At 47.2% G+C, this 42894-nt stretch carries 38 protein-coding genes and 1 riboswitch; of the genes, 18 read left to right on the top strand and 20 right to left on the bottom strand.

Annotated elements, in window-relative coordinates; translation table 11 throughout:
• Nucleotides 1-174 precede the first annotated feature (174 nt).
• The 3 genes from QUB70_RS18150 to QUB70_RS18140 all read left to right on the top strand — a co-directional run bounded on the left by QUB70_RS18150 (nucleotide 175) and on the right by QUB70_RS18140 (nucleotide 4507).
• Nucleotides 175-1098 carry a vitamin K epoxide reductase family protein gene (locus tag QUB70_RS18150; RefSeq protein ID WP_332982438.1) on the top strand — a complete coding sequence of 308 codons (924 nt, stop codon included), beginning with the start codon at nucleotides 175-177 and terminating at the stop codon, nucleotides 1096-1098.
• A 665-nt stretch (nucleotides 1099-1763) separates the two neighbouring features.
• The gene (locus QUB70_RS18145; RefSeq protein WP_332982437.1) at nucleotides 1764-3866 is read left to right on the top strand and encodes a CHASE2 domain-containing protein; all 2103 of its coding nucleotides are present in this window, start codon (nucleotides 1764-1766) and stop codon (nucleotides 3864-3866) included.
• 368 nt (nucleotides 3867-4234) lie between these two features.
• Entirely contained in the window at nucleotides 4235-4507 is a 273-nt protein-coding gene (locus QUB70_RS18140) for a hypothetical protein (RefSeq protein ID WP_332982436.1), read from the top strand.
• A 10-nt stretch (nucleotides 4508-4517) separates the two neighbouring features.
• Here the strand turns inward: QUB70_RS18140 and nadB are convergent, their stop codons facing one another.
• The 3 genes from nadB to QUB70_RS18125 form a co-directional block, all read right to left on the bottom strand.
• Nucleotides 4518-6170: an L-aspartate oxidase gene (gene nadB / locus QUB70_RS18135; RefSeq protein ID WP_332982434.1), complete on the bottom strand. Its 1653-nt coding sequence runs from the start codon at nucleotides 6168-6170 to the stop codon at nucleotides 4518-4520.
• A gap of 429 nt (nucleotides 6171-6599) precedes the next feature.
• Nucleotides 6600-7034 carry a photosystem II complex extrinsic protein PsbU gene (gene psbU / locus QUB70_RS18130; RefSeq protein ID WP_332982432.1) on the bottom strand — a complete coding sequence of 145 codons (435 nt, stop codon included), beginning with the start codon at nucleotides 7032-7034 and terminating at the stop codon, nucleotides 6600-6602.
• 253 nt (nucleotides 7035-7287) lie between these two features.
• Nucleotides 7288-8274, bottom strand: coding sequence for an adenylate/guanylate cyclase domain-containing protein (locus QUB70_RS18125; protein WP_332982430.1), 987 nt, complete (start codon nucleotides 8272-8274; stop codon nucleotides 7288-7290).
• Nucleotides 8275-8691: 417 nt separating this feature from the next.
• Between QUB70_RS18125 and QUB70_RS18120 the strand changes: the two genes are divergently transcribed.
• The 4 genes from QUB70_RS18120 (at nucleotide 8692) to QUB70_RS18105 (ending at nucleotide 12093) form a co-directional block, all read left to right on the top strand.
• On the top strand, nucleotides 8692-9339 hold the full coding sequence (locus QUB70_RS18120; RefSeq protein ID WP_332982429.1) for an IS607 family transposase: 648 nt from the start codon (nucleotides 8692-8694) through the stop codon (nucleotides 9337-9339).
• Between the two features lie 777 nt (nucleotides 9340-10116).
• On the top strand, nucleotides 10117-10245 hold the full coding sequence (locus QUB70_RS18115) for a zinc ribbon domain-containing protein (RefSeq protein ID WP_332982428.1): 129 nt from the start codon (nucleotides 10117-10119) through the stop codon (nucleotides 10243-10245).
• A gap of 280 nt (nucleotides 10246-10525) precedes the next feature.
• Complete coding sequence (gene hisF, locus QUB70_RS18110; protein ID WP_332982427.1) at nucleotides 10526-11317, top strand: imidazole glycerol phosphate synthase subunit HisF; 792 nt, start codon at nucleotides 10526-10528, stop codon at nucleotides 11315-11317.
• 434 nt (nucleotides 11318-11751) lie between these two features.
• Entirely contained in the window at nucleotides 11752-12093 is a 342-nt protein-coding gene (locus QUB70_RS18105) for a low temperature-induced protein (protein WP_332982426.1), read from the top strand.
• A gap of 141 nt (nucleotides 12094-12234) precedes the next feature.
• On the opposite strand, the gene QUB70_RS18100 is transcribed toward QUB70_RS18105, so the two are convergent.
• Nucleotides 12235-13248, bottom strand: coding sequence for a sulfate/molybdate ABC transporter ATP-binding protein (locus tag QUB70_RS18100; protein ID WP_332982424.1), 1014 nt, complete (start codon nucleotides 13246-13248; stop codon nucleotides 12235-12237).
• A 415-nt stretch (nucleotides 13249-13663) separates the two neighbouring features.
• Between QUB70_RS18100 and argC the strand changes: the two genes are divergently transcribed.
• Nucleotides 13664-14722, top strand: a complete 1059-nt coding sequence (argC, locus tag QUB70_RS18095) for an N-acetyl-gamma-glutamyl-phosphate reductase (protein ID WP_332982423.1) — start codon at nucleotides 13664-13666, stop codon at nucleotides 14720-14722.
• Between the two features lie 166 nt (nucleotides 14723-14888).
• Here the strand turns inward: argC and eno are convergent, their stop codons facing one another.
• Nucleotides 14889-16169 (bottom strand): phosphopyruvate hydratase, encoded by a 1281-nt coding sequence (gene eno, locus QUB70_RS18090; RefSeq protein WP_332982422.1) that lies wholly within the window; start codon nucleotides 16167-16169, stop codon nucleotides 14889-14891.
• Nucleotides 16170-16464: 295 nt separating this feature from the next.
• Between eno and QUB70_RS18085 the strand changes: the two genes are divergently transcribed.
• Nucleotides 16465-17385, top strand: a complete 921-nt coding sequence (locus QUB70_RS18085; protein WP_332982420.1) for a calcium-binding protein — start codon at nucleotides 16465-16467, stop codon at nucleotides 17383-17385.
• A gap of 165 nt (nucleotides 17386-17550) precedes the next feature.
• Here the strand turns inward: QUB70_RS18085 and QUB70_RS18080 are convergent, their stop codons facing one another.
• The 3 genes from QUB70_RS18080 to QUB70_RS18070 all read right to left on the bottom strand — a co-directional run bounded on the left by QUB70_RS18080 (nucleotide 17551) and on the right by QUB70_RS18070 (nucleotide 19248).
• On the bottom strand, nucleotides 17551-18207 hold the full coding sequence (locus QUB70_RS18080; RefSeq protein WP_332982418.1) for a Maf family protein: 657 nt from the start codon (nucleotides 18205-18207) through the stop codon (nucleotides 17551-17553).
• A gap of 148 nt (nucleotides 18208-18355) precedes the next feature.
• Complete coding sequence (psbP, locus tag QUB70_RS18075) at nucleotides 18356-18895, bottom strand: photosystem II reaction center PsbP (RefSeq protein ID WP_332982415.1); 540 nt, start codon at nucleotides 18893-18895, stop codon at nucleotides 18356-18358.
• A 137-nt stretch (nucleotides 18896-19032) separates the two neighbouring features.
• Entirely contained in the window at nucleotides 19033-19248 is a 216-nt protein-coding gene (locus tag QUB70_RS18070) for a high light inducible protein (protein ID WP_332982413.1), read from the bottom strand.
• 170 nt (nucleotides 19249-19418) lie between these two features.
• On the opposite strand from QUB70_RS18070, the gene QUB70_RS18065 reads away from it, so the two are divergent.
• Nucleotides 19419-20084: a hypothetical protein gene (locus tag QUB70_RS18065; RefSeq protein ID WP_332982411.1), complete on the top strand. Its 666-nt coding sequence runs from the start codon at nucleotides 19419-19421 to the stop codon at nucleotides 20082-20084.
• 102 nt (nucleotides 20085-20186) lie between these two features.
• Here QUB70_RS18065 and QUB70_RS18060 read toward each other — a convergent pair whose 3' ends face one another.
• The 6 genes from QUB70_RS18060 to ispF form a co-directional block, all read right to left on the bottom strand.
• Nucleotides 20187-20351, bottom strand: a complete 165-nt coding sequence (locus QUB70_RS18060) for a hypothetical protein (RefSeq protein ID WP_332982409.1) — start codon at nucleotides 20349-20351, stop codon at nucleotides 20187-20189.
• A gap of 78 nt (nucleotides 20352-20429) precedes the next feature.
• Nucleotides 20430-21221 carry a nickel pincer cofactor biosynthesis protein LarB gene (larB, locus tag QUB70_RS18055; protein WP_332982406.1) on the bottom strand — a complete coding sequence of 264 codons (792 nt, stop codon included), beginning with the start codon at nucleotides 21219-21221 and terminating at the stop codon, nucleotides 20430-20432.
• 129 nt (nucleotides 21222-21350) lie between these two features.
• Nucleotides 21351-23111 carry an ABC transporter substrate-binding protein gene (locus tag QUB70_RS18050; RefSeq protein WP_332982404.1) on the bottom strand — a complete coding sequence of 587 codons (1761 nt, stop codon included), beginning with the start codon at nucleotides 23109-23111 and terminating at the stop codon, nucleotides 21351-21353.
• Nucleotides 23112-23151: 40 nt separating this feature from the next.
• On the bottom strand, nucleotides 23152-23757 hold the full coding sequence (locus tag QUB70_RS18045) for a PIN domain-containing protein (RefSeq protein ID WP_332982402.1): 606 nt from the start codon (nucleotides 23755-23757) through the stop codon (nucleotides 23152-23154).
• The gene (locus QUB70_RS18040) at nucleotides 23732-24250 is read right to left on the bottom strand and encodes a hypothetical protein (RefSeq protein ID WP_332982401.1); all 519 of its coding nucleotides are present in this window, start codon (nucleotides 24248-24250) and stop codon (nucleotides 23732-23734) included. The genes QUB70_RS18045 and QUB70_RS18040 overlap by 26 nt, the downstream gene beginning before the upstream one ends.
• 44 nt (nucleotides 24251-24294) lie before the next feature.
• Nucleotides 24295-24774 (bottom strand): 2-C-methyl-D-erythritol 2,4-cyclodiphosphate synthase, encoded by a 480-nt coding sequence (ispF, locus tag QUB70_RS18035; RefSeq protein ID WP_332982398.1) that lies wholly within the window; start codon nucleotides 24772-24774, stop codon nucleotides 24295-24297.
• A 71-nt stretch (nucleotides 24775-24845) separates the two neighbouring features.
• Between ispF and QUB70_RS18030 the strand changes: the two genes are divergently transcribed.
• Nucleotides 24846-25283, top strand: coding sequence for a hypothetical protein (locus tag QUB70_RS18030; protein ID WP_332982397.1), 438 nt, complete (start codon nucleotides 24846-24848; stop codon nucleotides 25281-25283).
• Between the two features lie 48 nt (nucleotides 25284-25331).
• Here QUB70_RS18030 and trmD read toward each other — a convergent pair whose 3' ends face one another.
• Entirely contained in the window at nucleotides 25332-26027 is a 696-nt protein-coding gene (gene trmD, locus QUB70_RS18025) for a tRNA (guanosine(37)-N1)-methyltransferase TrmD (protein WP_332982396.1), read from the bottom strand.
• A 331-nt stretch (nucleotides 26028-26358) separates the two neighbouring features.
• Between trmD and QUB70_RS18020 the strand changes: the two genes are divergently transcribed.
• The 3 genes from QUB70_RS18020 (at nucleotide 26359) to cphA (ending at nucleotide 32126) form a co-directional block, all read left to right on the top strand.
• Nucleotides 26359-27252 carry a cyanophycinase gene (locus QUB70_RS18020; RefSeq protein ID WP_332982393.1) on the top strand — a complete coding sequence of 298 codons (894 nt, stop codon included), beginning with the start codon at nucleotides 26359-26361 and terminating at the stop codon, nucleotides 27250-27252.
• Nucleotides 27253-28077: 825 nt separating this feature from the next.
• A complete protein-coding gene (locus QUB70_RS18015; protein WP_332982391.1) occupies nucleotides 28078-29292 on the top strand; it encodes an RNA-guided endonuclease InsQ/TnpB family protein in 1215 nt (404 codons plus the stop codon).
• Nucleotides 29293-29402: 110 nt separating this feature from the next.
• On the top strand, nucleotides 29403-32126 hold the full coding sequence (gene cphA / locus QUB70_RS18010; protein ID WP_332982390.1) for a cyanophycin synthetase: 2724 nt from the start codon (nucleotides 29403-29405) through the stop codon (nucleotides 32124-32126).
• Between the two features lie 208 nt (nucleotides 32127-32334).
• Here cphA and QUB70_RS18005 read toward each other — a convergent pair whose 3' ends face one another.
• Both QUB70_RS18005 and QUB70_RS18000 read right to left on the bottom strand, forming a co-directional pair.
• Nucleotides 32335-33015 carry a hypothetical protein gene (locus QUB70_RS18005; protein WP_332982389.1) on the bottom strand — a complete coding sequence of 227 codons (681 nt, stop codon included), beginning with the start codon at nucleotides 33013-33015 and terminating at the stop codon, nucleotides 32335-32337.
• Nucleotides 33016-33287: 272 nt separating this feature from the next.
• Nucleotides 33288-33365 (bottom strand): RusA family crossover junction endodeoxyribonuclease, encoded by a 78-nt coding sequence (locus QUB70_RS18000; protein ID WP_332982439.1) that lies wholly within the window; start codon nucleotides 33363-33365, stop codon nucleotides 33288-33290.
• A 205-nt stretch (nucleotides 33366-33570) separates the two neighbouring features.
• Here QUB70_RS18000 and QUB70_RS17995 point away from each other — a divergent pair, with 205 nt between their 5' ends.
• Nucleotides 33571-37008, top strand: a complete 3438-nt coding sequence (locus QUB70_RS17995; RefSeq protein ID WP_332982388.1) for a class I SAM-dependent DNA methyltransferase — start codon at nucleotides 33571-33573, stop codon at nucleotides 37006-37008.
• Between the two features lie 188 nt (nucleotides 37009-37196).
• Here the strand turns inward: QUB70_RS17995 and QUB70_RS17990 are convergent, their stop codons facing one another.
• The 3 genes from QUB70_RS17990 to cbiE all read right to left on the bottom strand — a co-directional run bounded on the left by QUB70_RS17990 (nucleotide 37197) and on the right by cbiE (nucleotide 39206).
• The gene (locus tag QUB70_RS17990; RefSeq protein ID WP_332982387.1) at nucleotides 37197-37586 is read right to left on the bottom strand and encodes a hypothetical protein; all 390 of its coding nucleotides are present in this window, start codon (nucleotides 37584-37586) and stop codon (nucleotides 37197-37199) included.
• Nucleotides 37587-37590: 4 nt separating this feature from the next.
• A complete protein-coding gene (locus tag QUB70_RS17985) occupies nucleotides 37591-37935 on the bottom strand; it encodes a hypothetical protein (RefSeq protein ID WP_332982386.1) in 345 nt (114 codons plus the stop codon).
• 62 nt (nucleotides 37936-37997) lie between these two features.
• Complete coding sequence (gene cbiE, locus QUB70_RS17980; protein ID WP_332982384.1) at nucleotides 37998-39206, bottom strand: precorrin-6y C5,15-methyltransferase (decarboxylating) subunit CbiE; 1209 nt, start codon at nucleotides 39204-39206, stop codon at nucleotides 37998-38000.
• 400 nt (nucleotides 39207-39606) lie between these two features.
• A riboswitch (adenosylcobalamin-variant (AdoCbl-variant) riboswitch) is annotated at nucleotides 39607-39686 on the top strand.
• Nucleotides 39687-39742: 56 nt separating this feature from the next.
• Here cbiE and cobG point away from each other — a divergent pair.
• From cobG to QUB70_RS17965, 3 genes are all read left to right on the top strand, one after another.
• The gene (gene cobG / locus QUB70_RS17975) at nucleotides 39743-41188 is read left to right on the top strand and encodes a precorrin-3B synthase (RefSeq protein WP_332982383.1); all 1446 of its coding nucleotides are present in this window, start codon (nucleotides 39743-39745) and stop codon (nucleotides 41186-41188) included.
• Between the two features lie 64 nt (nucleotides 41189-41252).
• Nucleotides 41253-41882 carry a precorrin-8X methylmutase gene (locus tag QUB70_RS17970; RefSeq protein ID WP_332982382.1) on the top strand — a complete coding sequence of 210 codons (630 nt, stop codon included), beginning with the start codon at nucleotides 41253-41255 and terminating at the stop codon, nucleotides 41880-41882.
• On the top strand, nucleotides 41879-42589 hold the full coding sequence (locus tag QUB70_RS17965; RefSeq protein WP_332982379.1) for a precorrin-2 C(20)-methyltransferase: 711 nt from the start codon (nucleotides 41879-41881) through the stop codon (nucleotides 42587-42589). Before QUB70_RS17970 ends, QUB70_RS17965 begins: the two co-directional genes overlap by 4 nt.
• Nucleotides 42590-42894: the final 305 nt, after the last annotated feature.

Here is a 42894-nt window from a genome sequence, read left to right as displayed (position 1 = left end):
GGCAGTTGGCAGTTGGCAGTTGGCAGTTGGCAGTTGGCAGTTGGCAGTTGGCAGTTGGCAGTTGGCAGTTGGCAGTTACCAGCCAAGAGTCATTAGTTAAGAGTCATTAATTACCAGTCAACAGTCAACAATTCCCAATTCCCAATTCCCAATTACCAATTACCAAATCAAAAAATGATTCGCCGACGTTCCACCCCTTGGATTCATCGCTGGTCTAGGACTGTAATGGCAGCGATCGCAGCCATCGGCGTCGTAGAAACGGCCTATCTCACGATCGCTAAATTCACGACAGGCTCGGTCATTTGTCCCACCAGCGGCTGCGACAAAGTTCTCAACAGTCCCTACGCTACAGTTTTTGGCACAGTGCCTTTAAGTTTGTTAGGTTGTCTGGCTTACCTGAGCATAGCAATCCTGGCATTGGCTCCCAAAGCTGTCAATCGCGACACCAATAAAGGACTGCACTCTCAACTAGAAAAAAACACTTGGCAAGCGCTATTTATCGTCACCGCTGCGATGGTAATTTTCAGCAGCTATTTGGTGTATTTAATGGCTTTTGAAATTAAGGAACTGTGCATTTATTGCATCACTTCTGCCTTATTTTCGCTGTCGCTGTTTGTGCTGGTGCTAGTCGGGCGCGAGTGGGAAGATATCGGACAGTTGGTGTTTACAGGCATTTTGGTGGCGATGGTGAGTTCGATCGGCGCTTTGGGACTCTACAACAGCGTCAACTCGCCTGCTGCTTCTGTCTCTACTCCAGGAATTGCACCCCCTGCCGTCACTACAACCTCCGGTCCGGCACAACTTGCTTTGGCCCGCCACCTCCAACAAATCGGCGCTAAAGAATACGGCGCTTACTGGTGTCCCCACTGCCACGACCAAAAAACCCTGTTCGGCAAAGAAGCAGCCAAAATAATTAATTATTTTGAATGCGATCCGCAAGGGCAAAATTCCCGCGCTGAAATTTGCCAAGCTGCTGCTGCGAATGTTAAAGGTTTCCCGACTTGGGAGATTAACGGTCAGTTTTATTCGGGGACACAAACTTTGGATAAACTCGCTGACTTATCCGGTTACACCGGCCCGCGCAACTTTCAAAACTAACAGAAAAATTGGAGATTTTAGAGGGCAGATTTTAGATTTTTTTTGCAGGAAATATCCGATTTTTTTACTTGGTTTATCGTTGTTTCGTGCTGCGAATAAATCTAAAATCTCGCATCTATAATCCCTAAAAACTTAGTAAAAATTAGTTAGAGAGAGCGAAGAAGTTTAAAACAAGTGGTGGCTCTCTAAGCTGTGGAGCATTTAAAATAGTATTGTAGGGTGCGTCAGCCCTATCTTGTTTCCCTTGCTTAGTAAGTGTTCGCTTCTGACGCACCCTACAGGCCTCGTTAGTGGTTTAAATGTCGAACAGCTTAATATAATCTGCGAATAAATACTAGGACTTTTACACAAAAACTATCACAACCGGGTTTCAGCTTCCAGACTCATTGGTGAAATGACATATTTTGGTTGAGGAACCCGGTTTCTGCTGTTGCAGCCCGATCGCCCGCACCAAAAAATTCAAAAATTGGATAATCTAAAATCTAAAATCGACTCCCCGTACCGAAAAACCAAAAAATTGGATAATTTTAAATCAAAAATCTAAAATCGACCCGCCCGCACCGAAAAACCAAAAAATCTAAAATCGATAGATCGCCCCAGAGATGTAAAAGCTATATGTAGTAGTAGCTTAGATGCTCCAAGGGCGAGGCAAAAATCCCTAAAATATGCTAGAAACTATCAAAAAATGGCTTGATGGAGAACGCCGAGTATTGATTACTGCGAGTGCCGTTGCCAGTACGGTCATTGTACTGCGCTGGTTCGGATTTTTGCAGGTGTGGGAATGGGCTGCTTTCGACCACTTTGTGCGCTGGCGGCCGGCCGAACCAATTGACTCGCGCATCGCCATTGTCGAAATTAAGGAAGCTGACTTGCAAAAATACGGCTACCCAATTTCCGATGCTGTATTGGCCCAATTGCTGCAAAAATTGCACGCTGGCAAGCCGCGGGCGATCGGGCTCGACGTTTACCGAGATTTGCCAACTCAACCGGGTAACGCCGAATTGCTCAAAACTTTTAAAACTATTCCCAACTTAATCGGCATTGAGTTGATGCCAGACGAAGCTAGGTTCGGAGTTCGGCCACCTCCGGTACTTGACAAGCTCGATCGAGTCGGTTTCAACAACGTTGTGATCGACGCTGATGGAAAAGTGCGCCGAACTTTGCTCTACGCTTGGCCCGGAGACGGCAAAACTCATCAAAGTTTCGCGCTCAGACTGGCTTTGGTTTACCTCAAAAGCGAAGGGATTTCCCCTCAACCCGCAAAAGCCAATCCTAAATACTTGCAGTTAGGCAAGGGGGTGTTTCGGTCTTTTAAACCGCATGACGGTGCTTACGTTCGATCGGACAGCCGCGGCTATCAAATTCTCGCTAATCCGCGCGGCCCGCTAGGCAGTTTTCGCACTGCATCGATGAGCGACGTGCTTTCTGGCAAAGTACCGCCGGATTTTGTGCGATCGCGCGCTGTCTTGATCGGCTCAACTGCCACCAGCCTCAAGGACTTTCAGCAAAATGCTTACAGCTCCGGCTTGTTTGCTCCTCCCCAGCCAATACCCGGAGTCGAGCTTCAGGCTCATTTCTTGAGCCAAATTTTGAGTGCGGCCCTCGACGGGCGCGGAGGTATCAAAGTTTGGCCCGAGGCGGCGGAGTTGCTGTGGATTTTACTGTGGTCTTGGGCGGGAGCCAGTTTGAGCTGGAAGTTGCGATCCCCCGGTCGATCGGCTTGCTGTTTGTCAAGTATCAGCCTCGGTCTTAGTGCCAGTTTATACTTAGTCTTTTTAGCCGGTTGGTGGCTGCCGTTAATTCCTCCAATCCTCAGTCTTTTGGGTTCTGGCTGCACAGTTGTGGGTTATCTGGCTCACCTGCAAGAAGAATTAAAACGGTCTAAAGAATTTTTACAATCGCTAATCGATACAATTCCCGACCCGATCTTTGTCAAGGATCGAAATCACCGCTGCGTTGTCTTGAATCAGGCATATTGTCGGTTTATTGGCTATCCTTTGGAAATTTTAACTTGCCGAACAGATTACGATTTATTTCCCCAAGACGAAGCCGATATATTTTGGCAGCAAGACGAATTAGTATTGCAAACTCACCAGCCGCGAGAAAATGAAGAATATTTTACCGACGCTCACGGAATTACGCATCTGATTTCGACTAAAAGATCCCTCCACAAAGATTCTGCCGGCAACCTATTTTTAGTCGGAGCAATCAGAGATATTACCGATCGCAAGCGCCGGGAAGATGCCCTAGAACAAAAAAATGCTGAACTCAGCCATCAAGCTTATCACGATGCTCTCACCAGCTTGCCCAACCGCAAAAAGTTCTACGAATGCTTGCATTCGTCTGTAGAAACAGCCTCCAGCAATCAGGAATTGGTAGCTTTACTGTTTTTAGATTTAGATGGATTTAAGTCAATCAACGACACTCTCGGACACGATGTGGGCGATTTGCTCTTAAAAGCAGTTGCCAGTCGGCTCAAAAAATGCTTGCGCGGCAGCGATACTATCTCGCGGTTGGGCGGCGACGAGTTTACAGTCCTTCTGCCCGCAATTCCCGGTCGCGAGGAAGCTGCGAAAGTAGCCCAAAAAATTTGCGACGCCATCATGCAGCCTTTTATTTTAGAAGAACATACAGTTTCTGTAACTACAAGTATTGGTATTACTTTGTATCCAACTGACGGTCAAGAGCCAGAGATTTTAGTCAAGAATGCCGATGCAGCGATGTATCGTGCTAAGGAACGCGGGAAAAACCAATATCAATTTTTTTAAGCAATACCCGTTTAAAAAAAGAATGCAGCTTTCGGCAAGCTCCAAACCCCGATACTCATCATTTATTCCCATCTCACAACTAAAAGTGAGAATAGTATAGTCTGTCATCTGTCTTAAGATAGACTTACTAAAAAGAGGAAACTGATTGCAGCAAGTTGCCGTTTTTTCTAAATGTTAGAGAATATTAAGAAATTCTAAAAGAGAAAGCGGAGATTAAATTCAAATCGCCAAAAGCGTTGATTTAAAAGGATTTAAGTAGCTTTACGAAAGTTAATTAAAGGAAATGTAAAGATATCAGTGGAAATACGGAAATTGCTCGATATAATAGGTGTACAGGCGTGCATCTACTTCGTTGATTTGTATAAATTATGAATACTATGCGTACTTTGATTCAGCTCACAACAACGGCAACCCTGGCTACCTGCCTGCAAGTGAGTACGATCGGCATCGCAAATGCGGCTCGAGTTGCTCTCAACTCAACCAGCAACTTCACAAAAAGCCTTAGCACGGGCGTGGGCTCCGGGCCGTCGAGATCCACATTTTTGACAGTTGCACAAAACTCTAGGCTTCCAAATTACCCAAAAAAATACGAACCAGACCCTAACGGGAACCCCAAAAGTGACGGTACGGGGACGCGCTGAACCCAATTTTTCAATCTTCTATTTGCCCAGATTTGTACCAATTGGATTGGTTAATTAAAGTATGGCTGCACCAATCCGACTCGGTGAGGGGATAGTCCACTCGGTAGTGACCGCCGCGGCTTTCGGTGCGAAACGCAGCACTTTTGAGAATTAAGTAGCCGATATCCAATAAATTGCCAACTTCCCCCCAATTTCGCAACAGCAGGCTGGTTCCCTCATCTGCGGGTGAGAAATCAATGATTTTTCCAGGCTGCAACTTCAGCAAAGTTTGACTCAAAGGCAAAGAGGCAAATTCTTGCCGCCAAATCTCAACTTGGACGATCGCACTTTCCAAATCGCGTTGTCCCCGGCAAATTCCCGCACTCTGCCACACCAATTGCGGCAGTTCAAACCGCAATTTTTCGATCGCCTCAATGTCTTTTTCAGAAATTGATTTTTCCAAGATTTCCCCTGCATCGAACTCATCTGCGAATGCCTCGGGCTTTCCACCTTCTACCTGCAAAAGTCCCATCTGCGCCCCAAAAACCAGACACTCCAGCAGCGAATTGCTCGCCAACCGGTTAGCGCCGTGTACCCCGGTGCTGGCAGTTTCTCCCACCGCGTACAAACCCGGAATCGAAGTTTGGTTAAACTTGTCAGCCACAATTCCTCCCATCCAGTAATGGGCGGCCGGCGTCACGGGCACCGGTTCGGAAAAAATATCAATTCCCCAATCAGCGCACACTTGAATAATATTCGGAAACCTGTAGCGCAGTCGATCGACCGCAATCGGGCGCAAATCCAGCCAAACATGAGGTTCCCCCGTTTTCTGCAAGTGGCGGAAAATAGCGCGGCTGACAACATCCCGAGGGGCGAGTTCCCCGCTGGGGTGAGAGTCAAAAGCAAAGCGATATCCCTTGCTGTCAACCAAATGAGCTCCTTCTCCCCGCACCGCTTCGCTAATGAGAAACCGAGGCGCGCCCGCTTTGCTGAGGGCAGTCGGGTGAAACTGCACAAATTCTAAATCTCGCAGCAGCGCCCCGGCACGCCACGCAATTGCCACCCCGTCCCCGGTACTTACCGACGGGTTGGTCGTTTGAGCAAAAACCTGTCCGCCACCGCCTGTCGCCAGCACTACGGCGCTAGCCCGCAGCCATTTGACCCTGGAGTCGCAAATTGAGCTAATGCCCTGACAGCGCCCGGTTTCGTCTAGCCACAGACTCAAAGCAAAGGCTGGGGATACAAGTTGAATGTTTTTGCGGCTCAATACTTTGGCTGTCAGCGTACTGATAACGGCTTTGCCCGTAGTGTCGGCGGCGTGGAGGACTCGGCGGCGGGAGTGGGCGGCTTCTAGGGTGAGGGCTAAATCCTTGCCGGTGCGATCGAAAGCAACGCCCATTTTGACTAGGGAATCAATGCAGGCTGAAGCTTCTTCGACTAAAAATTTCACCGCTTCCAAATCGCAAATACCCGCTCCGGCAGCCAGTGTATCCTGAACGTGCAGCGCTGCGGAATCTTCAGGGGCGATCGCCGCCGCAATCCCTCCTTGGGCCCAATCGCTTGCAGAAACAGGTAGGGTATTTTTATTGATCAAGCCCACCTGCAAATGTTCTGGGAGGCAAAGTGCCGTGTACAACCCAGCCGCGCCAGCACCTATCACCAATACGTCAAATTTGTCAGTCATAAGTCTGCCGATTTTAGATTTTAGATTTTAGATTTTAGATTAAAGAATTGACTCCACAGAGCAATATGGAGGTTTGAACTGTCTATTTTAGATTGAATAATTTAATAATTGAATAACTAAATAATTGATTCCACAGATGAATCTGGAACTTCAACTAATGTCTAAAATTTTTGGCTCTTCACAACATCGGAAGCTTGTATCCGTCTTTGGGTTCGATCCTTTTTCAAGGCATTCGGCATTCATCAGCCGGAGCCAGAAGCCAGAAGCCAGAAGCCAGAAGCCAGCAGCCAGCAGCCATAATTCATGAATTAACAAAAAATTAGTTCTGACTAATGACTAATGACTAATGACTAATGACTAATGACTAATGACTGATGACTAATGACTAATGACTTCTACCAAATACCTTCAAAGGATGCCCGCTGCTACCTAGTCGTAGAGACCGTTGTTCAACCTGGTGTCTCCTTCAATAAAGACTGATTCGACATCAGTTACGGTGAATTTGTCCAGGTTAGCTTGCAGCACTTTTTTCTGATCTTCCGTCAAGCCTGAAATGTTGAATACGTCCTCAACTTTTTCGTAAGGAGCATTCTTAATAATCGATCGAGCTAAAGTGGGATACAACCCTCGAAATTCCCGAAAGTCCCGGACGGCGCTGTTGTTCAAATCAAGTTTTTTGCCGTATTCTGTGGCAAGCTTGTCATCGGCGCGATTGGTTCTAGCCGGAACTTCAACAGCTAGGAGCGAGGATGATGGCAAGACGGTACGGCTCAATGTCGCCGCGATCGCGCTCATGTCTCCAGCCCATGCAAAGCAGCCCAGCACTAAGCCCAATACTGCCAATAGACGACCCAATCGTTTCATGAAGTTTTGTCTCCCAATTTCATACACAGCATTTATCTAGAGACTACCATTTTGCTTATGCAGTTTTTCAGACAAATCCGCAGCAGGCAAAGGGCTGTTATAAACTTTACATTGAGCTATTGACAGCAGGGACGATATATGATAAATCTCGAAATTTAGGCATCGCAGGCAAGTTTATAGAAGACCCTCCAAATTAAAAACTGGGACTTCCATTTTTAAGGGTTAATTTTTTGTCGCGCACCCAATTTTCTGGCTATCGAGAACTTTTTCCTTTCGAGTTCAAAAAAGTGTTCAAATCAGCATAAGTACCGCCGTAAGTCACGGTGGGAGTGTCGTAACCCTTCAAAGCAACGGTGTGCTGCTCGAAAATGCCCTCGGCCCCCAATTGGGTCAGGTATTTGTAGGTTGTTTCTCCCACGGCGATATCTTTGCCGAGTTGCTTGGTGCAAGATTCCAGGCGAAATGCTGCGTTTACAGTATCTCCCAAGGCGGTGTAGTCCGATCGGTCGCTGCTGCCAGAATTTCCCACCATTGCATAACCGGTATTGATTCCGGCCCCGACTCGCAAAGGAAAAGGCAGGGGGTAACGGCTGCTGAGTTCGTCTGTTGCCTTGTGCAGTTGGCTCAAAGCTTGGCAAATCCGCATCATTTCCTCGCTGCTGACACCGCTGGTTTTGTGGAACCAGACGGCCATGATGGCATCGCCGATGTATTTGTCCACCCAACTGCCGTGTTCGCGAATGATCAGTCCTGCTTTGCGGAACCAACTGCCGATGACTTCCGAGAGGAGGGTTTCGTCTAGCTGCCTAGTCAAAACTGTAAAGTCTCGGATGTCCATTACCATGACGCTAATCAGGCTGCGTACCGTCAAAGTCGCCGTAAAATCGTCAGAGTCTGTCTCGTGTATGGGATCGTGCCGGTAGCCGGCGGTTGGGTTGTAGAAGTCCAATTCGGTTTGACCGAAAATAATCCGATCGCCATTTCTGAGGGTGACGGGAATACTGACCCGTCGCCCGTTGACAAAGGAACCGTTGCGGCTGCCCAAGTCGATCAGGTAGAACTCTCCTGTCTCCATTTGCTGTAACATCGCGTGATTCCGGGAAATCCAGCGATCGATTAACACAAAGTTATTGTCATCGCTCCGCCCTACTGTCCAGCAATTGCTGCCGGAGAGCGGCAAGTAGCGATTGCCGCTTTCTGTACGAAGTACCAAATGTGGATTGGCTTGCAAAGTCACCACAGCCCTAGAAACAACATCAAGTCAACCGATTTGAGGTTTTAAACTTTAAATTTTAACTTTACCGCGCGGCTTATAACTGAAATTGCTGCTTAAAACCCTCACATCTGCTGTTCTAAAATCTAAAATTGTTTAGTCGATCGTCGATGCACCGAACCAAAACAGGATTGCCCAACCACAATTCGATCGCCCACGAAGGTAGTTATGGTTCGATCTTAAGCGAAAGTGTCATTTTTTTCACGCCAAAAATGTATTTGGGGAGTTTAATTTGCTGATTTTTGCCAAAAATCTAACTTATTTATGCTGAGGGGGCCGCAAAAAAAAACTGGAAAATGGCTCTCCGGCTCAGACCGAAAGTTCAACTAAATAGTCCCATACTTTGCTAAACTTACTCATAGTTAATCTTTAAAGGAATTTTCTATGTGGAAAGTTGCAGAGTTTGGAAAATTAGTTGGAGTGTCATGCTCTACCTTGCGACGATGGGAAAGCGACGGAAAGTTAATCCCAGAAAGGACTTTAGGTAATCAGCGACTTTATACCGAGACTCATTTGAATATTGCTCGAAACCTGAAAACAGGCAAAACACCAAGTCGAGTCATTATTTACTGTCGCGTCTCATCCAATGGACAGAAAGAGGACTTACTTCGCCAGGTAAAAGTAATGGAGCAATTCTGCTTAGCCCAAGGAACTTCCGTTACCGACTCAATTCAAGAGGTTGGCGGAGGATTGAATTTTAAGCGCCCCAAATTTTTGCAGATTGTACAGTGGGCAATTCAAGGCGAAGTAAAAATACTGTATGTAGCTCATAAGGATCGATTGTGTCGATTTGGTTTTGAATTAGTCGAACAAATCTTGCAGTGGAATGGCGGAACGATTATTGTCGCTAACGCTGAAACCCTTTCACCGCATGAAGAATTGACCCAAGACCTACTTTCGATCGTCCACTGTTTTTCTTCTAGGCTGTACGGACTGCGGAAATATAAAGCAAAAGTAAAGAATATTGTGGATGGTATCGATCCTTGTTCAAACTCAACTATAGTTAATCAGGTGAATAAGTCCAGGGATTGAAAATGTACGCCCTCAAACGTGAGCTTAAACTTACAGCAGATTCCACGCTTATGAAGTACACCCGCCGATCGTTCGATCGCCGGTTAGACACGGCGAAAGCCTTTGTCCCTACACTTCATAAACCTGGAATAGGCTGTATGATATGGCTGCGGTCACAAAAATAGCGAAAACCAAGCTTGGCAAACTTCAATGGCGTAATCGTCACAGAATTTTTGGCGAGAATAAACTAAGAATCAAGGCATCAAATAATGCTCGTAAGTTATATGGTGAATCAGCACGTCAACACGTGCATATTGCTAATATTATGCAGATACAACGCAGAAAATGACGACTGAGTTAAACCGTAAACCTTACATTATTCGGATTGAGAATCTAAACGTTTCAGGGATGATGGCTAATAGTTAGTAAGTTGCTACGGTAAGTAACAACTGTTTTTACGAAATTCGCCGTCAATTAACTTACAAACAGGCTCATTATACCAATTTAATGTGAAGTTGCACATATCTCGATCCCCCTCGCATCCCCCGAATCGTTGCGGGGACGAAAGAGAAGAATCTTGTCCCCCCCTTATTAAGGGGGGCTAGGGGGGATCGGATTCTATGCAGCCTCATAAAAAATTGGTATTAGGGAATAAAGGTAGAATAGACCTCTTGCAAAAATCCTTTTAATCAAATTCTGGAACGGGCAAGATGCCCATTCCACAAGAAAAAAAATTTTGTGGGATGGGCATCTTGCCCGTCCTAGTTATTTTTGCAAGAGGTCTAATTAGTTGAGGGTTTGTCTCTAAGTTCTAAAACTTGCTCAAAATGCGGTCACGTTCAGCCAAAGAAGCTTTCGGAGCGGGTATTTCTCTGGCAAAATCCAGACTGCGGACATATTCAAGATCGGGATGAAATGCCGCAATAAATCTTGAGTGTGCCCCAAATGAAAAAGTACGGTTGGCTTGACCGGAATTTACGCCTGTAGACAAGTTGCGAGCCGACTCCCTTGATTGAAACAGGAAGCAGATTCTCTGAGACTCTCTCGGTTGAATGGTGGAATCTGAATAAGTTTAGCCAAGTTCTGTGGAGCAGTTGTTAAAGACAAGGTATCTTTAAGATTTGTTGCTTAACTTCATGTTTTTGAAGATATCAACAAAGCCTTTTCTTCGCTGCGGCGGTCAATAAATTAGAAACACGAAAATTTTATGTTGTCGAAGAGAATTTTGCCTTGTCTGGATGTGAAAGCCGGCCGCGTGGTCAAAGGTGTCAATTTTGTCAACCTTCAGGATGCTGGCGATCCGGTAGAAATGGCTCAGGTATACAACGATGCGGGTGCCGACGAGTTGGTGTTTCTGGACATTACGGCGACTCACGAAGACCGGGACATTATGATTGATGTGGTGTATCGGACTGCCGATCGAGTTTTTATCCCTTTGACTGTGGGCGGCGGCATCCAATCCTTAGACACGATCAGAAGTTTGTTGAGGGCGGGTGCAGATAAGGTAAGTATTAATTCAGCGGCGGTGCGCGATCCGGGTTTGATTGACAAAGCGAGCGATCGATTTGGCAATCAGTGCATTGTAGTGGCGATCGACGCCCGCAAACGGCAAGATGCAGACAATCCCGGTTGGGACGTGTACGTGCGCGGAGGGCGAGAAAATACCGGCAAAGATGCGATCGCCTGGGCCAAGGAAGCCGAACAGCGCGGTGCCGGCGAAATTCTGGTGACAAGCATGGACTCTGACGGCACTCAAGCCGGTTACGACTTGGAATTAACCCGAAGCATCGCCGAAATTGTCGAAATTCCCGTCATTGCTTCCGGCGGCGCCGGCAACTGTCACCACATCTACGAAGCCGTGACAGAGGGCAAAGCAGAAGCCGCACTGCTGGCTTCCCTGCTGCATTACGGGCAACTGAGTGTAGGAGAAATTAAGACTTATTTAGCAAAATATCAAGTTCCGGTGCGGCAGCAGCAGCCATTAGTCATTAGTCGTTAGTCAGTGGACAGTCGAGCACATCTCATATCTTGCAACATTTTCAACAAACCGCTCTGGGGGTTCGCTCAAGCGCCCTCTCACATAGGAGACAGGCTAAATCCACCCGCCCCCACCCCGCGAGAAAACCCGTTACTGACATTGGTGGCGTTATGTGAGGCGCATCTGAAGGCACTTATTGTAAAATTTTTTTGATTGTACACGAGTGCCTTCTACATAACTTTCTTGGGGCAACCCGCGCCAGTCATCTAGAAATATTCCCTGAGAAGGATTTCAAATACCAGCTTTTTCAGCTAAATATAATATGTTAGCTCAATTTGCAAGAGAACAACGGTTGCTCTTCTCAAACTTGAGTTAAAGATTGTGCAGAATTTGAGTGAGCTTCAGGCTGTGAACAATCTCAGCGATCGAAAATTGTAAAAACGGAGAATTTTTGTATGTCTTTTATCACCTTTAACTTTCCTGCAAAGCGTTTAGTACGCACTTTAATAGCTGTTTGTTTTTGTGCCTTGATGTTTGTTTCTAATGCTTTCCCGGCTTTTGCCGTTACCAGCAGCCCTACCAAAGGTGAAGATAAACTTTTGGGGATTGAGGAAAAAGCTCAAAAAGTTGCCGGGGAAAAACCGATGTCTCTCGAAGAAACTCAAGACAAAGCGAGCAAAGGGCCCAACGAAGTTCAGGGAGACGCTGACATTGATAAAATGAAAAATCCTTCTAACACAAGCGCTACATCCTTTGAGCAACAAGTCAAAAAGGCTGTCGGCAACATCAAAAACTAACTCTGCGCGCAGTTGTCAGTATCAAAGAGTAGGGACACGGCGATGCGGTGTCCCTACAAATGTCTGGGTAGAGACGCCATTGCCGCGTCCCTACCCAGATATTTTATGTTTTAAATTTAGCTCTAGTTTTCAGAATTGGTATCAGATTGAATAAAAAAGTGGAAAAGACTTGGCATCTTTCGGCTTTACGAACACTCTTTGCTGTGGCTGTAACTGCAATTGGTCAAACTTTTCTCTCGTCAAATTAGCGTTTACTACTTGACCGTCATCTAAGGTTAATTCTACCTGGATTTCCCATCCCAAATGAATTAAGCGACTGATTCTGGCCGGCACTGTTGCACTATTTTCTGTAGTTTCAATTACTACGTCGTGAGGGCGCAAGAAAATCTCTGGGTTGGCTGAGTCAAATCCGTTGTCTTGAAACATTCTCGAACTGCTGGGCAAGACATTGACTGGGCCGATAAAACTCATCACGAAGGGACTCGCTGGATGGTCGTAAATTTCTGCGGGTGTGCCTACTTGTTCGATTTTACCTTTATTCATTACTGTAATTCGATCGGCAACTTCCATCGCTTCTTCTTGGTCGTGCGTCACGAAGACTGTGGTAACGTGTACTTCGTCGTGCAGCCTGCGCAACCAAGCGCGCAAATCTTTGCGAACTTTGGCATCGAGAGCTCCAAAAGGTTCGTCTAGCAGCAACACTTTCGGTTCCACCGCGAGGGCTCTGGCGAGGGCAACCCGCTGCCGCTGGCCTCCTGAAAGTTGCGACGGGTATCTATCGCCCAATCCTCCCAATTGCACTAAATTCAACAATTCTTCTACCCGCGATTTGACTTTGGCGGGCGCAGTTTTCTGAATTTCCATGCCGAATGCGATGTTTTTTCGCACTGTCATGTGCTTGAATAGCGCGTAGTGCTGAAACACAAATCCAATATTGCGGTCTTGGACGCTAGTATTTGTGGCATCTTGGCCTGTCAGCCAGATTTTGCCGGAGTCGGGCATTTCTAAACCTGCAATCAGCCGCAGCAGCGTAGACTTGCCGGAACCAGATGGGCCCAGCAATGCGACTAGGGAACCGGATTCAATCTGCAAGCTGACTCGATCGAGTGCTTGGAAACTGCCAAACTGTTTTGATACGTTTTCTACAACTATCATATAGTCATTATTCAGTAGTCATTAGTCAGTAGTCAGTAGAAAGAGGGAAGAATCCCAATCTGCTGTTTGTGGATGAATTAAGGTAAGTTTTTTATAGCACGATCGCACATCCGTTTGTTAATTTTAGGGTTTTGGCGAGCCGTCGGTCGATTTTAGATTTTAGATTTTAGATTTTAGATTTACTCCACAGAGGAATCTGGAAGATTGAAGTTTGGTCTAAAATTTTGGGTTCTCCAGGAAAGGAGTCGGGGCTTTGTATCCGTTTTTGGGCGGGGGTCAAACACCGGAAAATTAACAAAAATGCACATCCCGAACAAAAAAACACAATTCTTTATCACCAAAGTTGGCGTTTGGTACTACAATGCAGCAAAAGTTCAAGCGTTTTTGACTTCAACGGCTGAGGGGATAAAGGAAAATGGGAGATGTTGGACGTGTGCCTGTAGGAATTATCGGCGCTTCAGGGTACGGCGGCGTGCAACTTGTGCGACTGCTGGCGGACCACCCGGCGGCTGAAGTAGTTTATTTGGGCGGGGATAGCAGTGCAGGAAAACCTTATTCCAGCCTTTATCCGCACCTGACTAACTGCATTGATTTGACAGTCGAGGCGATCGACCTAGATAAAATAGCGGCAAAATGTGAAGTTGTGTTTCTGTCGCTGCCGAACGGTTTAGCTTGCCAAATGGCACCGACGCTGATTGAAGGCGGCTGCAAAGTCTTGGATTTGTCGGCTGACTACAGATTTGAAAATCTGGAAACTTACAAAGCTTGGTACGGGGGCGAGCGATCGGACTCTGCTTTAGCTGCAACCGCTGTTTACGGTTTGCCGGAATTGTACCGCGATCGAATTAAAAACGCTCAATTAGTAGGCTGTGCCGGCTGCTACGTCACTGCTAGTTTATTAGCGCTGGCACCTTTGCTCAAACAAGGTCTCATCGTGCCAGAAACAGCAATTATCGACGCCAAATCCGGTGCTTCTGGAGGGGGCCGCAAAGCCGAAATTAATCTCTTGTTGGCTGAAGCAGAGGGTTCTCTGGGCGCTTACGGCGTTGGCCGCCACCGCCACACGCCTGAAATCGAGCAAATTTGCAGCGATTTAGCCGGACAAGATATCAAAGTCCAATTTACTCCCCACCTAATTCCGATGGTGCGGGGAATTCTGGCAACTGTTTACTCAACTCTGCGCGATCCGGGGTTGGTGCGGGAAGATTTGATCACTATTTTCAGTGCTTTTTACCGCAATTGTCCTTGGGTAAAAGTGTTGCCCGCTGGGGTTTATCCGCAAACAAAATGGGCTTGCGGCACGAATCTTTGTTTTATCGGCGTGGAAGTCGATCCGCGCACTGACAGGGTAATTGTGATGTCGGCGATCGACAATTTAATTAAGGGACAAGCCGGTCAAGGCATCCAGTGCATGAACTTGATGATGGGCTGGGAAGAAACTTTGGGTTTGCCGCAATTGGCTTTCTATCCTTAATTATTGGGCATGGGGCATGGGGCATGGGTAATTGGTAAGGGGTGGGGGCGGGTTTACGAGGTTGTTGGTTTTAGGCAATTATTTCTGGTAAAACCCGCCCCTACAGGATGTAAATTCCCGGTTCTCGATGCCCTATGCCCGATGCCCCATGCCCGATTACCAAGTGTTATTTTGGCCCGTAACCGATCGAGCCTGCATAAATTGCCCGATCGCCCAATTCGTCCTCAATCCGCAATAAACGGTTATATTTGGCAACTCGTTCGCTGCGACACAGAGAACCAGTCTTGATTTGGCCGGCGCGAGTCGCTACCGCTAAATCGGCAATTGTGGTATCTTCAGTTTCACCGGAACGGTGGCTGATGACCGATCGATAGCTGTTCCGTTTGCCCAGGTCGATCGTATCCAAAGTCTCAGTCAAAGAACCAATTTGATTCAGCTTAATCAAAATCGAATTGCTAGCCTTCAAATCAATCCCTTTTTGCAGCCGCGTGCGATTAGTAACAAACAAATCGTCGCCCACCAACTGAACTTTGCTGCCCATTTTTTGCGTCAGCGCTACCCAACTGTCCCAATCGTCTTCGTGCAAACCATCTTCAATCGAAACGATCGGATATTGTCCCACCAAACCATCTAAATAATCGATTAATTCTGCCGGCGAATGAGCCACACCGTCGTAAGTGTACTGTCCATCTTTGTAAAATTCGCTAGCAGCAACATCCAAAGCCAAAGCAACTTGTTCCCCAGGCTTGTAACCAGCTTTTTCAATTGCCATCATCAACAAATCCAAAGCTTCCTGATTGGAACCCAAATTAGGAGCAAAACCGCCTTCATCCCCAACACCAGTCAGCAAATTTTTGTCTTTTAAGACTTTAGCTAGACTAGCAAATACTTCTGCTCCCCAGCGCAAAGCTTCCTTAAAAGAAGGTGCTCCCACCGGTACAATCATAAACTCTTGAATGTCTACGTTGTTGTCGGCGTGGGCGCCACCGTTGATGACGTTCATCAAAGGCACGGGTAAAACGTTAGCTAAGGGCCCGCCCAAATACCGATAAAGGGGGAGTCCTAAAGTCTCGGCAGCCGCCTTTGCTGTGGCCAAGGAGACTCCGAGAATGGCATTTGCGCCGAGGTTGGATTTATTGGGGGAACCGTCCAAGTCAATCATGGTTTGGTCTACCAGTGCTTGGTCGATCGCATCGAGATTAGCCAAAGCGGGGGCAATTTTGTGCTCGACGTTAGCGACGGCTTTTAGGACTCCTTTGCCACCATAACGGCTTTTGTCGTCGTCGCGGAGTTCGTGGGCTTCAAAAGAGCCTGTAGACGCGCCGCTGGGCACTTGTGCGAGTCCGACAACACCGTTGGCTAGGTAAACTTCCGCTTCGATGGTGGGGCGGCCGCGGGAGTCGAGGATTTCTCTGGCCTGAATGGATTCGATCGCAGTGTCTAGCATATTAACGATTCCTGACTTAAATCAAGGTTTCATGACAATTAGCATTCAGTTGGTTTTCCCACGCTGACTGCTAACGGGTAATAGAGTACGCGATCCCCAGAATTATTGCTCCACAGTTCAAAATATTTGCGGATTTGGGCAGTTTGGTGTCAATAAGCTATACTTGTTGCAGAACAACCGGGGGCAATTTTGATAGTAATTTAATTTTTTTCACCGCAAATTCACACAGATTTTCTAATTGCAACCTTTGTTAAAATCAGAATGTCAACAAAGTCAATCAAAAAAGGAGAAAGTTATGATGTCAGAAACAACTCTCGGAGAAATTAGAGCGTTAGCTGAAAACTCCGACCCAATTATTGCCGATCCCCCCAACATTAGATTGCTAACTGGGCCATTAAATCCTGGTAGCGATCCCAACTTTTTTGACCTTACTGCGAACGACGATATAGTTCAACTCGCAAATGGAATCCTCCGCAACACTCCCGGAGGTTTGCGGGCCTTAGACGGCAACGATTTTGTCAGAGGTTCCGGTGCTGCGGAACTGATTAACGGCAACAGCGGCACAGATACTTTAATCGGAGGTTGCGGTGCCGACACTATTCGCGGCGGTCAAGATTTTGACATACTTTACGGAGAATGCGGCAACGATTTAGTCAGCGGCAATCAAGGCGATGATGTCGCCTATGGAGGCACGGGAAATGACTTTGTGCGAGGCGGCCAAGGCAATGATGCTTTAGTCGGAGACAGCGGTAATGATACTCTGATTGGTGATGTTGGAATTGACAGACTTTGGGGCAAAGAAGGCGCAGATTTGTTTGTCCTCAAAAGAGAAACGGGAGCAACTTCGCGACAATTTGGTTCAGACGGGCCCCCTCCAACTGGGACTTTTCCTTTGAGTACAGAAGAAGTGCCAGCAGATTTTATTCTCGATTACAATCCGGCCCAAGGAGATGTAATTGGATTGGCGGGAGGGCTGACGCGAAACGATATTGTCTTGACCGAAAGGTTTGCAACAATTGGCGATGCGAGAAGTTACGATAGCAACGGGCCTATTCCTCCGGGAACGATTATAACTACTGAGTTTAGATTCTTAAACATTAAAGCGACGGTGATTCGCGAAGCTAGTACCGGCAATATCTTGGGTTTGGTGAAAGATGTTTCACCGAGTCAAATTCAGTTTACCTCTGTGTCTGACGGGGCGATCGCCCTAGGATAACCCCAACCCGTAAGGTGCGCATTGCGCACCCTACCATATTAGACCTCTTGCAAAAATCGTTTCATCAATTGATGGGACGGGCTCTCCGGCCCGTCCCACAAGAGTTATTTTTTCTTGTGGGATGGGCCGGAGAGCCCGTCCTAATTATTTTTGCAAGAGGTCTATTTAAGATTGCCAAAAATCCGCCACATCATATCCCATTTCGCTGAGCATTTGCCGCAGCAGAGGTAAGCTCAAACCGATAACATTAGTATGACAGCCTTCGATTTTTTCCACAAAAAAACCGCCTTTTCCTTCCAGAGCAAAACAGCCGGCACATTGCAGCGGTTCCCCGGTGGCGACGTAAGCAGCAATTTGACGGGAGGTAACTTCCGCAAAATGAACTTTTGTAACTTGACAGCGAACGAGCGATCGCGACCTTGCCTCATCAAAGTTCAAGTTATCGAATCTAGTATCAATTAAAGCATGACCCGTATATAATTCGCCAACCTTACCGCGCATTTTCTGCCAGCGCGAAATTGCTTCTTGGGCATCCTTCGGTTTGCCGTGAATTTCGCCATCTACGAGCAAAATTGAATCGCATCCCAGCACCAAACAAGATGTGGGATTGGGGATTTGCGGGTGAGAATTAGCCAGCAAAAACTTAGCTACAGCGTCAGCTTTTCCCTCGGCTAAAATCTGCACCAATTTAGTGGCATCCCTCATTTGTATTTGCCCTTCATCAAAGTCGCTGGGGCAAATCACAGCTTGAATGCCAGCATTTTTTAGCAGTTTGCTGCGCGCCGGAGAAGCTGAAGCTAATACAAAAGTTGGAGTTTTCATAAGTTAAGAAGTCAGTTGACAGTTGACAGTTGACAGTTGACAGTTATTATTTGTTATTGGTTATTTGTTTTACCAATAACCTTCCAGGCTCTGCCTCCAATGCCCAATGCCCAATGCCCAATGCCTCATTCCCAATTACTTTTTAAACCTAATAAACAGAGAAAGATTTAACGACTTTCTCAAAAGCTTCTTTTACCTTGGGCCAGCGTTCTTCGGTAGTGGACACGTTAAGCGTAAAAAGTTTGCCGCGGCTGATGGCTACGCTGGCTAAGTTGTGCCGTTGTTGGTTTGGAAGTTTGACGGCGTATTCTAAAATGTAATAGTTTTTCGATCGCGATTCGCGAGCTTCTGCATTGACTAATTCAGCTTCGCGGCCGGAATCAGCCGGGGCGATAGCACTTTTGCTGAGCTTGTATCCCACATCCGTCGGAGTTCCCAAATCCGCCAGAGTTTTGTCATTGGGGACTGGACTGATGACCACGCTGACGTTTTCGGTTTGCTGAATCAAATCGCGGAACACCACATCGGGCCCGTTAGAAACCGCGATCGGCAGCCAGCCGTTAGGATAGAGGAATTGATAGCCGTCGCCAGTATCAACGTAGCTTTTGAGTCCGGTGACTTTAGACACGCAACCTGTCAAGGTGAGGCTTAGAACCACCAGAAGTATTGCCGCAATTCGTTTGAGCATTATTTTTCTATCGGGTTACGGTGAAAGATTTGATTCTAATTATCTCACCAAACCTTACCCCTAAAAATAGTTAAGCTATGGATTGCAGTTTACGTATCGCCTGCTACCCATAGCCGTCCAGTTTAATTGTAAAAAAATCATTGCAGGTTGGTGAGCCAGGTAATCAGTCCGTGTTTGGTGGAAACTTCTAAAGCCAATAGAGAAACAAAGCCAATCATGGCAAGGCGGCCGTTTAAGCGTTCGGCGTAGGGGGTAAAGCCGGTGCGGGGTTCGTCATCGATGTATACTGGCGGCTCGATCGCAAAATTGTTCATTTTCCCTTGGTCGTCCAGCATTAAGCCTCTGTTAGTCATTTTGGTCTCCTAAATTGCTTTTGGTTTACTGTAAATAAATGTAACAGACTTGTGAAGATATGTAAAGGATTGTGAGAAATTTTTTTTAAAGACCCCGATCGGACTGTGGACAGTAGACTCTGGGCCCCGGAGGGGGGAGGATAGAGTAGAGAGGCACAAAAGTCGATGGTGTGTGGCAAATCCAGTCTGGGTTTGACGAAAATTGTGGAACGGAGGAAAAAGTTATGCGGGCCAGTCTGGAAATGCGGTGGTTTTATAGCGGTGCGCTGCCAAAATCGATCGGTCAATGGTTTGGAAGCGACAGTCTCGGAGGGTATCTTTCACCTCCCGAAGAGCGGGAAGACATATATTTGCTAATACCTGGCTGCGACTACTTGGGAGTAAAACTGCGCGGGAAAAATTTACAGGTAAAATGGCGGCAGGCAGAATTGGGGGCGATGCAGTTCGGCAACCGCTGGGAAGGCAAAGCCGAGAAATGGCTGAAGTGGATTTGTGCCGACACGATGGCGCCGGTGTCGGCGGATATTCTGGCGACAGGAAAGTGGGTGGGAGTCAAGAAAAAGCGAGCGCAGCGTCTTTACCAAGTTTCTGCCCCTGGTGCGCTAATATCTGTTCCTGTCGAAGCACCAATTCCCCAAGGCTGTATTGTAGAAATTACTCAGTTAAATATTAACGGCAGCGCGTGGTGGACTTTGGGATTTGAAGCCTTTGGCAGCGAAAGTTTTTTGACGGAAAGTCTGGAAACAGTAGCTAGTTGGACTAGCAAGAGCTATCAGGCGCAAAAGTTGAAAGCTGAGGATTCTTCTGCTTATCCGATTTGGCTGGCTGGGAAGTAAGGAGAGGGGGAGAGTGTCTGAGTAGGAGAGGGGGAGAGGGGGAGAGGGGGAGAGGGGAGAATTTGAAACTTTTCTCCAGAACTCTTTTTTTGAATATTTGAATCAGGCTTCAGATACTTGAGTTAAAAACTCCAAACTATCCCATTCTGATTCATTTACGCTGAACATTTCTCTACATAGCTCCCATTCTCCCATTCTCCCATTCTCCCATTCTCCCATTCTCCCATTCTCCCCCTCTCCCATTCTCCCATTCTCCCCCTCTCCCATTCTCCCATTCTCCCTCTCCCCCTCTCCCATTCTCCCCCTCTCCCATTCTCCCCCTCTCCCCCTCTCCCATTCTCCTACTCAGACACTCTCCCTCTCTCCCATTCTCCCGACTCGATCGGCACTTCTCAGAATTTGACAAGCCAAGATAGCCGCCCCAAACCCGTTATCAATATTCACCACACCCACACCAGCCGCACAAGAATTGAGCATAGTTAAAAGAGGAGCAATCCCGCCAAAACTTGCGCCGTAACCTACACTCGTCGGCACAGCAATCACCGGACAATCTGCCAAACCCGCCACCACACTCGCCAAAGCACCTTCCATACCCGCAACCGCAATCAACACATCAGCATCGGCAATAACGTGCCGGTTGCTCAGCAAGCGGTGAATCCCGGCAACTCCGACATCCCACAAACGCCGCACCTGAAAACCGCAAAGTTCGGCAGTAACTGCCGCCTCTTCGGCTACAGGCAAATCCGCCGTTCCCGCACTGATAATAGTTACAGTACCCGGATGCTGCAAAGTTGGGGAAGTAGCAGAAATTGCACAAATTCGAGCCTTTTGGTAGTAGCACAAATCGGGTATTTTTTGATGCAATTGCTCGAAAACGAACGGTTCAATTCGCGTCGCCATCACCGCAGGATTTCGCCCGCGCATCGCCTCGATAATCTCAACAATTTGATCTGGCGTTTTCCCCGGGCCCCAGATGACTTCAGGAAAACCGGTTCTTAATGTGCGGTGGTGGTCAATTTTTGCAAAATCACCCACTTGTTCAAAGTCAAAATGCTTTAATTTATTCAAAGCGGTGAGGGGACTAATATCCCCAGCCGCAACAGATTCAAGTAATTTTTGTAAGATTTCAGGTTCCATAAACTAATAACTAATGACTGCTGACTAATGACCAATGACCAATGACCAATGACTAATAACTAATGACTAATAACTAATGACCAATGACCAATGACCAATGACCAATGACCAATGACCAATGACTAATAACTATTCTGCAATTTTCAGCTCGTACAAATTCCAGAAAGCACCGCCGAGGGCACTGTAGCGAATTCCCGAAATGCGATCGCGCACCGCCTCAAAAGTCAGCGGATTCACCATATAAATAAAAGGCACTTGTTCCGCTATAATCTTCTGCGTCTCCCCATAAAGTTCCTTGCGCTTCGCCTCATCAAGCTCCTGGGAAGCTTTCACGTAAAGGTCATCGATTTTCTGCTCCCAGTCGTAAACTTCCCAACCCTTAATCGGCGGTTCTCCGGCTTGCGGGCCCTGGTTAAAACTGTGCAAAGTCCCATTTACCGACCAAATATTGTAGCCGCTGTGCGGTTCAGTACCTCCCGTAAAACCGCCGAGGTAAGTATCCCAATTCCGCGTCAACCGCAGCTTTTCCACATAAGTGTTAAAACTCAGGAACTGCGTATCAATTTGCATCCCCAGTTTGCCCAAATCTTGCTTAATTTGCGTTCCCATTTGTTCCCGAACTTTTTTACCCGCAGCCATCAACAAAGTAAATCGGACTTTGTTGCCCTCCGCATCCAATAATTGACCCTCACTATTATATTTGAAACCAGCACTTAACAGCAACTCTTTGGCTTTTTGCAGATCGTAACTGTAAGTTTTCAATCCCTGTTCTGGGGAAAGGTAGAATGGACTTTGCGCCGGAATTGGGGAATGCAGCGGCGCGCCAAGTCCGCGATAGATATTGTTAGTCATGGAGTCGCGATTGATGCCGTAGGCGATCGCCTGCCGAAATTCCTTACTCGCGAACCAGCGAGACTTAACCGGGTCTACAAACGGCTGATTTTGAGCGTTGCGGCCCTTATTCAGATTGAAACACATAAACACGCTGCCAGTGTCCGGGCCGCCGTTAAACACAGTATATTTGCCGCGTTTTTCCTCCCGTTTCAGCAGCGGAAACACTTCCGGCTGCACGTCCAGAGTATCCAAATCGCCCGACCGAAAATTCAGCAGTTGATTGTCAGTATTTTCGATAATTTGCCAAACAATTTGCTGGATATAAGGCTGAAGATTTCCCTCCGTATCTTTGCGCCAAAAATACGGATTTTTTTCCAAAACAACGCGCTGATTAGGAGTATAGCTCAGCATTCGATATTGACCGTTGCCGACAATCTTTTTAGGGTCAGTATCCGTACCCCAAGTAGCCAGGAATTTAGGTTTGCCATCGGCATCTGTATTGTCTACAGATTCCTGTAAAATATGAGCTGGTAAAATTGGGATTCCCCCAGCATATCTAATAAAAGGAGCAAAGGGTTCTGCAACGGAAAATTGAACGCGGCGGCTGTCAATTTTTTTAACTTTTGGGAATTGGCGACTCATCCCAACCCTCAGAGTATCTTTCAAACCGCTAGGGATTTTGTCATTGAAATAAATTTTTTCATAGCTGAAGATAATGTCATCAGTAGTCATCGGTTCGCCGTCCGACCATTTCAAACCCTCTCGCAGGGTGAAGACAATCTTTTTGCCATCTTTAGAAACTTCCCAGGACTCGGCTAAACCGGGTTCTAGCTGCGATGTCAAGCCGTTTTCGTTGATCAATCCCTCGTACATATAGCCAAAAACGCTGTATGCAGATTGATTTAGGGGGTAGTTGAAGGTGGCCGGGCCGCTGGGGGTGGGAACGATGAGTCTGTTTACTAAGTTCGATCGGGCTGGAGTGCACGCAGACAGAGTTATAGTGGCAATTGCAGCCAGTAAAATTACGAGCGATCGTAGTCTTGAATGTAACATCATAGAAATTTTCATAATTTTTAACTATACCATTTCCGTGCAACTAAGACTGAGACTGTAGCCAACCGAGAAAATCTTCCGTGACCGAGAAATACTTCATTATTCCTACTTCCCGCAAAGCATCTCGAACTTTCGGCAGACCAAATTCTTTTGTATTATTGCTCAAAAATACCTTGACTTCATTAGGATGTAACTGTGCGTGGTTCAAGATGCAGTGGAGAATTAAATTATCTGTCGGGTCTTCTTCAATAAAAATTGAATTCAAACTTTCTCGAAGTATGCCTGCTGTTAATGGGAGCATTTCTATCTTTATAGCCAACAAATCAAGAGCAGCAAAAAGACGTGCATTAATATCATTGAGCAACACCTCATTCTCATTGAGAGATTCCTCTAAGTGGAAGACAATAGACTGGGCAGAGGGTGAAGTTTTATCTCGCTTTAGCTGACTGATTTGTTTTTCCATTTCACCTAAAAAACGGTTTCGTCGCTTGATTTCGTCTTCTAAAGCCGAAAGTGATTCCATGCAGCAAATACTTGGTATTGCTATGTTGACTGATGTCGGTACACTCACCAACAAGTTGTTAGCGTCTGGATCGCGTCCCGTAGCAATGCTCATCAGAAAGTTAGTCTCGATATATAAAATTGCCACCAATTTCTACCCCTGATTTTGTCGTCCCACCTGCTAGCAGCGGCAGCAAGCCGATTTTTGCTATCTGTTCTGACGCGGTGGGAATCTCAGACTTCCAATTATAAGCTAAGTCGCGCAGCCATGCTTCAACCAGTCTAGTTAGGTATCGCTTAAATATCCGTTTTCTGCCAAATTCCGGCTCATAATAGCGAAGTATTTCACCAGTGTTTAGAGAGCAAACAGGCTCCGATAAATTTTCGCCGTCCCATTTGAAAATCAGAATTTGTTCGGTGTCAACAAACATAGCATAGGGAATGATGGTGCGTTGCTCGGACATCTTCGCTAACGCTGCTTTCATCCAAGATATCATGTAGTCAGCAATCTTCTGCTTTGCTGCTTGTTCTTGAGCTTGAATATTTTTGACTTCAATGAGCACGACTACCCGATCGTCCTTATCGAGAGCGATGATGTCAACGTCGATCGGCATTTCGATTTCCAAGTTTTCGGCGAGCATAAATTCGACTCCTAATTAAGTAGAAAATCTTCATAACCTGACAACTATTTTAGCACTAACAAAACTACTGCGTAAGCTGCGATTCCTTCTTCTCTCCCAACGGGGCCTAGCTTTTCGTTGGTGGTAGCTTTGATGCCGATTTGGTCTGGGTTTACTTTTAGGACGGAAGAGAGCCGATCGCGCATTTGCTCAATATGCGGTTTCAGCTTTGGACGTTCCGCCACCACCACCGAATCAATATTGCCGATTTCCCAGCCTTTATCTAATATTAACTGATTGACTTGTGCCAGCAATACGAGACTATCAGCACCTTTCCATTTCGGGTCAGTCGGCGGGAAATACAGCCCGATATCTCCTAAGCTGAGAGCTCCGAGCATCGCGTCCATGATAGCGTGGGTCAGTACGTCTGCGTCGCTGTGTCCTAATAAGCCTAATTCGTGGGGAATTTGGACGCCGCCGAGGATGAGGGGGCGTTCTGGAACTAAGCAGTGAATGTCGTAACCGTTGCCGATGCGGATGTTCATGTAAAATTTAGGTTTTGGAAGTATATAGAAAGACAATTATTTCATATTTGTGCGGATATAAGTGAAAAAGTATGGTCTTAATTGACGGACTGTGTGGGAATTGCGAGAAAGACGTACAGATGTTGGTTGGTCAATCAGTGTTTGACAAAAAAGTTGTCTGGCATCTATGTTATGACTGCCCTCATTGCGGGGAGGCCATCGAGTTAGATGATAATGATGCTATGCCTAACGAAATGAGAGAAAAGATTTTAGCAAAAGAAGGGACTTGGAACTTGATTGTATTGGAAAAAGAACAACGTGCAACAGTTGTCACAAAAATTCTGCGTGAGGCTATGTCGTTGTCCTTAGCTGAAGCTATGAAACTAAAAAAGAAGATGCCTGGTTCTGTTTTTATCGGAACTAAATCTGAGACCGCTCGACTAAAACAGCTTTTAGCTGCTGAAGGTTTGAAAGCTTCAATCAGCAGAAGTGTTACAACAATCGGCGTTGTCGATCAAATTGGGCTATGAGTTTGCCCGATAAATCATATGGGATAACTTCTCCTTTCGCCCTTTCTCCTATTCTCCCCTTTCCTCCAACCACCGATCGTACAAATCCAGCCGGCGCGATCGAGTTCTTTCAATTTGCTGTTCCCTGCGCCAGCGAGCAATTTCCGCGTGATTACCAGACAGCAACACGTCGGGCACCTTCAATCCTCGAAAATCCGCCGGTCGAGTGTACTGCGGATAATCCAAAAGTCCGTCCTCAAAACTCTCAAACTTCAGCGAATCTTCCTTCGCCACAGTTCCCCGCAGCAATCGCAAAACCCCATTAATTAAAGCCAAAGCCGGAATTTCGCCCCCCGTGAGCACAAAATCCCCCAAAGACACCTCGCGAGTTACCAAGTGCAGCACTCGATCGTCCACACCCTCATAATGACCGCAAATCAACACCAACTGATCGCGATCGGCGGCCAACTCCCGAAACATCGGCTGCTGCATCGGTTCCCCCTGGGGAGTCAGCAAAATCACCTCCCGCCGCGGCAAAACCGGCAGCGACTCCACCGCAGCAAAAATCGGTTCCGGCTTCATCAGCATCCCCACTCCGCCCCCGTAAGGCTCGTCATCGACTCGCTGGTGCTTGTCTGTGGTAAAATTGCGGGGATTGACAAAATTCACCTCAGCAATCTTTTTAGCTAAGGCTTTGCCCATCAGTCCCGATTCTAGGGGAGCCCGGAAAAATTCTGGAAATAAGGTAACTACGTCAAAGCGCACAATTATTGGAATTTATTGATACATCACCTCTAGTTTGACCCTTAGAGGGAGTTCAGCTTTCAGTAATTGCTTTATTCTTTATAATTTCTTATAATCTCTGAGCATTTTTGCAATTTAAATTCTATTCCTTTGTCGGCGGGTCGGTTTTGTACAAAAATAATCTGTTCTCAGGACACCGGCTGCTTTGTAAACTCGCCCCCAAACAACTGCTCGATCGCGCGATCGGCGATCGCACCTCACTCGCACAAAAAAATATTCACTCTTAAAAAGCTCCATTCTACCCACAGTCACGGCAAAATTGAATTTCACATCCACCAGAGGAAGACAAACCATGCAGCAGTTGACATCTCAAGCCCTTGAACACAATCTTCCCCAGCGCACAAAAACCTCGATTATGGTCATCGGGGGAGCCGAAGACAAAGTTCACGGACGAGAGATTCTGAACACCTTTTTTTGCCGTGCTGGGGGTGCAAACGCTCGGCTGGCGATCGTTCCCTGCGCTTCGCGAGATCCCGAAGGAATTAGCAACCGCTACCGCACCATATTTGACGAAATGGGCGTTAGCGCCGTCAAAGTAGTGGACATCCGCGAACGCGAACAAGCCGAAAACCCCGTCTGGAAAGATTACTTAGAAGATTGTACGGGCGTATTCATCACAGGCGGCGACCAACTGAGGCTCTGCGGGCTGCTGGCGGACACCCCGCTGATGGAGAAAATTCGCAAAGAAACTCTCGAAGGCAAGATTACCCTCGCCGGCACCAGCGCGGGTGCTGCGGTGATGGGATATCACATGATTGCCGGCGGCGGGAGCGGGGCATCACCGAACCGCTCTTTAGTAGACATGGCAAACGGACTTAACATTATTCCTGAGATCATCGTAGACCAGCATTTTCACAACCGCAACCGCATGGCTCGCTTGCTGTCGGCTGTGGCAAGCCATCCCGATCGCATCGCTATTGGTATTGACGAAGACACCTGCGCCTTGTTTGAGGGAGACGATACTATGAAAATTCTCGGTAAAGGCACTGTGACTATTGTTGATTCTAGGGAAAATTTTTATACCAATGAGTCTGTGGTAGGAGCGACAGAACCCTTAAGTCTGTTCAATATGCGCTTGCACGTCCTGTGTCACGGAGATTGCTACAATATGCCCCTAGGTAAACCGATGGCATCGGCAGCGTGTGCGGAGTCGGGCTGGCCCTCGGAATGCCGCACAACCAACTAATGCACAACATCTCTTGTCATTGATTCGGGAGAAATTATGTGGCATTCGGGCCGAATCAAGGATGCAACAATAAAATAGATTTTGAAGCAGCCACTGGCTGACGCCAGAAGGCAGAATCACACCAAATTCTACCTTCTGCCTTCTAGTTTGTATCTGTAGTTGTTTCTAGCCGATCGCGCGCGGTCTGAATTTTAAACGCTGGTGGTCTATAACTGGAAATTCAATGCCAAACTGTTCGCAGCGAACAGTAGATCGAGTCATCAAGCTCGAAATTGAATAAATGATCCAATTATTTATAAGATTGCGCGACCCATACCCGTGTAACTGCCGTAAATAACCCACCGAAGCATCGGAGTACCGATTGTGGCGGTGGCATTGAAAGAAGCCGAGAGTTTACCAGACTAAGGTAGTAAAACCTACGTTAGAAGTAAGTGTTTAAGTTCTTACCTTGGAGAGTGCTCCCGTCCCAAGCTCTAAAACTCAAAGGTTCAACAAATCTCAAAATAAGGGTTAAGCCAGTGCGTTTGAGATAATACCGACATTTAACTAAGGCGCAAGCTAAAATCACTTGAGAAATCAGAGTCCGAGAAATCTCCACGCGCGAAACGCCCCGCCCTTGGTGGCTCATTCCTGAACAATATCGACAGCCTCTATCCTGTAATGCCAGCAGGTATGCCAGAAAGAATTACCACTTTTGGGGCGCAAAAGGTTTTTTACCGAAAAAATGGGTTTAAAGCCCCGTTCTTCTAGGACGGCTTTATATTTTATCAAACGTCCTGACGATTAGTAAAGATGCCCTATAATAGGGCAGGAGGACTTCAGCAAATGTTAAACCTAACCTACGAATTCAAGCTTAAACCAACAGCAAAGCAAGTAGCCATATTTGAAGACTGGCTAGAACAATGCCGTCGTGTGTATAACTACGCATTGGCAGAACGCAAAGACTGGTTTAAGTCTCGTAGCTGTCAGATTAACGCTTGCTCAATCCGTTCTGAATATATCATTCCCGCTGATACACCCCGTCCCACTTATGCTAGTCAGTGTAATGCGCTAACTGCATATAGAAAGACTAGCGACGCATTGCAGTCCGTACAATCGCAAGTATTGCAACAAACACTAAAAAGGCTGGAAAAAGCTTTTGTTAGTATGTGGGAACAAAACCACGGCTTCCCTCGCTTTAAAAAAGCAGGAAATATGCGCTCGTTTGTATTCCCACAACTGGGGGTTAACCCAGTTCACGATCGAGGAGTAAAGCTCCCTAAGATTGGTTTGGTCAAATTCCATCAATCACGTTCTATTCCCGATGGTGCAAGGGTCAAGCAAGCAAGGATAGTTCGTAGAGTCAGTGGTTGGTATGTGATGCTAATCTTGCAATGGGAAGTATCGATTCCGAGCATCTTGCCTCACGGTGAAGGGTTGGGAATAGATGTCGGTTTAACTAATTTTATCGCAACGTCTAACGGGCTTTTAGTCAAACGCCAGCGGTTTTTTATTGACGCGCAACGCAAGCTTAAATTGCTGCAACAGCGTGTTAGTCGAAAACAGCTTGGCTCAAACAATTGGAAAAGAGCTTCGGAAAAAGTTGCCAAACTGCACGAATACATAGCCAACAGTCGTAAGGATTGGCACTGGAAATTAGCGGATCAAATCTGTCAAGATGCAGGCACGATTTTCGTTGAAGATTTAAACCTAGTCGGATTGTCTAAAGCAATGCTAGGCAAGCATTGTTTGGATGCAGGATGGGGGCAATTCTTCACGATTCTCGAACAAGCCTGTTTTAAACGTGGTGTATATTTCCAAAAAGTTAGCGCCCACAAAACAAGTCAGATTTGCCCTAATTGCGGTGTTGAAACAGGCAAAAAACAATTGTCAGAGCGTGTGCATTCATGCTCAAATTGCGGCTATACAACTGATAGAGACGTAGCAGCCGCGCAAGTAGTTCTAATTAGAGGACTTGCAGCCGTAGGGCATACGGTCAAGATGCTTGGTGAGGATAAATTCGTCGGAATCCCCGCGACCCAAGAATCTTCGCCCTTATAGGGCGGAGAGTGTCAAGAAGAATCTGTAATGCAGCATAAACCCCGACCCCGTTTTCCTCTCACCGCTAACAAACCTACACTTATAGCCCCAGTCTCCAAGGGGGAAGAAAAATGAAAATACTTAAAATTCAGACCTTACGCGGCCCCAACTACTGGAGCATCCGACGCCACAAACTCGTTCTGATGCGTCTGGATTTAGAGGAGTTGGCAAATAAAACCACATCTGAAATTCCTGGCTTCTACGAAGGGTTGACCGCCGTGCTGCCGAGTTTGAACGAGCATCACTGTTCTCCCGGCCATCGGGGAGGCTTCCTGCAACGTGTCAGAGAAGGCACGATGATGGGACACGTAATCGAACACGTAGCCCTGGAACTTCAGGAAATGGCAGGAATGCCGGTCGGGTTCGGTCGCACCCGCGAGACTGCGACCCCCGGCACTTACCAAGTAGTAATCGAGTATCAAAACGAACAAGCAGGTCGCTATGCCGCCCGGGCGGGGGTGCGGATGTGCCAGAGCATTGCCGATACAGGCTCTTATCCAGCAGCAGAATTAGTGCAAGATTTGAGAGACCTCAGAGAGTTTGCTTTGTCGGCGGCACTAGGGCCGAGCACGGAAACGCTGATCAAGGAAGCAGAAGCTCGCGGCATTCCTTGGATACCGTTGAGCGCCCGGTTTATGATTCAACTCGGCTACGGAGTTCACCAAAAGCGGATTCAGGCAACTCTGAGCAACCGCACGGGAGTTTTGGGGGTAGAACTGGCCTGCGACAAGGAAGGTACCAAAAATATCCTGGGTGCTGCCGGGGTGCCGGTTCCGAGAGGGACGGTGATTAATTATTTGGACGAACTGCGCGGGGCGATCGAAGATGTGGGCGGTTATCCGATCGTCCTCAAACCCCTAGACGGCAACCACGGCCGCGGCATTACGATCGACATCAATTCCTGGGAAGTAGCAGAAGAAGCCTACGATTTAGCCAGCGCAGCATCGAAAACAAAAAACGTGATTGTCGAGCGCTACTACACCGGCCGCGACCACAGAGTATTAGTAGTCAACGGGCAAGTCGTAGCAGTCGCAGAACGAGTCCCCGCTAACGTTGTGGGCAACGGCAAGTCTACAGTAGAACAGCTCGTTGAAGAAGTAAACCGCGACCCGCAGCGCGGAGACGGACACGACAACGTGCTCACCCGGATCACGATCGACAAATTGACCCTCGATTTGCTGGAAAAACAAGGATACGCGATGGACTCGGTATTGCCCGCCGGCGAAAGAGTATTCTTGCGCGCGACAGCAAACTTGAGTACCGGTGGCATTGCAGTCGATCGCACCGACGAAATCCACCCAGAAAACGTCTGGCTGTTTTCCAGAGTCGCCAAAATCATCGGTTTGGACATCGCCGGCATTGACGTAGTAACTCCCGACATCTCCCAACCCCTGCGCGATGTCAACGGCGTCATCGTCGAAGTCAACGCAGCACCGGGTTTCAGAATGCACGTCGCCCCGAGTCAGGGTTTACCCCGCAACGTCGCCGGCGCCGTCTTCGATATGCTCTTCCCCTCGCCTCAACCCAGCCGGGTGCCGATTTTAGCGGTAACGGGAACCAACGGCAAAACTACAACCACTCGCCTGCTTGCCCACATTGTCAAGCAGACCGGTCAGATTACCGGCTACACGACTACCGACGGCACTTACATCGGCGATTATTTGGTCGAAACCGGAGACAATACCGGGCCGCAGAGCGCTCAATTAATTTTGTCTGACCCCACGGTAGAAGTAGCGGTGCTGGAAACGGCTAGAGGCGGAATTTTGCGATCGGGCTTGGGCTTCGATCAGTGCGATGTCGGCGTCGTCTTGAACGTCGCGGCCGATCACTTGGGAATTGGCGACATCGACACCGTGGAACAACTGGCCAAGCTCAAGAGCGTCCTCGTCGAGTCGGTAATGCCCAAAGGCTATGCAGTTTTGAATGCAGATGACCCGCTGGTAGCACGGATGGCGCAGCGTGTCAAGGCTCAAATTGCATATTTTTCGATGAACCCTGACAACGAACTTGTTGCCAAACATACCGCAGCGGGCGGGCTGGCAGCGATTTACGAAAATGGTTACTTGTCGATATTGAAAGGCGATTGGACGCTGAGAATTGAGCAGGCTGTGAACGTGCCCCTGACGATGGGCGGACGGGCGCCGTTTATGATTGCCAATGCTTTAGCAGCTTGTTTGGCGGCTTTTGCCCAAGGACTGAAAATAGAAGACATTCGATCGGCTTTGTCAAGCTTCCAAGCGTCGGTGGGTCAAACTCCCGGACGGATGAATTTGTTTAAATTGGGCAGCTATCACGCTTTGCTCGACTACGCCCACAACCCCCACAGCTACAAAGCTTTGGGCAGTTTCGTGCTGAATTGGCCGGGACGGCGGATCGGGGTAGTTGGCGCCCCGGGCGATCGGCGAGATGAAGATTTTGTCACGCTGGGCAAACTTTCGGCCGAGATGTTCGATCGCATTATTGTGAAGGAAGATAGCGATCGGCGGGGGCGAGAACCCGGTGTTGTGGCAAAGTTAATTTGTCAGGGGATTGTAGAGGGAATTTCTGCAAGAACCGCAGACCGAGCTAAAGTTGAATACGAGTTGATTCTCGACGAAACAACGGCTGTCAACAAAGCTTTAGACGAGGCGCCGGCCGGCAGTTTGGTGGTGATTTTACCTGAAGGTGTCACCAAAGCTCTGACTTTGATTGAAGCCCGGAAACCGATTCAGGAATCTGTGGTAAATGCCAGTAGTGTCGATCGAGTTTCTGAGTCGCGCGACAGTTTAAAACCTTCGGTGGTGAATCAAGGCTAAACTCTGAAATTTGATTTCATTAATAGGTTGGGTTTAATTGTGTTAAACCCAACCTATTTGTTTGAGAAATTACATAATTCCTAATTTTTCTTACGGTTCACTTAAGATCGATCCCCCCTAACCCCCCTTAAAAAGGGGGGGACAAGAATGCTCTCAAAGTCCCCCTTTTTAAGGGGGATTTAGGGGGATCTCCAGGGCATAAATAGTGTTAAGTGAACTGTATTGCCGTATTATCTTTCAATATTTTCTCTGCAACCTCAATCAGTTCGCACACAGAATATTGCGTAAGTTGTGTAGTTTTAAACCCATGAGCAATAGCGTTCCGCAAAGAAAGCGCATTCATTAATAACTGATATTCGGATTTAGAAATTACGCCCTCAACCGTCAGTTTTTTCACTAAATACAGCGGTTCTAATCTTTGCAAACTTAGCTCTTCTTTCTGGGCAACAATCCTCAAAGTTGCCTCAACTAAAGACCAAGAATATAGCATTGCTGACTCTAGATGTTGTGTGACAAGTTGCTTGGCGACTTGCAAAGCCAACTCTATTTCATGCTCTTGAAAAGAATCGTCAGCTTTGGGAAGATCGACTGCATCCTCCGAGTTAATCATCACTAACTCAAACCTCCAACCAGGATTTTCTGCTACTGCTTGGGCTAAATTACGTATATATGTAGTAGAGGGTGAGTTGAGTGAAGTACGTGACTTGACAGCAATAACCACTGACTCTTCCCCCCGGCGCACTATCAGATCCGGGCGATAGCTTTTCAGGAAGTCCGGTAAATCTTCAGAGTTTGGATGAAATGAAATTTCATAACCTTTCTCACGATACTCCTCTGCTAGTTGTAGGAGTCGCTCTCTTTCTATGTTTGCAGTTGGGGTTGCCATCATGTCAGTACCTCTTGGTCAGGAGCATCAATTACGACAATGTGCAAGAATTCATTGCCACGGGCAAATCCTTCCGCTAGAGTCGAGGTCATATTTTCTACTTTAAAGTTAGCTGATAAATTCCTCTTGCGGGCTAGGACATCAGTTATAGCAGTTGACAGTTGACAGTTGACAGTTGACAGTTGACAGTTGCATAACGGGAATTAAACCATTGATGCTTGACGGTATCAGCTCTATTCATGAAGTTATTTATGTCCTCACCGATGTGGCGGTTGCTATACTTGATTGTCATCGACGTAGGCTAGCCCGATAATTGCATCTTGAATTGGTTTTACTATGTTGTCCACATCGATTTTAACAGAATCGTAGCAATAAGTTATCTGGAGTAATCGTAGGGTGTGTCGCCATCAACAATCCATGAAAAATATCGACTATTTAACAGCGACGCACCTTCTGAGCAGGGTCATTGTAAACAAACATAACATTTATTGTATAGCAATCTTTTGTTAAAATGGTATAACTATAGAATAAGGAAAAAGCAAGCAGCAGGGTTGAAAAATGAATGAAGCCGATCGCACCAGAGTCGAAACATTCATCACACGCTGGGAAGGTTCTAGCGGTAACGAACGGGCAAACTACCAGCTATTTTTTGCGGAAATGTCCGATGCGCTGGGAGTCGATCGCCCTTTTGATAAAGGCAGAATTCCCAACGATCCCTACTGCTTTGATAAAGATGTCAAAATTTTTCACCCCAGCGGGAAAGTGACTCCGGGGTTTGTTGATTTTTACAAAGCCGATCATTTTTTAATAGAGGCAAAACAGGGCGGAACGACGAGCAAAAAGGGAACGGCAAAGCGCGGAACCAATACCTATTTGCGGGAGATGGAAAAAGCGTTTGTGCAGGCAGTTGCCTATACTCGAACTCTCACCAGTAAACCACCGTTTTTGTTAACTTGCGATATTGGCGATCATTTTGAATTATGGATGGGTTTTAGTGGCGATTATGGTGGCTATGGGGCGCGGCGAGACATTGGATTAGCCGAACTCCGAAAAGCGGATGTATTCGATTTGTTTGTCGATATTTTTAGCAATCCGCAGCAGCGAAACCCGGAGAAGATTGCAGCGCGGGTGACGCGGGAAGTGGCGGCGGATTTGGCAGAGTTGGCGAAGGGAATGGAGGCGAATGTCGATCGCGCCAGCGACTCCCAAAAGGAGTATCCGCAGCAAGTCGCCCAGTTTTTGATGCGCTGTATTTTTACTATGTTTGCTGAAGATGTGGGATTGCTGAAGGAACATCTGTTTACAAAGGCGCTGGAAACGCGATGGATTCTTAACCCGAAAATGTTTAAACCGGAGGTAGAGGCGCTGTGGGAAGCGATGAATAAGGGGACGAGTTTTGGTTTTCATGGCAAGTTGTTGCGGTTTAATGGGGGATTGTTTTCGGATTCTGGGGCGTTTGCGTTGACGAAGGCGCAGTTGCAGGTGTTGTTACAGGCGGCGAAGCGGGATTGGTGTAATGTGGAACCGGCGATTTTTGGGACGTTGTTGGAGAGGGCGCTGGATACGCGGGAAAGAAGTAAGTTGGGGGCGCATTATACGCCGCGATCGTATGTGGAACGGTTGGTAAAACCGGTGGTGATGGAGCCTTTGGGCGATCGCTGGATTGCGGTACAAGCGGAGGTTAAACAGTTGCTGAACGCGGGGGAAGCGGAACCGACTGCAAATCAACAGAAAAAGGCGATCGCAGTTTTAGAAGCATTTCTGACCGAGTTACAACAGGTGAAAATTCTCGATCCGGCGTGCGGATCGGGGAATTTTTTGTATGTGACGTTGGATTTGTTGAAGGGGTTGGAGTCGGAGGTGTTGCGGCGTTTGGAGGATGTTACAGGCGCGGCACAGTTGCGGTTGGATATTAATCAAGTGAATCCGAGTCAGTTTTTGGGGATTGAGATTAATCCGAGGGCGGCGGCGATCGCGGATTTGGTGATTTGGATTGGCTATTTGCAGTGGCATTTTCGGCGATTTGGCGATCTTCCGCCGATCGAACCTGTGTTGAGGGAGTACAAGAATATTGAATGTCGGGATGCGGTGTTGGCCTATGACGGGGTAGAAGCGGATGTCGATGCGGCGGGGAAGGTGCGGACTCGCTGGGGCGGGCGGACGAGCAAAAGTCCGGTGACTGGTGAGGATATTCCCGATCCGACAGATCAAGTAACGATTTATCGGTATTTGAATCCGAGGGCGGCCGTGTGGCCGGAGGCGGATTATATTGTGTCGAATCCGCCGTTTATTGGAAAGCTCAAGATGCTTGACAGGCTTGGGGAAGGTTATGCCAAAGCACTACGTAAAGCTTATAAAAATCAGGTTCCTGATAGCTGCGATTTCGTTATGTACTGGTGGTACAAAGCTGCAAAACTGGCTGCTCATAGTAATATTAGTAAGTTTGGCTTTGTTACCACAAATAGCATCACTCAGACTTTTAATCGTCGTATTGTTCAAGAGGCTATAACTGATACTCACCCTATTTATCTAACGTTTGCCATCCCCGATCACCCCTGGGTAAACAGTGAAAATTGTGCAGCAGTCAGAATTGCTATAACTGCTGGTGCTGCTGGAAAAGCGAGCGGAAAAATTGAATCAGTTATTGAAGAAATAGAAGATCAAGACAGTGAAGATGTCAAAGTAGTAATTTCCCGAAAAATCGGCTTTCTCCAAAGTGATCTGAGTGTGGGCGCTAACGTTGTTGGCGTACAACCTCTTAAAGCTAATTCAAAGTTAGCAGGTATAGGTGTCATGCTGGGGAACGATGGTTTTATTGTTGAACCTGATATTGATTTTCCTGATGAAGCATTTGTTATTAAACGGCTAACCAATGGTAGTGATATTTTGAAGAAGAGCAGAAATATAAAAGTCATTGATTTTTATGGAATGACCATAAATGAGGCACAAATTACAGCTCCTAAAGCTTTTCAGCAAGTTCTAGTGAAGGTAAAACCTGAGCGTGAATTGAATAATAGAGAATCACGGAGAAAGAATTGGTGGTTATTCGCAGAAACTATGCCTAAAACCCGTGATTCTCTCAGCGGAATTAAACGATATATTCCTGTAGTATTAACCGCAAAATATCGCGTTTTCACATTCTTAGATCCAAGCGTTATACCTGACGTTAGTATTGTTGCAATCGCCCTTGACGACGCTTATTTCTTGGGAGTTCTTTCTAGTCGAATTCATGTTACTTGGTCGCTGGCAGCAGGGGGAAGATTGGGCATTGGGAACGATCCACGTTACAACAAAACTACTTGCTTCGACCCCTTCCCATTCCCCGACGCAACTGATACTCAAAAACAAACCATCCGAGAACTCGGAGAACGCCTCGACAGCCACCGCAAACGAGTCCAAACCGCTAACCCGGAAGTCACCATCACCGGGATGTACAACCTCCTCGAACAACTCCGCAAAGGCGAACCCCTCAACGACAAAGAGAAAGCCTTCAACCAAAAAGCCCTAGTCTCCACCCTCAAACAAATCCACGACGAACTCGATCGCGCCGTATTTGCCGCCTATGGTTGGGAAACCACCCTCACCGAAGACCAAATCCTCGAAAACCTCGTCACCCTCAACGCGCAACGCGCCGAAGAAGAACGCAACGGACACATTCGCTGGCTGCGTCCCGACTACCAATCTCCCGGCGAAACCTACGTACAACCAACTCTCGAAGGTATCACCACCGAAACCGAAACCGCGATTGTTCCCGCAGAACAACAACCCTTTCCCAAAACCCTCAAAGAGCAACTTTCCGCCATCCGCGACTTGTTTCGCACCCAAAGCGGCGAATGGACAGCTACCCAAGTCACCTCCCATTTCAAAGCAGCAAATCGCAAACAAAAAGTCATTTTCGACTGTTTGGAAAGCTTGGAAGATTTAGGGATTTTGCTCAGTCACGATGAAGGTGGCGTGACTTTTTGGCACCTGGCAGAAGTTGGAAATGCTGGGTAATACCATTCTTTAAAATTCTTACAACATGATTCGTAGGGTGTGTCGCCATCGACAATCTCTCGCATAAAGACCAACAACCTCATAGCGACGCACCTTAGATAATTGATAAAAACTATTGCTTGCTACAAAACAAGTTTGGTTTTTTTTCCTCAACTATTCTGTAAGGTGCGTCGATACGCATACTGAATTTATGCCATCTGTAAATACTCCAATACCAGCAACCGCAAATAGTCTAGCATTCGGATATAAGACCGCATTTGAAGATAGCCCGATCGCGTTTCAGCATAAAATTCAGCAATCGCAGAACGATCGAACACCCTAAGCTGATGTAAATTTGCGATCGCTTCCTCGCGATTATCAACTCCTGCGCCAGCCTCAATTTGACTCGCATAACCGCGAATGCTAACTGTCACTAACTCAAGCTCCTCCAAAAACGAAAACTCTTCCTCGGTACCAAGATAGCTATGAGCTATCTCTTTGCGCTCTGATTTAGTTTTTTCATCCTCAACATTCAACTGTGTCAAAAGCTGCACAATAATATCCTGCTGAATCGTTAACTTGTTTTGAACTTGTGCCATAGTTCTATTCCTCATTAATGCCATAAGTCACTATTTTCTCAACACCATACTGGTCAGATCGCACAATTAAAAACTCATTGCCCTTTCGATAAACAGCGGCTCCATCCTGCCGATATCCCGTCCGAGGAACTCTCACAGCACCTCTGGTGTTGAAGTTGTGTGCTTTACGCAGATATTTGAGTGGATCAAATCCTTTTCTTTGTGAATGGTCTAACACACTCTGGGCAACAGTTCGATAAGTTCCTCTATCCCATTCAGAAAGATATTGCTGTAATTCAATAACTTCAGTGTTGGAATAGTCTTCAAACAGTCGAGACAAATAAGTATCTACAGATGATTCGTCTGGCATTCTCACTATAATTTTAGAGGATATTATTTATCATAGCTTTTAGCAAAGAGATCGATCGCCTTTTACCCCTTAACTACCACCCACTGAGTAATCGGTGCTAGCGGTTTCCAACCGATATAAGAACCGATCGCACCAACCCGCTGAATCCCAATTCTAATCAATTCGCCGCCGTGCAAAGAATGCCATTGCAGCACCGTAAGTTCGCTTTCAACAGTCACCGCATTTACCACCAAACGGCCACCTTCACCTAAAGCATTCCAACAAGTTTCTAACAAAGCCTCTGCGGTGACACCGCCGCCAATGAAAATAGCATCCGGTGGCGGCAAATTTGCCAAAGCAGCCGGTGCGTCTCCCGCCACGATTTTGAGTTCGGGAACACCAAAATTAGAGGCATTTTCAGCAATGTATTCCAGTCTAGTTGGATGGCGTTCGATCGCGATCGCCCGACAACTCCGATGACTCCGCATCCACTCAATCGCGATCGAGCCACAGCCAGCGCCCACATCCCACAGCAACTCCCCCGGAATCGGCGCTAATGAAGACAGCGTAACGGCTCGAACCTCCCGTTTAGTCAACTGTCCGTCGTGGCGATATGCAGCATCCGGTAAACCCGAAGTGCGGGGGAGGATAAGAGTTTCGCGATCGGCTGTAACTGCAATGGCGATCGCATTCAAATCCGCCAAATCCGCCATATTCCAAGCTGCTGCAACCCCCTCAATCCGCCGTTCCGCCTCCGACCCCATCCGCTCGAACACGGTCATCAAACTGCTGCCAAACCCCCGCTGTGTCAACAAATTGGCAACCTTTGCGGGTGTATGTCGATCGGCACTCAACACCAGCAAGCGTGCACCGGGATAGAAAGCAAGGGCGATCGAGGCGATCGGGCGATTGGTTAAACTGAAAGTCTCAACTTGGTCTAGTGACCAACCCAAACGGGCGCAAGCAAGACTAAAAGCCGATGCTGCGGGAATTACAGTCATTTCCGAAATGGGAATTTTGCGCGACAGTGTTACCCCAATTCCGTGACACATCGGATCGCCGCTTGCGATCACGCAAACAGATTCTGGACGCCTGCTGATGATGTCGTCAATGGTTTTTTGCAGGGGTGAAGCCCAAACTAATTTTTCGCGGGTGTCGTCGGTTGGTAGCATTGCGAGGTGGCGCGCGCCCCCGACAACGATTTTAGATCGATCGAGTAACGATCGGGCGATCGGATTCAATCCCGAAAGTCCATCCTCGCCAATTCCCACTACCGAAAGCCATTTGTGCATTGCGCCAAGGTAATTATGATTTATCAATTTTCAAGAATAATATGGGATGACATTTACAGTATTTTTTGATCGAGAGGTCAACCGCAGATGTTAGGCTGATAAACACGGATTAACGCAGATTAACAATTTTAAAAAAAATCTATTGTGGCTATGCTAGGGAACTGCAATTGCACTGTTTTTAGGATTAATGAATCTGGGCTAGTGAGTCATTATTTTAACTCACTACGGGATGCAGTTTAACCAGAGCAATTGGGTTTTTTAGCGAATCTGCGGCCTGCAACCTTTATATTTTTGTAAAAAAGTCTGTTTCTCGCTATTCCTCTGAGATTAAACAAAATTAGCGGGCATTTGTTAAGAAAGTTAAGAATTTTTGCTGCGGGCGATCGACTTGTGATACATTTCTTAAACCTGAAAGCGGGAAAGTCCGGTGCAATTCCGGCGCTGTGCCGCAACTGTGAAAGTCAGAATGCCGATTTCGGGGCGCGTTTTGCGCGTTTACTTGTAGGTTCCCTGCGTCGCACGGGGAAGGAGATTATTTGTTGCTTTTGACTGATTTACCGACTTGTCCGGGCCTATTCTCCGGTTCCCGCGCCCGCGACGGAATATTATCGAGGATGCGGATTCCGGGGGGAATTTTAAGCGTACAGCAATGTTGGACGATCGCCGATTTGGTCGATCGCTACAGTACCGGCTGTTTGCAAATCACAAATCGGGCAAATTTGCAAATCCGAAAATTGCACTCGGAAATTCCCCCAGAAATTTGGCAAGATTTGCAGGAATTGGGATTAGCGTCTCGCCGCGTTGAAGTTGACCCGATTCGCAATATGATGGCAAGTCCGACAGCAGGAATCGATCGCCAGCAGTTACTCGATACTCGCCCGCTAGTCAAAGCTTGGGATGATTACCTGCAAAAACATCCTGAGTTATCGGAACTTTCGGCTAAGTTCAGCATTGGCTTTGACGGCGGCGAAGCGGTTTCGATCCGCGATTTACGGAACGATATTTTATTAGTACCAGAAAGCCTACCGAAGAATTTTGAAATTGTTTTTCGCCTGTATTTCAACAGCAATACAGGAATTATTATCGAACAATCGCAAACTATTTCAGTATTAGCATCCCTCGCTAATATCTATCTGGAATACACCAAAAATCGGCCGCGAATTGAGGGCAAAAAACCGCGCTTGCGGCACCTGCTAGCCGATTGGGGCGTTGAAAGTTATCTCGAAAAAGTAGAGACAAAATTGCCGTTTCCCTTGAGGCGAAGCGCGATCGAACTTTCAGAAAGGGCGATCGAACCCAACGCCAATCTCGGCATCCACCGTCAGCGACAGTCGGATTTCTCCTACATCGGCATTGCTCTGCCCCTAGGCAAGCTAGAATCAAAACAAATGCGGAATTTGGCAAATTTAGCCCAAAATCTCGCCAATGGCACTCTGAGGCTTACGCCGTGGCAAAATCTGCTGATTTCCGACATCCCCAACTCCCAAGTTTCTCAGGTCAAACAGCAAATCGCTGATTTAGGATTGCACTCATCCGCAACTAACCTAGATTCCTGCTTAGTTGCTTGCGCCGGTAGCAGCGGCTGCGCGTCAGCGGCGACAGATACTCAAAGTCACGCCCTAGCAATGGCGAGGGATTTAGCGCAAAAACTGACGATCGACCGATCGATAAACATACATTTCAGCGGCTGCGAAAAATCCTGCGCCCAACACCAGCCAATTGACATCACCCTAATAGGAATTCAGATACAGCAGGGAAACGAGACGATCGCAGGTTACAACATTTATGTAGGTAAAAAAGACTTGCCCTTTGGACGGCAAATCTTCCCCGCTGTTAGTGTAACCGAGATGCCCCGCGCGATCGAAAAAATGCTGCGCGCCTACCACCAACTTCGAGAACCGGGTGAGTCATTTGGCGAATTTTGCGATCGATGGGCGATCGACAAATTACAACAATGGTTCAATCTTAATAAATCAGAATAAAAATTCAAATAACAAATAACAAATAACAAATAACAAGTAACCAATAACAAGTAACCAATAACCAATGCTTGACTACATCCGAGACGGAACAGAAATCTACACAAAATCCTTCGCCACAATCCGCGCCGAAGCAGACTTGTCAAGCCTACCAGCAGACTTAGAAACAGTCGCCGTGCGACTAATTCACAGTTGCGGAATGATCGATATCGTTACAGACTTAGCAGCTTCCCCCGGTGCCGCCACCTGCGGGCGTCAAGCCCTCGCAGCAGGCGCGCCGATTTTGTGCGACGCCCGAATGATAGCCGAAGGCATCACCCGCAAGCGACTTCCCGCTAACAATCAGGTGATTTGCACCCTCTGGCATCCCGATGTCCCGGAGTTGGCGCGCCAAATCGGAAATACTCGATCGGCAGCAGCCCTTGATTTGTGGCTAAAGGATTTGGAGGGTGCGGTTGTGGCAATTGGTAATGCCCCGACTGCTTTGTTCCGACTCCTGGAAATGTTAGATGATGGAGTCCCGAAACCAAGTTTAATTCTGGGTTTCCCGGTAGGATTTGTGGGGGCGGCCGAATCCAAAGCGGAACTCGCTGCCAACAGTCGGGGAGTGCCATTTATTACAGTACACGGGCGGCGCGGCGGCAGTGCAATGGCAACGGCGGCCGTGAATGCGTTAGCGAAAAAGGATGAATTATGACTGAGACTACTGGTAAGTTGTACGGATTGGGCATCGGCCCTGGCGATCCTGAATTGATTACTTTGAAAGCTTATCGGATTTTGCAATCGGTGCCGGTGATTGCCTATCCGGCGATGGAAAACGGTAAGGTGCTCGCCAGGGCGATCGTAGCGGATTACCTGCGTCCAGAACAAATTGAGATTCCGATGCCGTTGCCTTTTAGTCCGACGCGATCGTCTCAACCTTATTACGATATTGCAGCCGAGAAAATTGCCGCCCACCTCACCGAGGGCCGAGATGTTGCGGTTTTGTGCGAGGGCGAACCTTTTCTCTACGGCTCGTTTATGTACTTATTTAACCGTTTGTCGGGAAAGTTTACTACGGAAGTTGTGCCGGGAATTTCTTCGACTATGGCGAGTGCGAGTGCGCTGGGAGTGCCGTTAACTTATCGTAACGATGTGTTAAGTATTATGCCTGCGACGCTGGATGCGGATATTTTGCGCGATCGGCTGGCGCTGGTTGATGCTGCTGTGATTATTAAGCTGGGCCGACACTTCGCGAAGGTTCGGGACGTGCTGATTGAGTTGGGGCAGTTCGATCGAGCTTTGTATATCGAACGCGCAACTATGCCGAATCAGCGAATTAGGGTGATCGCAGATGTCGATCCCGCTGAAGTTCCCTATTGGGCTCTCATTATGATACCCAGCCAGCAAAAGTCTGTATCTTAATATTTCCATGCCTGAAGGCGACAAGCTTCCAGGCTTTCCCTATTTTTTTGTGCATTCTTGCCCATTTATCCAGCATTCCTGATATTGATAACTCAACCTTATGATTCTCATAAGTTAATCTGTTGTTACAATACTTTACAAACATTAGAATATGCTTTATATTTATTTACATGACGGAACACAAAGCCGTCACGAACATTGACAAATCAATAAAGCAATCATAAACAAATGACAACAACCTTACAGCAGCGCGAAAGCGCCAATGTCTGGGAACGGTTCTGTGAGTGGGTCACATCCACCGACAA

This window comes from Microcoleus sp. A003_D6 (assembly GCF_036702825.1).
In the GTDB taxonomy this organism is placed as follows: domain Bacteria; phylum Cyanobacteriota; class Cyanobacteriia; order Cyanobacteriales; family Microcoleaceae; genus Microcoleus.
Note: the sequence above shows the minus strand (reverse complement) of the source record. Positions and strands in the feature narration are given on the sequence as shown.

Excerpts from the sequence above, each read along its gene's own strand:
- QUB70_RS18100 (WP_332982424.1), bottom strand. The coding sequence starts at position 13,248 with ATGATAGTTGTAGAAAACGTATCAAAACAGTTTGGCAGTTTCCAAGCA.
- argC (WP_332982423.1), top strand. The coding sequence starts at position 13,664 with ATGGGAGATGTTGGACGTGTGCCTGTAGGAATTATCGGCGCTTCAGGG.
- cphA (WP_332982390.1), top strand. The coding sequence starts at position 29,403 with ATGAAAATACTTAAAATTCAGACCTTACGCGGCCCCAACTACTGGAGC.
- QUB70_RS17995 (WP_332982388.1), top strand. The coding sequence starts at position 33,571 with ATGAATGAAGCCGATCGCACCAGAGTCGAAACATTCATCACACGCTGG.
- hisF (WP_332982427.1), top strand. The coding sequence starts at position 10,526 with ATGTTGTCGAAGAGAATTTTGCCTTGTCTGGATGTGAAAGCCGGCCGC.
- QUB70_RS17965 (WP_332982379.1), top strand. The coding sequence starts at position 41,879 with ATGACTGAGACTACTGGTAAGTTGTACGGATTGGGCATCGGCCCTGGC.
- QUB70_RS18145 (WP_332982437.1), top strand. The coding sequence starts at position 1,764 with ATGCTAGAAACTATCAAAAAATGGCTTGATGGAGAACGCCGAGTATTG.
- QUB70_RS18150 (WP_332982438.1), top strand. The coding sequence starts at position 175 with ATGATTCGCCGACGTTCCACCCCTTGGATTCATCGCTGGTCTAGGACT.
- QUB70_RS18070 (WP_332982413.1), bottom strand. The coding sequence starts at position 19,248 with ATGACTAACAGAGGCTTAATGCTGGACGACCAAGGGAAAATGAACAAT.
- nadB (WP_332982434.1), bottom strand. The coding sequence starts at position 6,170 with ATGACTGACAAATTTGACGTATTGGTGATAGGTGCTGGCGCGGCTGGG.
- QUB70_RS17985 (WP_332982386.1), bottom strand. The coding sequence starts at position 37,935 with ATGCCAGACGAATCATCTGTAGATACTTATTTGTCTCGACTGTTTGAA.
- QUB70_RS18140 (WP_332982436.1), top strand. The coding sequence starts at position 4,235 with ATGAATACTATGCGTACTTTGATTCAGCTCACAACAACGGCAACCCTG.
- QUB70_RS17990 (WP_332982387.1), bottom strand. The coding sequence starts at position 37,586 with ATGGCACAAGTTCAAAACAAGTTAACGATTCAGCAGGATATTATTGTG.
- psbU (WP_332982432.1), bottom strand. The coding sequence starts at position 7,034 with ATGAAACGATTGGGTCGTCTATTGGCAGTATTGGGCTTAGTGCTGGGC.
- larB (WP_332982406.1), bottom strand. The coding sequence starts at position 21,221 with ATGGAACCTGAAATCTTACAAAAATTACTTGAATCTGTTGCGGCTGGG.
- QUB70_RS18120 (WP_332982429.1), top strand. The coding sequence starts at position 8,692 with ATGTGGAAAGTTGCAGAGTTTGGAAAATTAGTTGGAGTGTCATGCTCT.
- ispF (WP_332982398.1), bottom strand. The coding sequence starts at position 24,774 with ATGAACATCCGCATCGGCAACGGTTACGACATTCACTGCTTAGTTCCA.
- QUB70_RS18005 (WP_332982389.1), bottom strand. The coding sequence starts at position 33,015 with ATGATGGCAACCCCAACTGCAAACATAGAAAGAGAGCGACTCCTACAA.
- QUB70_RS18040 (WP_332982401.1), bottom strand. The coding sequence starts at position 24,250 with ATGCTCGCCGAAAACTTGGAAATCGAAATGCCGATCGACGTTGACATC.
- QUB70_RS18050 (WP_332982404.1), bottom strand. The coding sequence starts at position 23,111 with ATGATGTTACATTCAAGACTACGATCGCTCGTAATTTTACTGGCTGCA.
- QUB70_RS18020 (WP_332982393.1), top strand. The coding sequence starts at position 26,359 with ATGCAGCAGTTGACATCTCAAGCCCTTGAACACAATCTTCCCCAGCGC.
- QUB70_RS18105 (WP_332982426.1), top strand. The coding sequence starts at position 11,752 with ATGTCTTTTATCACCTTTAACTTTCCTGCAAAGCGTTTAGTACGCACT.
- QUB70_RS18060 (WP_332982409.1), bottom strand. The coding sequence starts at position 20,351 with ATGGGAGAGGGGGAGAATGGGAGAATGGGAGAGGGGGAGAATGGGAGA.
- QUB70_RS18015 (WP_332982391.1), top strand. The coding sequence starts at position 28,078 with ATGTTAAACCTAACCTACGAATTCAAGCTTAAACCAACAGCAAAGCAA.
- QUB70_RS18080 (WP_332982418.1), bottom strand. The coding sequence starts at position 18,207 with ATGAAAACTCCAACTTTTGTATTAGCTTCAGCTTCTCCGGCGCGCAGC.
- QUB70_RS17970 (WP_332982382.1), top strand. The coding sequence starts at position 41,253 with ATGCTTGACTACATCCGAGACGGAACAGAAATCTACACAAAATCCTTC.
- psbP (WP_332982415.1), bottom strand. The coding sequence starts at position 18,895 with ATGCTCAAACGAATTGCGGCAATACTTCTGGTGGTTCTAAGCCTCACC.
- eno (WP_332982422.1), bottom strand. The coding sequence starts at position 16,169 with ATGCTAGACACTGCGATCGAATCCATTCAGGCCAGAGAAATCCTCGAC.
- QUB70_RS18085 (WP_332982420.1), top strand. The coding sequence starts at position 16,465 with ATGATGTCAGAAACAACTCTCGGAGAAATTAGAGCGTTAGCTGAAAAC.
- cbiE (WP_332982384.1), bottom strand. The coding sequence starts at position 39,206 with ATGCACAAATGGCTTTCGGTAGTGGGAATTGGCGAGGATGGACTTTCG.
- QUB70_RS18030 (WP_332982397.1), top strand. The coding sequence starts at position 24,846 with ATGGTCTTAATTGACGGACTGTGTGGGAATTGCGAGAAAGACGTACAG.